This window comes from Breoghania sp. (genome assembly GCF_030066895.1).
Classification (GTDB): Bacteria; Pseudomonadota; Alphaproteobacteria; order Rhizobiales; family Stappiaceae; genus Breoghania.
On record NZ_JASJAV010000009.1, the window covers coordinates 1 to 51,173 of the forward strand.

The following is a 51,173-nucleotide window of genomic DNA, read 5'->3' on the forward strand; positions in this document are numbered from 1 at the left end:
AAACGCGTCACTTCCGGTGCGACAAGCGGGATTGCCTTCACCGATGAGGGAAGGTTCAGCGCCTTGACCATGATGTGGGGCATGATCGTCGATCACACTCCCGACGTCAGATGCGTTTCGATCACGATGATCGAATTCGATTCCAGTTTCGGATGGATATCGATCCCGGCCTCGGCAAACACCTGATCGATGATGCGTCGGTTCTGCATGTCGCGAGACAGCAGGCACAGGGGCAGGCTTGCCGCCTCCTCCCACGTGACGACTTGCGGTCGCGGAACGGCCCGTCGGCCGCCGTCACGAGATGATATCGCTCGCGATAGAGCGGCACCTCGGAAACCCGACCAAGCGGTTCGTTGTCCAGATAGGTGATGCCCGCATCGAGCTGCAGATTGTCGAGCCGCCCCAGTATGTCGGTCGAGGTATAGGAGGAGATCATCAGTTTGATATCCGGATGGATCGCCCACAGCGACGAGGTGTGTCACCATGACCGGCAAGGCCGTGGGGATGGCCCCAATCCTCAGATGGCCGATATCCCCCCTGCTTCATCGTCTCCACGTCGGAGCGCATCGCATTCATGTCACCGACGATACGGCGCGCCCATTCCAGAACGCGCTGCCCCTCGGCGGTAAACCCGAAAAAGCGGGATCCGCGATCCACAAGTGGGATGCCAAGAGTTTTTTCCAAGTGATTGATATTAGAGGATAAATTTTTTTTAGAAACGCCGCACGTCTGAGCGGCTCGGCCGAAATGCTTTTCCCGCGGAAGGGCTAGCAGGAATTCAAGTTTCTCTTCCATGCGTATCCGTCTCAGATTGCGGAAGGCCCAATTCGGCGGTCTTGTTTTGGTGCGGAGTATAAGCCTTGAGGAAAAGACGCTCCTTGATGAAGGTCAATCGGATCGCGGGAGAGGATGTCGCCGCCTCATCGCCGTCTCCGGCTGCACCTTTTCGAGATATGGGGCGAACGGGTGACGTCGGTTACGCGACCTCCAACTCGATGAGCTGCATCTCGTCGCCGCCGACAGGGGCCAGACTGTGCCCGCCGCATTTCGGGCAGGCGGACACGTGCGACTCGACTTCGACTTCAGCGCCGCAGTCCTGGCATATGGCCTGTCCGGGCGGCTGCTCGATCTCCAGCAGCGCACCGTCGGCGAAGGTCTGCCGGCTGGTGACGGTGAAGGCGTAACGCAGCGATTCAGGATCGAGACAACTGAAATGCTCGACCGAAAGCTTCAATCGATGGACTCTGTCGAAGCCCCTAGCCTCACGTTCGCGCGCCAGAATGCGAAAAAGCGAGTCACAAATCGTCAGTTCATGCATGGCCAACCTATGCTCTTCTGTCTTGGGGAATCATTCCGCCCTGCAACCGTTTCGTCTCCGGACTGCCAATCCGGTCGCGGCTGAAGGTGTCTCGTTTTCGGAAGTCCTTGCTTCACAGCTTCCGCTCGGCGGTTCGTCCTCTCAAACACTCAATACAAATATTCATTACACGAACATCGATTGCGCAAGCCCCTTGGTGAACGGCCGCCCGCGTCGACGAAGCGACGGGGCGGTCGGTCTTTTCGGTTATCCGATGATCAGTCGGATTGAGGTCATGCGGGCTCCTGCTCGCGAAGTTCGCTCGCGTTCGACACGGCCTCGCTCAGATTGCCCTTGAGCTCCGCATAGAGCTCTTCGACGTGATTCTCCGCCCAGAACTGATCTTCGATCGCCTCGAGCTTGACGGAGGAGTACTTGTATTCCGGCGTCTTGAAAGTCGGGTCGAAGCTCTCGCCAGTCAGCTCGTTGCAGGCGCCGATCCTCCACTGATAGGTCATGTAGACCACACCCTTGTTGGTGCGCTCGGTGACCTTTGCGCGGGTGATGATCTTGCCGCGACGCGAGGAGACGTAGACCAGTTCCTTGTCCTTGATCCCGAGACGCTTGGCGTCCTCCGGATTGATGGTGACGAAGCCCGGCTCGTCGGCCAACGTCTGCAGGGCCGAGCAGTTGCCCGTCATCGAAGGGCAGGAATAGTGCCCGACTTCGCGAACGGTGCAGAGAACCATCGGGAAGTCGTCATCCGTCTGGTCAAGCGGCGGATGCCACTCACAGGCATAGAGCAGGCCCTTGCCGTTCGGGCGCTGGAACTTGTTGCCGGTGTAGAGGTACTTCGTTCCATGCGGATTATCGAGATCGGTGCAAGGCCACTGAACGTAGCCGAGGCCTTCCATCTTCTCGTACGTGGCACCGTAATAGATCGGGGTCAGCTCGCGCAGTTCGTCCCAGATCTTCTTGGTGTTCTCGTACTTCATGGGATAGCCTATCGCCGTGGCGATCTCGGAGATGATCTACCAGTCGTGCTTGCACTCGCCCTTCGGCGGCACGGCCACATCGAAGCGCTGGAACGTGCGGTCGGCGGCGGTAAACACGCCTTCATGCTCGTCCCAGAAGGTTGCCGGCAGGACCAGATCGGCGAACATCGCCGTCTTCGCCATGAAGATGCCCTGAAAGATGACAAACTCCATGTCTTTCAGGGACTTGCGCACGGAGGCAAGATCCGGATCGGTCTGGGCCGGGTCCTCACTCATGATGTAGTAGGCTTTCATCTTGCCTTCTTCCACCAGGCGAGGAACGTCGGTGACCATCGCGCCGACCTTGTCCGGCAAGCTCTTCACGCCCCAGCGCTTGGCGAACTTGTCGCGAATCTTCTTGCCCGTGACCGGCTGATAGCTCGGGAACACGTCGGGAAGAACGCCGAGATCGCACGAACCCTGCACGTTGTTCTGGCCGCGGACCGGGCCGACGCCGACATTCGGACGACCGAGGTTACCGGTCAGCAGCGCCAGGCCGGACGGGCCCTTCACCATGTCGACGCCCATCGTCCATTGAGTGACGCCCATGCCCCACAAGATCATGGAGTTCGGGCCGGCTGCGTAGATCCGTATCGCCTCGCGCACGTCGTCCAGGTCGAGGCCGGTGATATCGGCAACGTATTCCGGCGTGTATTTGGAGAATATCTTCTTGTATTCGTAGAAGTCTTCGGTGTGCTTGGCGACGTATTACTTGTCGTACAGGCCTTCGTTGGTCAGCACGTTGGCGAAAGCGTTGACCAGCGCCATGTTGGAGCCGTTCTTCAGCGGCAGATACAGGTCGGCAAGACGCGCAGTCTCGATCTTGCGCGGATCGCAGATGATGATCTTGGCACCCTTTTCCTTCGCCTCGATGACGCGGCGTGCGATGACCGGATGGCTGTCGGCGACGTTGTAGCCGAAGACCAGCAGGCAATCGGTGTCGGCAATCTCCTGAATGGAGTTCGACATGGCGCCGTTGCCGAGCGTGTAGGCCAGACCGGCAACCAACGTGGTGTGGCAGACGCGGGCGCAGTTGTCGACGTTGTTGGTGCCGATGACGGTACACGCGAACTTCTGCATGACGAAGTTCGTCTCGTTGCCGCAACCGCGCGAAGAACCGGTCGTCATGATTGCGTCGGGACCGTACTTCTCCTTGATTTCGGAGAACTTCGTGGATGCGATCTTGATCGCCTCGTCCCACGTGATCCGCTCGAAGTTTTGGGTCGGCAACCTCGTCGGTTCGCTCGTGATCGTCTTCATTGCCTACATGGCGCGCGAACAGGCGCTTAACGGCAACGGCGTCGAAACCGTGATGCTGAAGATCGGCATCGCGAAGGTTTCGCTCTCGACCACGACGATCTTCTTCAAGGCCATCATGTGTAACCTGATGGTGTGCTGTGCCTGGCGGTCTGGCTCGCCTATTCGTGCCACAGCGTTGTGGATAAGATCGTGGCGATCATCCTGCCGATCTCCGGCTTCGTTGCCGCCGGCTTCGAACACTGTGTCGCCAACATGTACTTCCTGCCCTTCGCTTACCTTCTCAAGGTAATCGGCAACGTGCCGGACGGCATGAACGTCGACGTTCTGACCGTCGGGTCGGTCGCACACAACATCATCGTCGCGACTGCGGGCAACATCGTCGGCGGCGGCCTGTTCGTCGGAGCCTTCTACTGGACGATCTATCGCAAGGGCATGGGCGGAGTGAAGCTCGCCAAGGTCGAAGCGTCCGACAATGCTGCAGCCGGCCACGTGGCCGCCCAGCAGTAAGGACACGAAACGCGGCCCAGATCACCTCCTGCCGACCAGGGTGGTCCGGGTCCCGTCCCTCATAAGTCCGGGTCGTTCGAAACGTGGACGCGCATTCGCCACGCTCAAGACGCCGGGCAGACAGGGGGATTAGTGGAGCACGGTTTGGACAGAGATCTCACTGTCCTGCCGCGCTCCATGCGTATTGGAGGTCGGATTCCGCACCTCCATAAAGATTCCGCACCTCCATAAAGAGAGGGCCCACCTTTCACGGCGGACCCTTCGGTTTTACTCACAGAGGCAGTGAACGAGGTTCAGCAGATCCGCGGCAATTGCTCGCCGTTCAGCCATTCCACCACGCGCTCGCTGCCGAAGCTCGTCTCCAGCCGCACGAGCTTCAGCGGATCTGCGACCGCCCGGCCGATGATCGCCGCGTCCTCGCCATGGGGAGCAGCGCGCATCACCTTCAGCAACGCCTCTGCCTTTTCTTGAGGGCATAAGGCTAGCAGCTTGCCTTCATTGGCGACGCCCAACGGGTCGATGCCCAGCAATTCGCAGGCTCCGCGCACCGCCGGTTTGACGGGCAGCGCATCCTCTTCCAGAACGAGCCCCACGCCCGATTGATTGGTGAGTTCGTTCAAGGTCGCAGCCAGACCGCCACGGGTCGGATCCCGCAGGTAGTGGGTTTCCGGTTCAGTCTCGACCATCGCGGCGATCATGCGGTGAAGCGGCGCGCTGTCGCTCTAGATGGTGGTTTCGAAATCAAGATTTTCGCGCTTCGACAGGATGGCGATACCGTGATCGCCGATTGAACTGGAGACGAGGATGGCATCGCCCTCGCGGATCTGGTCGCCGTCGATCTCAAGTCCATCATCCAGCACGCCGACCCCGGCGGTGGAAATGAACACGCCGGCCGCCTTGCCGCGTTCCACCGCCTTGGTATCGCCGGTCACGATCGGCACTCCGGCCGCCTTCGAGGCTTCCGCTATGCTCTCCACGATCCGCTTGAGATTGGAGAGCGGCAGTCCCTCCTCGATGATAAAACTTGCCGACAGATAAAGCGGCTTTGCCCCGCTCATCGCCACGTCGTTGATCGTGCCGTGAACCGCAAGCGAGCCGATATCTCCGCCGGGAAAGAACAGCGGCGATATCACGTAGCTATCCGTCGACATGACAAGACGCCCGGCAGCGGGCGGCATTACCGCCATGTCGTCGCCCTGGGCAAGGAACTCGTTGTCGAACGCGTTGCCGAAAACCTCGGACACCAGTTGCGCCATGGCGCGACCGCCGCCGCCGTGGGTCATGTCGACCCGGCCTTTGGCGATATCGAGCGCCCTGGGAAAAAGGCGCGCGTTTCGGCTGTGGGAATGATCGTTCATGTTCCCCTCCTTCGTTATGACCTTACGCCGCCGTCTTGTTCCGGTGCTGACCGTAAAGCCAATGTGCAGCGCATTCGCCTTCGCTTGAGATCATGCACGAGCCAATGGGATCGTCCGGCGTGCAGGCCCGTCCGAAGAGCGGGCATTGTTCGGGGCGTTTCAGGCCGCGCACGATTTCCGCGCAAGCGCACGATTTTGGATCGGGCACGGCACGATAGGGCCGCGAGGAGAATTTCAGTTCTGCATCGAAATCGGCATAGGCGTCCGCCACGCGCATCGCGCTGTCCGGCAGACATCTAAGCCCGCGCCATTCGAAGGCGCCGCGAAGCTGGAAGGTTTCCGCGATTACGGTTTGCGCCTTCTCGTTGCCGACGGCAGGAAGTGCCCGCACATAGGCATTTTCGACGCGCCTCCGCCCCTCATTGACCTGTCGCGTCAGCATCAGGATCGCCTGCAACAGATCGAGCGGCTCGAACCCGGCCACGACGATCGCTTGCCCCCGGTCGGCGAATTCCTGGTAAGGCTCGATCCCGATCACAGCGGAGACATGGCCCGGCCCGATGATCCCCTGCAACGGCAGGCTTTCACCATCGAGGATCGCGCGCATGGCAGCGGGCGTCAGAACGTGATTGCAGAAGATGGAGAAATTTGTCAGCCCTTCCGCCTTGGCGATCTTCAGTGCCATGGCGGAGGACGGTGTGGTCGTCTCGAAACCGATGGCGAGGAAGGCGACCTCGCGGCCCGGGTTTTCACGCGCAATCTTGAGCGCATCGAGCGTCAACCAGACCATGCGAATATCGACCTCCGCCGCCTTTGCCTTGAGAAGACTCATGCGGTGGGAACCGGGCACACGCATCATGTCGCCATAGGAGCACAGAATGACGCCGTGATCGCGTGCGAGTTCGATCGCGCTGTCGACCCGCCCGACGGGCAGAACGCAGACGGGACAGCCTGGCCCGTGCACAAGGCGGATATTGTCGGGCAGCATCTCCTCAAGGCTGTAGCGGGCGATCGTATGGGTATGCCCGCCGCAGAACTCCATGAGCGTGTAGGAACGATCCGGCTCGCATTCGGCGACGATCTTCTTCGCAAGCTTGCCGTCCCTGAATTCGGAGGCGTATTTCATCCCGCCATCTCCGCCAGGTTCAGTTCCCCGGCCAGCTCCCCCATCTCCTTGAGCGCATCCAGCGTGTCTTTCGCCTCTTCCGGCGAAATGCGGATGAGCGCGAAGCCCACATGAATGAGGACATAGTTGCCGACGGCGATATTCTCCAGGAGAGTCGGACTGACCGATTTCGCGACGTCGTCGATGCTGACCTTGCCCATGTCATTGGGTTGGAGTTCGATCACCTCGGCCGGAATTGCCAGACACATCGTTCCTTCTCCTCAAACTAGAAAGTCTCACCCAAACGCAATGCCGCAACATAGGCCTGACCAAGACTGACCGCCGGATCACCCGGGCCGAACCGCTCGTGTCTTAGGATCTGCACGCCCTGAGCGCCGAGCCTGCGGCTGAGATCGTTCGTCAGAACCTTGTTGAAGAAGCAACCGCCCGAAATAGGCGATGCCCGTGACGGGCAACGGAAGACGGTGCATGGAGATGACCACCCATTCCGCGACGGCGGCCGCAAGTGTCCCGTGGAAGAGATTGGCCCCACGTTGACGGTCGGAAATATCGGCAAGCGTCGCGAGGAGTGGTCTGAGATCGAGTTCGCCGTCACGCGAAATTCGCCATCCCGTCGGCATTTCCTCAGGCTCGGTGACGAAGCTTTCCAGCGCTATCAGTGCCTGCCCTTCGTGCTCGGCGACGTCGCATACACCCAGCAGGCCCGAGGCCACATCGAACAGACGCCCCATGGACGTCGTCTTCGGGCAATTGAGCCCCTTGTACATCACTACGCCGAGGTTCCGAGCTGCCGGAATATGTGACCAGCGATCCGCGATCTCGTCACCACGCCCGATCGCATGAAGCACAGAGGCTCCCATCAGCCACACTTCGCGTGTGGCGACATCCCGCCCGGTTGCAACAAGGGAAACAGGTGGCCAGCGCGAAAAAACTCCGCGCCATCGACGAAGAAAAGTTCGCCGCCCCACGCCTCATCGCCCGTTCCAAGGCCGAAGCCGTCGAAGGACAGGCCAAGGAGCGGAGCGTCGTGACCATGTTCGGCGGCCACCGCCGCCACATGAGCGTGATGGTGCTGGACCGGGATCAACTCCGCTCCCAGTTCCTCCGCCAGTGCGGCTGCGAGGCGGATGGAGGGAAAGTCGGGATGGAGATCATGGGCAACGGCGGCCGGGACCACACCCAGCCGCTCGATCATGGCCCAGGCCGTTTCTTCCATGTCCCGGATGGCCTCAGGCGTATACGTATATGGCCGACATCGCGGGACACATAGGCCCAGTTTACGTCGATAACGGTGATCGTATCCTTCAAGAAGGCGCCAAGTCCGATCAACGGCGGCAGGGAACGCGGCAGATCGAAGGTGAGACGAACGCGATCGCCCTCGGCCTGCTCGCCAGCGGACCTGCCGCGTTGAACCGCGCTCTCCATGGCTCAGGCCGCCCTCGAGGCGATCAGTCCGGCGCGGCGTTCGCGCACCCATTCGACCCAGATCTCAAGCCCCTCGCCGGAGGTCGCCGAGAGCTGCAGGATCTGCAGGGATGGGTTGACCCGCCGTGCAAGGCCCATACAGCGCGCGATATCGAACTTCACATAGGGGGCAAGGTCGATCTTGTTGATGATCATCAGGTCCGCGACAGCGAACATGTCGGGATACTTGATCGGCTTGTCTTCGCCCTCGGTGACCGAAAGGATTACGACCTTCGCCGCTTCACCGAGATCAAAGGTCGCCGGGAACACCAGGTTTCCGACATTCTCGATAAAGAGGACCGAGCCTTCCTGCGGGTTGAGGCTTTTCGAGGCGTCGGCTATCATCGCCGCATCCAGATGGCACTCCTTGCCCGTATTGACCTGAATGGCAGAAACGCTCGTTTCGCGAATGTGGTCGGCGTCGTTCGACGTCTGCTGATCGCCTTCGATCACGGCGACCGGCAAATCCGGCTGCAGCGCCTTGACCGTTTCGCACAAAAGCGTGGTCTTGCCGGAACCGGGACTGGAAAGCAGATTGAGCGCGAGCATACCGTCCTTTTCGAACACCGCCCGGTTTTCCGCCGTCCTGCGATCATTCTCGCCAAGAACGGCTTCTTCCATCTTGGTCACACGTGTCTGATCAAGCCCCGGAACGGAGATACCGGCCTCGCCTTCCCCGTAATGAATATGCCTGTCTTCATGCGTGTGCTTATGGGTATGTTCATGGTCATGGCCGTGGGCGATCCCGGCTGCATGAAGCGCGGCGTGTTCTTCTTCGCTCATGCCTTCGTGGTGCTAGTGATGATGATGGTTGTGATCGTGGACTTCGACAGTGGCTTGCCCGCAACCGCATACGCTGCACATCGTAGCTACCTCCGATACCGATCACGCCGACTTCACATCCAGGTCCCTTGAGAGATCTTCATTTCGCCGACGTGGTCGAACAAGTTCGACATCTCGTTGAATTCACGGAGCAGGATCGGTCGCGAACGCTCCATGAGCCAAATAAATTTCCGCTGCCTTTCCAATTGACTATCGTTTTCTACCAATGGCTAGCACCGGATTGCCGATGGTTCAAAAGACGATCCGCTCCGGATGGGTAAAGGCCTCGAAGCCGTCGCGGCTCGCGACGCCAACGAGTGTTAGCCCCGCGTTTTCCTCCGTCCGGATCGCCAGCATCGTCGAAGCGGACACGGCAACCAGGGCGGGGACGGCCCAGTACCGCGGCCTTTTGAACAATCTCTATCGACACCCGACTGGTGATCGTGGCGAGCCACCTGGATCGATCCGCTCGCGATTCAGAGCGCCGACGAGCTTGTCCATGGCGTTGTGCCGTCCCAAATCTTCACGGGCACGAACAAGCCCTTCCGCCGGGGGCCAGAACCCGGCCGCGTGAACGGCATGGGTCTCGCGGAAGAGCGGCTGTCCCTGTGACAGCGCGTTGATCGCTTCCATGATCTGTTCGGGCGTAAACCGAATATCGTCGTCGCAGACGTTCGAGGGCTACTTGAAAGCCTCGTCCAGGCTTTCAACCCCGCACAGTCCGCAAAACCGGTCGGTCCCGCGATCGCCCGGCGACGCTGCGCCAGACGCTCCGCGCATTCGTCTTCGACCCAGAGACGGGCTTCCACCCCGGTCGTGAAGGCGGCAATCTCGATCGATTTGATCTGGTCGGGATCGGAGATGATCCCTTCCGTCAGACTGAACCCCACGGCGAAGTCTTCGAGCTGGTTCGGCGTCGCCATCATGACGGTGTGCGTCGCGCCGTTATAGGTAAGGGCGACGGCCTCTTCCTCGGGGACTTCGCGCGTGTCTTCCGGTGCAGCAGATCCGTGCCAGGCTATACGTCTCGTGGGGTTGTGCGTTGAAAGGCAGGCGGGATCAAGCTCGGTGAAATCGCAGCTCGTCATACTAGCAACTCCAGATCCGGCGCCGGTTACGAGCGCAACTGAACCCTTTCACTTAGCCAATAAATAGTATCTGAAGTTCAGATTTTGTACGGGAAATATCGCGTTACCGAGAGATATTGTCCATCGGTGTGATTATCATGACCGAATAAAGATCGCTTATCGGAAGTAGTTCAGACAAAATACGGTGTCAGTTTGTCGCAGTGGATCTGCACCTACTTTATTCCGATACCGCACTAAGGGCATTCGACATCGGTCAGGGCCGCAGCCTGTCGCGCCACATCGAGACTGAGAGCAAGATCGGTGTCATCAAGCTCATCGGGCGAAAACCATCGCGTTTCTAGCGCATCGTCGCCCGCGACCGCCGTTCCCGAAACGTACCGGCAGAGCACCACGACCAGAACGTAGTGATGACGCACGTTTCCGTTGTCGTCATGGTCCAGAGCATCGACCGCGGTGAACACTCTCACTGCCTCGCCCGTGATCTCCGTTTCCTCGAAAAGCTCGCGCACGGCGGCACCCAGTATGGTCTCGCCGTGCTCGATCTTTCCGCCCGAAAATCCCCAATGGCCCGCATCGGGCGGATTGGCGCGCCGCACCAGAAGGACTTTCCCGTCGCGAAACACGGCCGCGATTGTCGCCACGACGGGCCGGCAGCTGGGATCGACTTGCGATGCGGAACGTGTTGCGATCACGGGGCTGACCTTGCTTCTACCGGCCTGCCCGGACGCCACGGGCCCGGACTGCCAATTCAATCTAAACGGAAGGGCCGGATCAGACCTCACCTCCCTCCCCGTCCCACCTTGCCCCCTCTGGGGTGCAGGAACAAGTTCCCGCCCCCTCGGCACTCGCGTCCCCCACCCGATCCACGTTCACGTGTCGCCGCCCGCCTTTTGTGCGGACAGGCGCAGAAACGGCGGATTGATCTTCTCCGCATCAGTCAAAAGTGCGCGGGCTTCGCGGTTCAGAACATCCGTGGTCAATTCAAAGATCGAAGGACCAAGAAATCCCGCTTTCCTGATTTCATCGATGTAGGTCTTTTGCGCCCAGTTGCGGTCGTGAATGACGAAGGGCTCAGTTCTTCCGGGCACCTGAAGTGCCACCTTGCGAAGGGCTCCATCCTTATAGTCGACCCCCTATTCCCCGCTCTGGAAGGTCTTGAACCGGATCCTGGTCACGCGGGGATTGGAATCGAGCACGAAGAGATGATCTCCTGGTTTGAGCAGGCGGTGTATCTTCCACAAAATCGCGCCGATCTCGGCCTTCGTATCGATATTGATCAGAACGAAGCAGACGACCGCCGCATCGAACAGATCGTCAGAGAGCGGCACCCGTCCGCTCTCGACCTGCCTGAATTCGGCATCAGACAGGGCAAGTGCGCGAGCGGCATCTACCATGTCGGGCGGCAGGTCGACGCCGACGACACGCGCTATTCCGGCGCGTCGCATGCGACGGGAGACCTTGCCCCCGCCGCAACCGTAATCGAGAACGCGAATATCCTTCCCGAGCCGCCGCACGATGTCCGCGATCAGCAGCTGATAGCCCAGAAGATCTTCCACATGATCGTCATAGGCGACGAACAGGTCGGATACGGCCTTAGCATTCCACTTGGTTGTCGTCGCAGCATCCATCAGGAGGTCACCTCCATCCGTCGTTGGTCGAAGAGATGCCGATGCAACGGATGAAGCGCCTCCAGCGCGCGCCTGGCCTGAGGACACGCGGCTTGTGGGCATGAAGCCAGAAGAGCACCAGCACGTTCAGCCAGTAATCCGGCAGGGCCAGACACAACACGTCTTCGAGTGCGAGGGCCCTGCTGCGAATGGCGCCTTCCGCTTCAAGCACTTCGGCAATCATCTGAGGCGTGGTGAAGGGCATGATCGGATAGGACGGCGGGGCTTCGCCGACGGGCTCATTGGCCAGGGCCCGCGCCCTGTCCAGATCGGGTTCGTAAATGTGAATGGAGCCGACATGGTGATAGTACCGGTCCACGCGCACAGCGAGACGGCGGGCGATGTATTCCTGCAGGAACGTGAAGTGGAAGACGTCGCTCAGGAACCCGATATAGGCGTCGTTCGCGCGCATGAAGGCGACCATGTGCAAGGCTCTCGTCGCGCAGCAGAAGCTGCAGGCCAAGCGTGCAGGAGACATCGATATTGCGCCGATAGAGATCCTCTTCGGCACCGAAGATCTGCAGGAAGGCGCGCTTGCTGTCCGGATCGTCGTCTTTGAGGATATCGATGACCCGCTCGATCTGGTCGAGGCGATCCGCTCCGAAAGCCAGCAGCAGCTTCCGACCGTAGCCGGTGCCAGGCAGTGTCACCCCGTCGGTGCTGTAGCGCCTCATGCGCGGGGCATAGTGCTCGATGAAGGCTAGGTCGTTGCGACCCGATAGATACCAGAGCGCTTCGGCATAGTTGAAGACGATGTTCTGGCGTCGCGCGGGGCTCAGGCACACCCGTGCGAGCGGATTGTGCAGCACGGCCGAAAAGCCGAGAGTTTCGATCTCTGCATTGCCACGCGGCGCATTCCGAAACTCGGGCGCTGCGAGAACGTCGGCAATCGTCGATCGATACGTCTGGTCGAAGGTTTCATACCGCTCTGTCATGGTCACTACGCCCCGACCAGCAGTTGCTCGAGTTCCTGGGGAGCAACGACGGCGCCATAGAAAAGCGTGCGCACGCGCGTGATCGTCTTCAGCCCCTGGACGAGAAAGGCGTATTCGCCTCCCTTCTTGAGCAGAAGCGTGACATCCTTTTGCAGGGCGAACGCCCATCCCAGTTCCACATGGGTTCCGGGAGATGCCGGCAAGCCCGGGTAGGCGACGAACCGATCGCATTTCGCGATTTCGTTGCAGTCGATACGGGTGCATTCGTCGGGCGTCATTAATTCCCGCCCCCACTGCTCGCACCGATGTGTGGAATGCACCTCCCAGCCGATTTGCTCGAAATGACTGATCAGCGGCAGGAACATCGCGATCCGACATCCGCTTTTCCTCCGGATCGACGAGCGCCTTGAAAGGCTTGGCAAGAAATATCTTCATGAAAAACCTTTCCAAAAATAATTTACATATTTTATTTATTTATATTACTTTATGATATATGTACGACGTCAGAATAAAAACAATAGTGCAGAGATAAAACACCGCAATCAGCGCATCCGCAACGAATAATGGATCGACCGCCCGCCTCTCGCGCTCTCCCGAGGTTCGCCCCGGCCGTTTCGGCTTTATTGCGTCCGTCTCATCTTCAATGAATGTCGGAGACGCGGCGCTGGCGGCTGAGCGCCAATCGCACCTGTTTCTCGCTCTCGATCAGCACGAAGAACAGAATGCCGATGGCGACGATCAGGACACCGCCCCAGAGCGGCACCGACAAGGTTCCTAAAACGCCCTGCAAGGGCGCCACATAGGTGACCGCGAACTGCGCTGCGGTCACCACGGCAATACAGATCCAGACGATCCGTGTGCCTTTCGCCGCCGCCCAGGTCAGCGACGTGTTGTAGATGTTGCGAATGAAGAAGAGATGGAAAATCTCCAGCACCACGAGCGTGTTCATTGCCATGGTCTGCGCCAGCGCCACGGGATAGCCTCGATCGATCACATAGGTGTAAACGCCGAAGACCGCGGCCAGAAACAGCCCCGAGGCCAGCACGATGTGCCAGATCAACGTGCCGGCCAGCAACGGTTCGTCCCGCGCACGCGGCGGGCGTTGCATCGTGCCGCGCTCGCTGGGCTCAAAAGCGAGCGCGATGCCGAGCGTGACGGCCGTGATCAGATTGACCCAGAGGATCTGAACCGCCGTGATCGGCAGGGCGAGCCCCGCAAACAGCGCCACGACGATGGTCATCGTCTCTCCGGCATTGGTCGGAAGTGTCCAGCTTATGACCTTCTTGATGTTGTCGTAGACTGTCCGTTCTTCGCGCACCGCGGCTGCGATCGAGGCGAAATTGTCTTCAGCAAGAACGAGTTCCGCCGCTTCCTTGGCGGCTTCGCTCCCTTTCTTGCCCATAGCGATACCGGCATCTGCCCGTTTCATGGCCGGCGCGTCATTCACCCCTTCCCCGGTCATAGCAACGGTCAGACCGCGCGCCTGCAATGCCGTTAACAGCCGCAGCTTATGTTCGGGTGAGGTTCGCGCGAAAATGTCGATCGTGACCACCGCATCGGACAATGCGGCATCGTCGGTGAGTTTAATTTCTGAATTCGGTCAGAACACTGTTCGTATTCTGAAGTTCGATCTGTGTCGCGATCGCGCGCGCGGTGGCGCCATGATCGCCTGTGATCATCTACACGGATCCCCGCCGCATGGCATTCCGCCACAGCTTCGATCGCTTCAGATCGATTAGGCCAATGAGCCCGATCAAGGTCAAACTGCCATCCAGATCCGAAGAATTGAGGATCGTGCGATCCTGATCAACCGCGCGGACGGCGACGGCGATCACCCGCTGGCCTTCGGCCGCCAGGTCTTCCACCGCTTCGTGCCATGTCTCGGGATCAAGCGGCGCCTTACCGCCGTCGCTTTGCCTCTGGTTGGCACACATGTCGAGCACGGCCTCGGGCGCACCCTTCACATGGATGAGGGTATGTCCCTCGTGATCGTGGTGGAGGACTGCCATGTAGCGGTGAGCGGCATCGAAGGGAATCGCATTGGTCCGGGTCCAGGCAGGCACAGGCGCCGTTCCCTTACCGGTGATCTTCCCCGCAAGCGCCAGAAGCGCGCCTTCCATCGGATCGCCTTCGACCCTCCATCCGTCCTCCGCGCCGCGCAGTTCCGCGTCGTTGCACAGTGCTGCGGCGCGCGCGAATTCCATCAGGACCGCAATGTTCGGCCAGATGGGCGTCCTCTTCGCGCCAGCACACCGCCCATTCCGGGGCATAACCGTTTCCGCGGATCGAATAGACATGTTGCGAGGCGACCAGCGTCGTCGCCATCATTTCGTTGCGGGTCAGCGTTCCGGTCTTGTCGGAGCAGATGACGGAAACCGATCCGAGTGTCTCGATGGCCGGCAACCGGCGAATGATCGCGTTCCGCCCCGCCATCACCTGCACTCCCGACGGCAAGCGTGATGGTCAGAAAAGCCGGAAACCCTTCCGGGATAGCCGCGACCGAGAGCCCGACCACGGCCATGAAGAGGTCTGAAAACGGCAGCTTCCCGACGAAATAGCCGTAGATCAGCAAGCTCGATGCAATCAGCAGGATGAAAACCGTCAGCCACCGCGCAAAGATGTTCATCTGATGCACGAGCGGCGTGGTCAGCACCTCCACCTTGGAGAGCATGCCGCTGATCCGCCCGATCTCGATCGCCCCGGCGGTCGCAACGACGAGCCCCTGCCCCGTCCCCGCCGTGACCAGCGTGCCGCTGAACAGCATCGAGGTTCGGTCCCCCAAAGGGGCTTTGAGGTCCACCGGTTCGACACCTTTGTCAACCGGCACAGACTCTCCCGTCAGGACCGCCTCCTGGGTCTTCAGCCCGCGCGCCTCGATCAGGACGATGTCGCCGGGAGCGAGCATCGCCGCTTCGACGCTTTGCCGCCGCCCATCCCTCAACACCGCCGAATGCAGCGCCAACATTCCGCGGATTGCGTCCATCACCTGTTCGGCGCGGTCCTCCTGAATGAATCCGATGATCGCGTTCACCAGAACGACCGTCAGAATGACGCCCATATCCACCCAGTGCTGCAAACCGGCGGTCACTGCGGCCGAAATCAGAAAGACATAGATGAGGATGTTATGGAACTGGTTTAACAAGCGCGCCAACGCGCCGCGTTTGGGAGGCTCGGGCAAACGGTTGGCGCCATAGGCATCCAACCTGCGCGCCACCTCATCCGCATCGAGCCCGGTGCGAGATGCCTCCAGCGCATCGAGAGCCTCTTTGCTGGAGACTGCATGGAAAGCAATTAGCCGGCTATCCACCGACTGATTGCCCCCGTCGTTCGTCCGGTTCGCGTCGTTCATGAAACTCACTCACAATGCAGACTGTCCGCTTTCCGCAACCACGATGAGTACTCGCCCAGGAACCCACGGCCACGCCCTCTCGGGCGGGCACACAGCGTCCCGAACCTCTACCCGACCGGTTTTCCCTCCCTGGAAGGCAATTTCCATCTTTTCGGCAGAGCAGCTCTACCGTTCAGCCTTCGGATACGGCTTCCTGCGTTTCGCTCGCAGAATTTTTCTCAAACTGTGGGACGGATGCATTGAGGAGCCGCAACAGATCCGCAAGTTGGCCGCGGTCTTCCTCGGAAAGCTCGGACAACCATTGCCCCTCAAGGCGCATATCGGCCTCGAAGGCGCGTTTCGTGCGCCGATATCCCTCTTCCGTCAGTTCCACCATCAGGCGTCGACCGTCTTGCGGGCACGGCACGCGGCGAACGAGGGCCGCAGCCTCAAGCCATTTCAGGCGATGCGTTAGCCCGCCGGATGACACCATGAGCGAGGTGTAGACGTCCGTCGGCGTCTTACGGTAGGGCGGCCCGCCGCGCAGGAGCGTGGCGAGAACGTCATACTCGCCGCGTTCCAGACCATGCTCGGCGAACAGGGCCTCGATATGCGGGGCCATCCGCGTTGTAATCCGGTAGATTCGGCCGAAGACCGCCATCGTCTCGGTGTCGACCTCCGGCGACACCTGCCGGTGTTGTGCGCGATAGGCATCGACATCGTCGCCTGAAGCGAACGTCGCGGAATCATCTGTAAGGATCGGGTCGGCTGCCTTTTTCATCCTTGTCATAAGGATGACCTCCCGCACTGCGGTCAAGAGCTAGCCGTAACGAAACCCGACGGCAATCAAGGTCGAAGCGGAACGGAAAAGGCGGGAGGTCTTCCCGCCCCTCCATCAGGCGACGCCGATGCTCAACATCGATCGGGCCGTCTCCGCCTGTCCCCAGGCGTGGTAGCTGTTCTTTCCCGAGGCGATCACATAGCCCAGGCGGGTCTTGATCAAGGGCTCGACGGTCCTGCCCACGAGATCGGGTTACACGACCTCCTTGACGTCCTTGGTGTAGGGAATGTCGTCCACGCCGACGATCGACCGGATGGTGCCGGGCGTTGCATGAAAGAACGAAATCGCGGCCCCCGATTGCCGTTTCAACGTGCTGTTCGGGACTTCCAGTCCGGCGCCGAGAAAGGCGTGTACGTGATCCACCACCGGATCGTGGCCCGTCACCATGGCCACCAGATCGGGAATGCGATCCCCTCCGGGCCGCCCGTTGATCTCGATGAGTTTCGGCTCTTCTTCATCGATCTTCACCTCGATATGGGCCGCTCCTATGCTGAAGCCGACGGCATCGAGGCTCGCAACGGCAACGGCGGCGCAAGCGTCAGACGTTTCCGGAGGCAACGAGGAGGGAAAGGAATGCCCGACCTTGACGAAGTGACGATCGCCGCCGAAGATCTTGTCCGTGATACCGTAGACGTAATGCTTGCCGTTCACTGTCAGCGTCTCGACGCTGACCTCGAAGCCCGCGATGCATTGCTCGACGAGAACGAACTCGTAGCGGTTCTGGCCGCGTACGTTTTGCGGCTTGGACCTGGATCAGATCGAAGTGCTGGACCGCCTCGTCAACGCTCCGGCATTTCATCACATCGGTGCTGCTGGTTTCATCCGCCGGCTTCACGATGCACGGAAGGCCAACCTTCTCGACAGCGGCAGCCATCTCCTTGCGATCGCGAACGGCGACGAAAACCGGGGCGGACACGCCGTGTTTCAAACACGCCTCTCGCGTCATATGCTTGTTTCGCGCCGTAAGCGCCACCTCCGGGTTCACATGAGGAACACCCAACTCACGCGCGAGCTTGGCGGTTGGAACGATATCGTACTCGCTGAGGGTTAGAAACGCGTCGAAAGGACTTTCGCTATGCAGATCAAAGACATAGTCGCGGATCTGATCATATCGGTTCGTTTCGACCTCATGGATATCATCGACATACCTGTCGATATACCGCTGCCCCATCGCGATAGCGCGGCAGGTTCCGGGTGAAAAACGTAATATGGTATCCGGCGTTCTTGCAGATCTCGAACCCCATGAATCCGGATTCTAAAAAATTACATTCCAATATTCCGACGTTTCTCATCTACGTTCCCCTCATTCATAAATGTAGATAAATTTTTTAAGCTATATCTCAGAAAAATATATAGATATTTAGATAATTTTATATTAAATATTTCTATTACTTTATTTTCGATGTATTATATCTTGAGGACATTTCATCCTGTTCTTTCGGAAAGATATTTTCCCATGAAAATCAGCGTTCGCAACCTCTCGCTTCCGCTCTCCAAGCCGTTCACCATTGCCCGAACCACGTTCGAAACGGCACGGCTCGTGGCCGTCCGTACCGAATGCGACGGCGTGGTTGGAACCGGCCATGGCATTCCACAACCGCGCTTTGACGATACGCTTGAGACCTCGATCCGCACCCTCGAGACGACGACGCCGAGCATCGAGGATTGTGATCAGCTTCAAATCTTGCTGCCCCCCGGTTCCGCGCGGAATGCGCTGGACATGGCGCTTTGGGATCTTAAGGCAAAGCGGGCGGGTATTCCTGCATGGAAGCTTGCGGACCTTGGCGAACCTCAGCCCATCCATACCGCGGTCACCGTCTCGCTCGGGGATGCCGACCACGCCTTTGACGAGGCGCACCGGAACCGCCGCCATGCTCTCATCAAGGTGAAGCTGGGGCGCCCCGATGATGCCGAGCGTCTCAAGGCCGTTCGGGAGGCGGCACTCTCCTCGCGCCTTATCACGGATGCGAATGAAGCGTGGGATCTCTTGCGCGGCTTCGGGAGATGGCCCCCAATGCCTTGCCGATTGCCGGGTTGAGCTCGTTGAACAACCGCTTGCCGAGGCACATGACGCGGGGCTGCGGGCTGACGAGTTTCTATTTCACATCTGCGCGGATGAAAGCTTCCGGGAGGTCGAGTTCCTCGACCATCTCGACGGTCGATACGATTTTATCAACATCAAGCTCGACAAGATCGGCGGCTTCACCCAGGCACTGCGGGCGGCCCGCATCGCCAAGGAGTGTGGCGTCGGCGTCATGGTCGGATGCGCCGTCGGATCCTCGTTGTCGATCGCACCTGAGGTTATGGTCGCTCAACTTGCCACCCATGCCGATCTCGACGACCCTCTGTTTCTCAAGGAGGATGTCTCCCCGCGGCTTGAATACCGGGAAGACGTGGTTTGTCCGCCCACATCCGAGCTGTGGGGGTAGAGGCGCTACACTTTGCTCAATGGATGGGCGGGTGCCCCTCACCCGCTCGTCGTCCTCGAGACAGCCACAGGTTTCGGCGCGGGCTTTCCCTTGACCAGCACACCTCCGACGATGATCGCCGCAAGCGCGAGCAGCGATTTCACGCTCAAAACATCGTCGAACAGGAGGGCGGTCAGCAGAACGCCGTATCCCGTTCCCCAGTATCCCAACTGGCTGAAAAACACCGATCCGCCGACCTTCTGCAGCTTGAAATTCATGAGGTAGGAGATCGCTGAGACGCAGATGAGCAGGAAGAGCGAGCCGACGACCGTCGGCGCAGCCAGCACGTCGGCCGAAAGCGGCTCGCATACGAGCGTCAGGACGAACAGAAAGCAGGCGGATGTGGAGATCGTCGCGCAGGAAAAAGCGAGCGCGGACGTGCCAGCCGGCCAGAACAGGCTTCGGGTGACGTTGCCAAGCGCAGCACAGAACGGGATGCCCAGTCCGATCAGAGCCCAGAAATACTCGCCAAATTCGATCTGGTAGAGCTGCTGCTGGATCAGGCCAACATACCGCACAACCCGGCCATGATGCCGATGACCCGCTTGAGCATGAGCTGTTCCAGGCCGATGCCCGCCGGCATGCTCAATGTGAGGATCGGCGACAGCGCGAATACGGTCGAGGTGTAGGCCGGGCCGACATGCAGGACGACAAATTGCTGTAACGCGTTGGGTATACACACGGTCACCAGACTGAGGAACAGATACAGGACAATATGCGTCCCATTCGTCGGTATCGTGACCCGCTGCCGTTTCACCAAGCCATAGAGAAAGATGCCCGCCCCCGCATTGGCAATGAACGCGACCTGAAGCGGCATGGCCCCCGCATCCAGCGAAATTTTCGAAATCATGATCCGCTACGCGAAGAGAAAACCGTACGTCATCAACAGGATGATCGGCGATCGAGCAGCGTCGGAGAGAGAATGCAAGCGCATGAAACAGCCCTTTGCGCGCTTAAAAAATATCTTTTCGCAAAGATAATTTGAAAAATATCGACGTCAAGATATCGTTCTGATTGTTATTTTTATCTAATGTAAATATGTCAATTCAATATGTCGCACCAAACCGTTCTTTCGTTGTTCTGCAATCAATTTTCAAAATCGCCTTTTCAAATCGCAATCGAATCCGAAAACGGCTCTCTGTCATACGAGGAACTCTGGGGAAGGAGCGGTGCGCTTGCGACCGTTCTGCAAGGCGCAGGCGTCGACCGGAAAGCATTGTCGGCGTTCTGGCCGAAGCCTCGCTGGAACTGCAACTGGCGGTCTGGGACGTCCTGCGCGCGGGCGGGGCCTATTTGCCGCTCTCCCCGCAATATCCCGGAGCGCGGCTTCGCTATTCGATCGAAGACTCCGGCGCATCCGTTATCCTGACGACCGCAGATCTCATCGGAGACGCAAACGCAATCGCGCCGGAGCCGGATGCGAAGGTCATCGTCATTGAGGATGCGGTCCGGCATACGCCGCAATGTGTGCTCACCAGTCCCGATCCGCGCAATCTGGCTTACGTCATTTATACTTTGGGAAGTACCGGGCGCCCAAAGGGCGTCATGATCGAACATTACAGTCTCGCTCATCAGATGACATGGCTGGCCGATACGTTCGATCTCGCGCGCGATGTCCGCATTCTCCAGAAGACCCCTTTCAGCTTCGACGCGGCTCAATGGGAACTGTTCGCGCCCGTTGTGGGGGCGACAACGGTGATGGCGGGATCGGACGACTACCGCGATCCAGAGCGGCTCGTTTCGGTCGCCTTGCGCCACCGCATCAATACGCTGCAATGCGTGCCGACCCTTTGGCAGGCTCTCGTGGAGACGCCCGGGTTCGAGGATACCCCGTTGAAGAAGATCTTCAGCGGCGGCGAGGCGTTAACCTCGTGTCTGGCTATAGCGCTCGGGGATGCGCATCCGGATGTGACGATCGTCAATCTCTACGGCTCGACGGAGACGACGATCAATGCCTCATCCTACACGATCGACCGACACGCTCTACCCGCCTCCGATGCCGTTCTTCCCATCGGACGGTCCGTAACAGGCACGGAGTTCACGATCGTCTCCGAAGACCTGCCCCCGGTCAATCCGGGAAAGGCCGACGAATTGCTGATCTCGGGCACACAGCTTGCCCGAGGCTACATCGGTTCCGCCGAACTCACGAATTCACGGTTCGTCACCGTGAAGATGGAAAAGGGCGAGATGCGCGCCTACCGGACGGGCGACCTCGCCCATCAAACGCCCGATGGTTTGACCTGCTTTGCCGGTCGGATCGACAATCAGGTCAAACTGAACGGACATCGCGTCGAACTCGATGAAATTCGCCTGGGGATCGAATGAAATCAATGGGTTCGTCAGGCGGCCGTGTTTCCCTGGACGACCCGACTGAACACGGTTCAGCTTGCTGCCTTCATCCAACTGGATGCGCAGGAAGCTTCGTTGATGGATCAGGGCGTTGCCGGGTCCCATCTCTGTTCCAAGGCGAACCGCGTGCAGGTCAAGGCACAGATCGGCGGGAATGCGTTGCGAGGGGAGGATGAGCTGTTCGATCTGGCGCGGATCGTTCTTCCGTGGTTCACTCCGCCGGAACCGATGGTCGAACAGGTATTCGCGCGGAAAACCTACCGCACCTTTCGTGGCACGGCAACTGCTCCACGCTCTAAAAGTGGCCACCACACCTCCACCCTTATCGGAGCAGGTTTCTCCGCTCACGAGCGACGGTCTGGGCACCATGCTGCGTTGGTTCGGGCCGTTTGCGAGCGACGAGCGGCTTCTGACCAAATATGCCTACGCCTCCTCCGGTGCGTTGAATGCATCCCAGATGTTCCTCGGCATTCGCCGGTTGCCGGACCTGCCCGACGGGATCCACTATTTTCACCCGCTCGAGCGCGCCCTTTACTGTATCGCCGATCACATGTCGGACGAGGACGGCGTGCGGGCCTGGATTGTCGGCAAACGAAGCCGTATCTAGGACGTTTACTCGACGAATGTCGACGAGGTGCTGCATTTCGAGGTCGGGCACATGCTCGGTCTGCTGGGGGAAGCCGCGGCGCGGTTCGGGTTTCATCTCCACCCGACCGGAGATCGCGCTGATATCCCTGAAAACTGGCTTTCCGGTGACGATCACATCGTGACGACCGCAGCCGCGTTGAGAACGAAGGTTCCAGAAAAGACGCATGCCGCGCCGGAGATTTTCGTCCAGCTTCATGCAGATAAGGATGACCGGTACCAGGCGGGCTTCTATCGCTGTCGCGACGGCGGTCTGGAGCCCCATGGCAATGCGATGGTCCGGCGCAAGGATGTCATCGCCATCAATCAGGCGATCTATAACCGCGCATCTTTTGGGGTCGCGTTGATGGCGAGGCGATCGGAATGGTATGCCGCCTTCGTCGATCTCGGCAGATTACTGCATCGGCTCCAGACCAGCCATCCCGCCCTCGGCTTCATGTCGTCCGACTATTCTTTCCTTTCCGGTCACGAGATGAAGGCAGCGGCGCGCCTTTCGGCGCTGGTGGGAACGGAAACTTTCGGCGGCCAGGCCCCGATGTCGTATTTCGCGATCGGCGGAGGTATCAGCGCCGAGCAGCGGGCAAGCCGGGGGATGGAAGAGGATGTCGTGCACATGCGTGGGCCGGCCGAAATCTTCAAAGACGACCTCCGTGAGCTCGTGCCGGAATACATGGTGCCCTCGACGGTGCGCATCGCCTCCGACATTCCGCTGACGCCGAACAGAAAGATCGACCTCGGCAGCCTGCGTGCTGTCCTCGATCAGGAGGAACAAGCGAAGCGGATCATTCCCCCGAGAACGTCGACCGAAGTCGAAATCGCATCGATCTGAAATACTCTCTTGAACAACGAAGAACGGGAGATCTCGATCGATGACTCGTTCTTCGAGGCCGGGGGATACTCCTTATCGGCCATGGCGCTCATCAACCGGATGAACGCGCGTTTCGGGACCCGCTTGCCGATTCAGTCCCTCTTTGCGGCACCAACGATCCGGGAACTTGCACGCGAGATCGATTCCGGTGCGACGAGACCCGCGAGCCGTCTGGTCCGGCTCGCCGCAAGGCAAGGAGAGTACTGGCTTTACGTCTGGCCCGGCCTCGGCGGCTATCCGATGAGCCTGCGTCCGCTGGCGCAACGGCTCGGGGAAGACGGGGTCGAAGTCGTCGGGGTGCAGGCGCCCGGCATCAATCCCGGAGAGATGCCTTACGCGACGATCGCGGAAATGGCAGCGGCAGATGTCGACCTGATCCTGAGGGAAGCGAAATCGAAAACAATTTCCCTCGCGGGATGTTCCTTCGGTGCCCGCGTTGCCTTCGAGGCGGCCTATCAGCTTGAAAAGCGGGGTTTCGACGTCGCCAATCTCACGCTGATCGCCCCCGGTTCACCGCGAGTGTCCGGTGCGGATCAGTGCGAAGCGGCAGAAAAGTCTTTCGACAACCCCCATTTCGTCCGCATCGTCTATTCGGTGTTTGCCGGAACGCTTCAATCCGCGGTCGATGACGACCTGCTTGCGATCGTCAAGAACCGGGAGAGCTTCATTCGGTTCGTCGAAGAACAATTTCCCCACCCTGGACGGCGATCTGATCGCGCTCATCACCAATGTCGTTCTCAAGACATTTTCGTTCGAATATACATTCGATGAGTTGAAAGAGCGGCGGCTCCTCGTCAAACCGCGCATCATCAAAGCGAAGAACGACGTTTATTCATTTCTTGAAACCATGTTGGCGAACAATTCCGCGTTCAATTCCATCATCGATATGGACCACGACCATTACGCCATCGTTCGCGGTGGCGGAATGCCGGGCTTCGCGGGTCACATTTTATCTCAATTGCAGCAAACTTCAGAGGTTACCATGCCCCATATTAGCGTGAAGCATTTTCCAAAGAACCTGGACGGCGAAGCCCGGGCCCAACTGGTCCGGTCGATCACGACGACTATCACCGATGCCTTCGGCTGTCCGCCCAACGTGGTGTCCATCGCACTGGAAGAGGTCGCGGAAGAATAGTGGAACGACCGCGTCTACACTCCTGAAATCATGGGCAAGAAGCATCTTCTGATCAGATCGCCGGATTACGGACAGAAGAGCCAGGCGAGCTGACCCTTTTCTTCGATAATTTCAAAAAAATCTTATCGTACAATAACTTATCATTTTGCGAAACGGGCCCGTATGTTCGGCACGGGCGTGGGCAATACGCCGATCATCGAACTTCCCCATGAGCTGACCGGCGGCGTCTGTCGCGTTCATGCGAAACTCGAGAAGTTCAATCCCTATTCAAGCATCAAGGACTGGGTTGCCTGGTACATGATCGAGGGCGCGGAACAGCGCGGCGAACTCGTCAGGGGCAAGGGCACGGTCGTCGAAGCCACGTCCGGCAACACAGGGATCGCGCTGGCCGGTTTCGCCACCGCGCGCGGATACCGGTCGATCATCGTCCTTCCCGACAGCGCATCGGCGGAACGCATCTCTCTCCTGCACTATCTGGGCGCCGAGATCGCCCTCACCCCCAGCGAGGAAGGTTATGTCGCGGTGATCAAGAAGGCAGAGGAGATACGCGACAGCGTGCCCGGCGCCTGGTTCGCCTGCCAGCACGAAAACCTCGACAACGTCGCCGCCCACTACGAGTCCACCGGCCCTGAGCTTTGGGCCGACAGGAAGGGCGAGATCGATATCTTTGTCTGCGGCGTCGGCACCGGTGGGACGATCACCGGCATTGCCCGTTATCTGAAGGCGAAAAACCCGGCCATCCATGTGGTCGCAGTGGAGCCGGAACGCTCCGCCGTTCTCAGCGGGGAAGCGGGAGGCGTCCACAAGATCTACGGCTTGAACGGAGGCTTCGTCGCCACCACGACCGATCGCTCCGTGATCGACGAGGTGATTACCATCTCCGGTGAAGATGCATGGGAAACGACCCGCGCCCTAAACAGGCTGAGGATTGTCGTCGGAATCTCATCCGGAGCGGCGGCATTCGTCGCGGCCAAGATGGCCCGCATTGCCAAGAACACGGGAAAGAACATCGCCACGATCTTTCCCGACAGCGGCGAGCGGTACATCTCCGTGCTGACCACCTAGACTGCAGTCGGCATTAGGCCTGACGCTCTCAACAGTTTGCGGGTACGTCCTCGACGTTTTCGCGAACTAGGCGCGGCAACGTTCAGATAAACTGCCAATCTAGTGCAGGCTCACTCCCACTCAATCATCACTTATCTCTCTAACATTCTGTTTTATATATATTTTATGCCTATATTAATTGACAAAGTCATGTGTTGCACCATTCGTCGCATCTTCAGTGCCGACTGTCCCTGACGGCTGCATCGCTCAAGCGAAGAGGCCCGAAAAGATGTGTTCGACTACATCGAGATGTTAAACAAACCCTAAGCGCAAACACGTCCGCAACGGCTTGCTGTCGCCCGTCAAGTTCGAGAGGCAGTAGAAAATCTAAGCCGAGGGAGTCTACGAAACTCAGGGCTACTCAGCTCAGGTCAATATACAAAATATATTAATAGGATAAACAAGAGATGGAGCTTCGCCATTATCGCTACTTTGTCGCTGTTGCAGAAGACTCCATTTCGGCAAAGCGGCCGAACGGCTCCACATCGCCCAGCCAGCACTCAGTATTCAAATACGGCAACTGGAAGAAGACCTGGGAGGAGCCTTGTTCCATCACTCCAAGCGTTCCGTCACCCTGACCGAAGCTGGACGCCTGTTTTTAGCTGACGCTCGAAATATTCTGAAGCAAGCGGATCAGATCGAAGAAAAATTGAGATGCCGATTCAGGGAGAGGTTGGTACGCTTCATATCGGCTATTCGCCTATTGCTACGCTCTCGGACTTGCTTACCACGACGGTCAATTCGATCCGATCCAATTGCCCGGATCTTGAGCTGCGGGTTACTGAAATTGACCCCTTGAGCCAGATCGAAGCAATGGAAAAGCAGCATTTGCATTTCGGTCTGACCGCTTTCGTCGCACTCGATATTCCAGAAGATCTGGCGACATTTGGTCTTGCGAATTGGCCTATTTACGCGGTCTTGCCCGCAAGCCATCCACTCGCTGAACGCCAGGTGATATTTATGAAAGATATCGTCGATGAAAGATTCATCGTCTATCGCCGCTTAGAAAGCCACGAGTATCGTCGCGCGGAAAGCTACGAGGGTGCGCGGATTCTAAGTTTGCTTGGCAATCTTGAGCCAGATATTGGTGAAAGTGTTTCCAACCCCTTGATGGTTGAGCCGCTTGTCGCTTCGGGCTTTGGCATCTCGTTGCTCCCTTCCGTTTTCCGTTCATTTTCACAAAATGATCAGGTCGTTTATAAACCTCTGAAAGCGCTGCGGGCTCAAATGGACTGTTCCCTGATTCACAGGAAGGTCGATGATGAACCCGCAGTCCAATTGGCCCTATTGGCAGCTCGACAGGGTGCGGAAGTGTGGCATCAGTCAGATGTGGCAGATCCTCTCTTCAGAAGCAGCAGATAGCAGGCGGATGCAATCAACACAGCCAACGTCATAAGTCCGGTCATGATGACTGTCGGTGTCTGCAGACCCGCCAGCTGGACGATCAGCCAGCTCATGATGGCCCCGAGCAACATTGAGAGGCAGCGGATCACACCCGAAGCCGATCCGGCAAGATCAGAAAGCTCGGCAAGTGCGGAGATATTTGCTGCCGGGGACGTCAGGCCAAACAAATAGGTTACGCAAAAAAACTGCGACGAGGAGCCAGAGAGAATAGAAACTACACGCCGACAGAATGAGGTTTCCGGCCGACGCGATCAGCATGATGCTCAGGGAAAAATGGAAAAGCGTTGGCGCCGATATTTCCAGTTTGTTGACCCATTTACTACAGAAGGCGCCCGCCATTACACCAAAAGATGTGAAGTTAAAGACAACCGAATAAGTCCCGGCACCAAGTGCGAACTCTCCCATCAAGGTTCCTGTCGAACCGGAGATATAGGCAAACATCGCGGCGAAACAAAAACTGTTTACCAGGCAATAGGCCAGGAATTGGCGGTTGCTCAGTACGTCATTGTAGTTCTGAATGATGGCAAAAGGATTGAGGCCAGCCCTATTTTGCTTGGCAAGGTCTCTCCAAACAGAAAGACTGAAGCGAGTAGGATCAGCACTGCGAGACCAGCCTGCACCTCATAGATGACACGCCAATCCGCGACCATGATGACCCAACCGCCAATGATCGGTGCAACCATTGGCGCAATCCCCATCACAGAAGATACGCTTGCCATCAGGTGCGGGCTTCAGCTCCCTTCGCAATATCGCTCACGATCGCCAGAGGAAAGGTTACCACGGCTCCGGCAGAAATACCAAATACCCTGGAGAAGACGAGCCGCCAGAAGACACTCAAATGAATGCATTATACCGGCGATAAAGGTCGCCAACGCAAACACGAATGAAGTGAACATCAATATCGGTTTTCTGCCAAAGCGGTCTGCAATGGGACCGAAGAATAGTGGTGCCAGCGAAAAACCGACCAGGAAGTAGCTGAGAGTCAGAGTTCCCTTGCCCGCCGCCGACGCCAGATCACTTTCGATGCCAGGCAACCCGGGCAACCCCATGTCGATCGAGAGAGGTGGTAGTGCGGACAAACTCGCCAAAAATACGACCAGCAACTTGGAACGCTTTGAAATATTCAAGCCCGCATTCCTCTATCTGATGGGAAATCCCACGCTGATAGATACAAATGGGGAATTCGTCCAATATATCATGACAGGTTTTTTGATATATGTCTTATATCAATTGAGAATTTGGCATGAGTCTTCGGAACGCCTACGGATTTTAGCCGAGGCCGTCGCAGGGCGCAGGCAGAAGACGGACAGATGAGGCGTTGCCGGTTCACGCAAGAACAGATTATTGCTGTAATTAATGAGCAGGAGGCAGGAATGCCCACTGCCGACGTTTGCCGCGAACGCGGCATTAGTAGCGCGACGTTTCCAGTCTGCTGGGTTCACCCCGCTGGCATTGACCCGTATGCGGATGTGCCCCGGGGATGGTTCCGGGACATCTGTTTGCGTGACCTAGGAACCTCAGGGCTACCTGTAATCGTTGTATTGGATGGCCGTCATTTGAGGCTTCGCCATAGCGTACTCCATTCGGACAAAGGATGCCGTGGGCATCGGCCTTGCCGGCTTCTGGGACGCTGGTCAACCGGGTTCGGGTGGCGTATGCGCGATCGCACAGAGAAATGCTTCCGGCAATCGTTTTTCGCGAATACCATGTTTGTACCGGGGGCAGACATGGTGGACGTGCGCTTTCTGGCGGGCTTGTTCTGTGCGCAGCCCTGCTAGTGGGCTGAAAACAATACCATGTCCGGAGGCCTTAAGCCGGGCATGGTATTAACCTGGCCCCTTGATGTCAGGTCTGAATGCACCATGAATTATATCATTGAAGATACATTCAAAATCACAGAAATTTTCTATTTATCTTTTTATCTTCAAATAGATAGAAAGAGATTTCACTCCCACTCGATCGTTCCCGACGGCTTGGAGGTCACGTCGTAGACGACGCGATTGACGCCGCGAACCTCGTTGATGATCCGCGTTGCAGCGCGGCCGAGGAACGTCATGTCGAAGGGGTAGAAATCGGCGGTCATGCCGTCGACCGAGGCCACGGCCCTCAGAGCCAGCACGTATTCGTAGGTGCGCCCGTCGCCCATCACACCGACCGTCTGGACTGGCAGAAGCACCGCGAAGGCCTGCCAGATTGTATCGTAGAGGCCCGCCTTGCGGATCTCGTCCAGATAGATCGCATCGGCCCGGCGCAAGATCGCCAGCTTGTCGCGCGTCACGCCGCCCGGACAGCGGATGGCAAGGCCCGGTCCGGGGAACGGGTGACGGCCGACGAACTGTTCCGGCAGACCCAGCTCACGGCCAAGTTCGCGGACCTCGTCCTTGAAGAGTTCGCGCAGCGGCTCGACGAGCTTCAGGTTCATCCGTGCCGGGAGACCGCCGACATTGTGGTGCGACTTGATGGTGACCGACGGCCCGCCGGTGAAGCTGACGCTTTCGATCACATCCGGATAGAGCGTTCCTTGCGCCAGGAACTCCGCTTCACCGATCTTCTTGGCTTCCTGATCGAAGACGTCGATGAACAGCTTGCCTATGGTTTTGCGCTTTTTTTCCGGATCGCTCTCGCCCTCCAGAGCGCCGATGAACATGTCGCTCGCATCCACATGGACGAGTGGGATGTTGTAGTGCTCGCGGAAGAGATTGACGACCTGGTCCGCTTCTCCCTGCCGCATCAGGCCGTGATCGACGAAAATGCAGGTGAGCTGTTCGCCGATCGCCTCATGCAGCAGAACGGCAGCCACGGAGGAATCCACTCCGCCGGAAAGTCCGCAGATGACCTTGCCCTTGCCGACCTGAGACCGGATCTTCTCGATTGCCTGATCGCGGAAAGCCGCCATCGTCCAATTGCCGGCGCAGCCCGCAATCTTGTGCACGAAATTGGAAAGCAGCTTCGCCCCGTCGGGCGTATGGACAACTTCCGGGTGGAACTGGATGGCGTAGATCTTGCGCTCTTCATTGGCGATCATCGCAAAGGGTGCGTTCTCGGATGTGCCGATCACCTCCAAGCCCTCCGGCAGCGCCGTCACCTGGTCGCCGTGGCTCATCCAGACCTGATGCTTGTGTCCGAGGTCCCACACGCCGTCCGTCAGGGCCGACCGCTTGGAGATCTCCACGAAGGCTCGGCCGAACTCGCGGTGATGTTCGCCTTCCACCGAACCGCCGAGCTGCAGCGCGATTGCTTGCTCGCCGTAACAGATGCCGAGGATCGGGATGCCCGCCTCGAAGATGACCTCGGGTGCCAGCGGTGCATTCTCGTCGAGGACGGAAGCCGGGCCGCCGGACAGGATGACCGCTTGCGGCTTCATCTCCGCGAACGTTGCCTCCGCCGATTGGAAAGGCACAATCTCCGAGTAGACCCCGGCTTCGCGTACGCGCCGCGCGATCAGTTGGGTTACCTGAGAACCAAAGTCGATAATGAGAATGCGATCGGTCATGGCGCGACGTGTCCGTTGAGGAGGGAAAGAGAACTCATGCGTTCTTGGCCAGCACGGCGACGAAGAAGCCGTCCGTGTCCGTAGAAGCGGGGGTCATCGTGATGGTGTACATGTCGGCGGACCAGGGATGAGGCTTGTCGAAACCGAACGTGTCTTGCCACACTTCACCGATCGAGACGATCTCGAAATCCTCGTTGGCCTCGGTAAAGCGATAGACCTGTTCCTCGTTTTCCTCGGCAAGGACGGAACAGGTGGCATAGATGAGAAAGCCGCCCGGCTTGACGAAAGCAGACGCGATGCCAATCGCTCGCTCTTGTTCGGAGATCCGGTCTTCAAGCGCGTCTTCGGACAGGCGCCACTTGGCATCGGGACGCCGCCGCCAGACGCCGGTGCCCGTGCACGGAGCATCGACCAGCACGCGATCCATCCGTCCGACCAGATCGTCCAGCGCGCCTTCAGCGGGCTGGCGCACCTGAATGTTGCGCGCCCCTGCCCGCGCTATGCGCTCATGGATCGAGGCAAGCCGTAGCATGTCGCTGTCATAGGCGTAGATCTGCCCCTTGTTCTCCATGGCCGCGGCCAGGGCCAGGGTCTTGCCGCCGCCTCCGGCGCAGAAGTCCAGCACCTGTTCGCCGGCTTGCGCGAAGACCAGAAGCGAGGCGACCTGACTGGCCTCGTCCTGAAGTTCGAACCAGCCTTTGCGGTAGCCTTCCTCCGCCTGCACATGGGGCATGCGCGCGGCACCGGGCTTGGCCCTCAGGCGAACGCCGGTGGGAGAAATCGGGGTTGGCACGGCGCCGAGCGAGCCAAGGCGCTTCATCACCTTCTCGCGGGTCGCCTTCAAGGTGTTGACGCGCAGATCGATCGGCGCGCGCTGGGCAAGCGCGATCCCTTCTGTGACAGCCTCGTCGTCGAAATTCGATGAAAAGGAGGGCCAGAGCCATTCGGGAATATCGGCCTTGACCCAATCGGGCGCGCCTTGCAGGGAATTGGCGGCGATTGCCGCCTTTTCGTTGTCGCTCAGCGGCTCCGGGGCGTGCTGGTCTGCCGACAGGACGGTGGAGATCGCGTCGACGTCATGTCCCCATTCCAGGGCATAGACGCCGAGCACGAGATCGCGCGCGCTTTCGGAATCCATGCGCCACACGAGCGAGGAACGCTTGCGCAGGACGTCGAAGACGAGGTTGCCGATCTCCGTACGATCGCCGGATCCGGCGAAACGGTGATGAGCACCCCAGTCCTTCAATGCTTCCTGCACTGGGCGGCGCCGGTTTTCGAGATCGTCTAAGATCTCAATCGCCGCCGAAAGGCGTCCGCCGTCCTTCATATCGTCATCCTTTTACGCACTCCGAGCGTTCGGCTCGTTCGGGGGCCCCGCACTCAGACTTGCGAGGGGTAGTTTGGGCTTTCGCGCGTGATCGTCACGTCGTGAGCGTGGCTTTCACGCAGCGACGCGGTCGTGATACGCACGAAACGCGCCTTTTCCTGAAAATCTGCAATGTTTTCCGCGCCCGTATAGCCCATTGCAGCGCGCAGTCCACCCGCGAGTTGGTGCAGCACACTGGAAAGTGCCCCCTTGTAAGGTACCTGCCCCTCGATGCCTTCCGGCACTAGCTTCAGGGTGTCGCGCACTTCCGTCTGGAAATAGCGGTCTGCAGAACCGCGGGCCATGGCGCCTACGGAGCCCATGCCGCGATAGGCCTTATAGGAGCGACCCTGGTGCAGATAAACCTCTCCGGGGCTCTCGTCCGTGCCGGCAAGCAAGGAGCCGATCATCGCGCAGGATGCACCGGCGGCCAACGCCTTGGCCAGATCACCGGAATACTTGATGCCGCCATCGGCAACGACCGGGACGTCATGCTTGTTGGCTTCCGCGACCGTTTCTATGATCGCGGAGAACTGAGGCATGCCGACGCCCGCCACGATACGCGTGGTGCAGATCGAGCCCGGCCCGATGCCGACCTTGACGGCATCCGCGCCGGCATCGATCAGAGCCTTCGTCGCATCCGGGGTGATGACATTGCCTGCCAGCACCTGAACGGAATTGGAAAGCTTCTTCACCTCGGTGACCATGTCCAGCACGCGCTGAGAATGGCCGTGCGCGGTGTCCACCACGAGCAGGTCGACACCCGCATCAATCAGGCATTCCGCCCGAGAAAAGCCTTTCGGTTCGACGTTCGTCGCCGCGCCGACAAGCAGCCGTCCCTGAGCGTCTTTCGATGCATGCGGATTGAGGTGAGCCTTCTCGATGTCCTTCACGGTGACGAGTCCGATGCACTCGCCTTCCGCATTGACCACCAGCAGCTTCTCGATGCGATTGAGGTGCAGCAGCCGCTTGGCTTCCTCCTGGCTGACCGTATCTCGAACCGTGACAAGCCCCTCCCGGGTCATCAGCTCGTAGATCTTCTGTTCCGGATTGGACGCGAAACGCACGTCGCGGTTGGTCAGGATGCCGACGAGACGGCCGACATGCTGTCCGCCGGTTCCGACGTTCTCGACAACCGGAATACCGGAAATCTTGTGGCGCGCCATTAGGTCCAGCGCATCCTTCAGCGTCGCGTCCGGTCCGATGACGACCGGGTTCACGACCATGCCGGATTCGAACTTCTTGACCTGATAGACTTCCTCGGCCTGCTGTTCGGCAGTGAGGTTCTTGTGAATGATGCCGATACCACCGGCCTGCGCCATCGCAATGGCGAGGTTCGACTCGGTAACGGTATCCATTGCCGAGGACAGGATCGGAAGGTTGAGTTGCATCTCGCGAGTGACTCGCGAACGCAGATCCGTCTCGCCCGGCAGGACTTCGGAATGTCCTGGCAGAAGCAGAACATCGTCGAATGTCAGTGCTTCCCGGCTTTGGGAGGGTTCATAGAAGGCGGGCATCGGCCAAGTCCCTTTAAAATAAAAACGGATTACGCCGCGCGCCTTGGGAGGAAGACGGCGGGCGACGAATCTCTGCGGTCCCGGAGGAGTTGGCGCGGGTCAATACCACGCACACCCGATGATGGGAAGCGCAATTGCGACTTTCCGCCCCTCTGCAAGTCGAAGGGCACGTCGTGTCCCTTGCCGCCTGCGACAAAACGCCCACATCCAGGAAAGCACGATCAGGGGAACGTTCACCCTGCTTTTTGCGTTTCGTGTTGCTCGTGTTGCTCGTGTTGCTGTGTTGCTATAGATCCGCGAGTCAGGCTTTTCGCACGCACGCACGGCGAGTCTCTTTCCGCCCAACCAGGAAATTCCCTTGACCTCCCGCCAACGCATCGTTGCGCTCACCGTTGCTTGTGCTCTCTTCATGCAGACGCTCGACTCTAGCGTACTGGGAACTGCACTGCCCGCGATCGGCCGCGACTTCAACCTCGATCCGGTGCGCCTGCATCTGGCCATGACATCCTATCTGATCGCGCTTGCGGTCTTCATGCCCATGAGCGGCTGGATCGCCAATCGTTTTGGGACGCGCAACGTCTTGCGGATCGCAATCGTCATCTTCATCGGCGTCTCGGTCGGATGCGGTTTTTCCACCTCTATCCTCCAGCTTGTGATCATGCGCATCGTGCAGGGGATGGGCGGTGCGATGATGGTGCCGGTCGCACGCCTCGCCTTGTTGCGGTCGGTTCCCAAATCCTCGCTGGTGCAGGCGATGACGTGGGTCTCCGTCCCTGCCCTTCTCGGCCCTGTCGTCGGCCCTCCTGTCGGTGGTTTCCTGGTGACCTATGCGAGTTGGCCCTGGATCTTCTGGATCAACGTCCCCATCGGGCTGATCGGTATCGCGCTTGCGACCGTCTTCTTTGAAAACCTGAAAAGCCCCGAGATACCGAAATTCGACCGAGTGGGTTCCGTCTGGTCGGCGATCGCGGTCGCCGGTATCCTGTTCGGGCTGGAGATGGCTCCGCATTCCGGCATTGCGAGACAGACCGGCTACGGCTTTCTGCTTTTCGACATCATCGCGGCCGTCTTCTATACCCGGCATGCCCGTTCTATGCCCGGCATGCCCGCCGCCACGAATCCCCGATCATCGACCTGTCGCTTCTAAAGGTTCCGACCTTCAGCGTGTCGATCCTGGCCGGGTCGCTTTTCCGGATCGGCATCGGCGCGATCCCCTTCCTGCTTCCGCTGATGCTACAGCAGTCCTACGGTAAATCGGCGCTTTCCTCGGGCCTGATCACGTTTTCCTCCACAGCCGGAGCGATGGCCATGAAATTCGTCGCCCCGCGCGTGTTGGCGAGGGTCGGTTTCCGCAAAACGTTGACATGGAACGCAGCGCTTGCGGGCATATCGATCGCCGTCATCGCCCTCTTCGACGAGGCGACGCCCGTGCTGATCATGCTCGCGATCCTGTTCATCGGCGGGTTCTTCCGCTCGCTGCAATTCACGGCGATCAATGCCATCGGGTTCGCGGATCTCGATGAAAAGCAGATGAGCCAGGCGACGGGCTTTTCCGCGATGGTGCAGCAACTGTCGCTCGCCATCGGCGTCAGCATCGCCGCACTGACCCTGCAGTTCCTGCCCGTCCTGCGCGGCGAGGTGAGTGCCGGCGACAGCGACTATTCGATCGCCTTCATCATCGTCGGCGTACTCGTGACCGCCTCCGTCTTCGCACGGCTTGAGACGAATGCGGACGACAGCGTTTCCGGGCATGCGGCCACCGTCGGCGGTGCAAACCACCCGCCGTCAGACCCCAGAAACTGAAAATGCGGAATCACGTTTTCAACGCAGGACGAGGCCTGCGTTGTCACGCCCTGATCAGCACACTCAGTCGTCGCTGTTGTTGCCGCGAAAGCCCTTAGCGAGCACGAACAGCTCCGGGCTTTCTTTGCGGCTTGAGGGCGGCTTTATGTGATAGACGGACTGATATTCCTTCTTCAGTTCCGCCAGCAGGGCGTTTTCCGTGCCCCCGCGAAAAACCTTGGACAGGAAGACGCCGCCCGGCACGAGCACTTCGCGGGTGAAATCGACCGCGACCTCGAACAGATGGGTGGTGCGCAGGTGGTCGGTCTGGCGATAACCCGTGGTGGGCGCGGCCATGTCGGAGAGCACCAGATCCGCCTTGTGCCCGCCAAGCACCGTTTTCAACGCGTCGGGGGCGTTGTCGTCTAGGAAATCCTTCTTCAGAAAGATCACGCCGGGGATCGGATCCATATCGAGAAAATCGATACCGACCACATGCGGGTTCTTGTCCGTCGAGTTGACCCTGTCGGCGATCACCTGGCTCCATCCTCCGGGAGCCGCTCCCAGATCGACAACCCGCAGGCCCGGCTTGATGAAGTCGTGCTTTTCGTTGATTTCCAGCAGTTTGTAGACGGCGCGCGAGCGGTACCCTTCCTGCTTGGCGCGCCGGACATAGGGATCGTTCAACTGACGTTGAAGCCATCTGGTGGACGAAGACCGGCGTCCACGCGCGGTTTTCACCCGCACATGCATTCCCCGATCGCCGCTTCCGCGCCTGTTATCATCGCTCATATCCGCTCCAAGAAAATATCGTCCGAACCGCGCTGTATCCGTTCAGTGGCGCGCGCGGCCCGGTCTGCGGCCCTTGCGATCGGTCGCCATCAATTCCATCAGGATGCCTTCGCGCAAGCCGCGATCGGCCACCCGCAGGCGTTTGCAGGGCCATCGCCGACGGATCGCCTCCAGGATCGCACAGCCCGCCAATACCAGATCGGCACGATCGGCGCCGATACAAGGATTGCACACCCGCTCTTCATAAGGCATTGCTAACAATCTCTCGATCATCGCGGACACATCCGCATCGGCAAGCCATGTTCCGTCCACGCGGCGCCGGTCGTAGCGCTCCAGGCCCAGATGGACGCCCGCAAGGGTCGTCACCGTGCCTGAGGTTCCCAGCATGTGCACGTCGCCGGAACTGATCGCCTCGCTCAGCATCTTGCCCATGGCAAAGGAGCAGAGATGGTCGGAGACATCCTCGACCATCGCCTCGAAACAATCCGGCCCGACTTTTGTGCCCCCGTGTCGTTCCGCAAGCGTCACGACTCCGAGAGGCAGGGACGTCCAATGACGGATGAACCGCGTCAGCGCAAGTCCCCGCGCTCCGCACCGGTTCCTGAGATCGAGCCAGACGAGCTCCGAGGAGCCGCCGCCGATATCGAACAGGACCACGCCATCGGCGTCGGGCGCCACCAGCGAGGTGCAGCCGGCTACGGCGAGCCGTGCCTCGGTTTCTCTCGAGACGATCTCAAGGCCCAGACCGGTTTCCATCCGCACGCGCTCGATGAAGAGCGGCCCGTTCTCCGCCGCCCGGCAGGCCTCCGTCGCAATCAATCGCGCGCGCACCGGAGAGCCGCACAGCGCGAGCTTGTTGCGACATACCGTCAACGCCTCGAGCGCCCGATCCATCACCGCATCGGAAAGCCTGTGCGACGAGCCAATTCCTTCACCCAGACGCACAATGCGCGAATAGGCATCGACGACCCGGAACCCGCGTCCTTCGGGCTTGGCGACGAGCAATCGACAGTTGTTGGTCCCCAGATCAAGCGCAGCATAAAGCGTTCCGCGGTATCCACCGGCGCGCGGGTTTCGATCGGCCCGCGCCATCCGTGTTTCGCCGGGCGCAGGGTGGCGCGCCTCGGCTTTGTCCGCAGCATTCGGATCGTGGTGATGCGGAACTTTGCCAGAATGGTCCCGTCGCCGGAAAGCAGTCGGAACGCTCCTGACGTCCTTGCGCGCTCCGTGCGCGGCGTGTTGACCCGAATGACCGGATTGCGAGCGACGTCGGCCCTCGCCCCCGGCGGCACTCTTCAGTCTCGGCTCGCCTGCCGCAGACTTATGGCTCGCGTTTCCACCGCGCACCGTCTCGCCAGAGCCGTCCGAACAGGGCCCTTCGATTGAAATACGCACGCTGTCCATATTGGGATTGTGCGGATTCTCAGACCCAGTCCCGGAGCGCGCACCTTCCCCGTCACGCCCCCGGCTCTGCCGGCGTTTCCTTTTCGACTTACGCTCTCCGCCCGGCGAACACGCGACAAACTCCGCCTGCGTCTGCACTGCCGGTCCGGCCTCATGGCCGGTCCTCGGTGTGGACACATCGGTCTCGACACGCTTGCCCGACTTTCGGGCCCGGGCACGCTTGCGGCGCTTCGCCCGCTTTTGCGCGCTTCTTGTGTTCGCGTTGGCGGAAGTCTGACGGTCAAGCCCGCCGTCTTCCGATTCGCTCAAAGTTCCGAACCTCTTGATCGCGCGGCGCTTCCTCAAAAGTTGCGGCTGCCACGATCTGCGATTGCACAGTTGTGCACAAGTCTATCACCTCCCACCCTGCCCGCAACCGGCAAGCGACTTTGTCGGGTAAGGAAATTCGTGTTCGCCCGTCCGGCCTCACCTGCATATTTGCCGCGAACCGCCGTTCCGCCCGGTTTCCGAGCGATCTGCGCAAGACTGACAATGCGCCGGGTTGAAATCCCACAACGAATTCCCAGCCCCAAAGAACGTAGCGGTGCGCCCGCAAATTTTCGTGGTTGTCACAGACCTGTCGAAAATCGTGCATGGGACGGTTGATTGTCTGACGCCGCCACGCTATACGGCACCCCGTTCGCTGGCCACAACGGCTGGCAACGTCCGAAGAACGGTTTGCCCGCGCTTCGGCACCCCACACGGAAAACCTGACAGCTTAACGTATTGAACCGGGTTTTTCATGTGCTATTGGGGAATAGGTTAACGGTAGACCCGCGGACTCTGACTCCGTTAGTCCTGGTTCGAATCCAGGTTCCCCAGCCAAAACTTCATTAAGTCATTGAAATTATTGCGTTAGTTTGAAAAAGGGTGTCGGATTCGCAGCGCACTCGACCGACTGATGCCCATAACCGACTGATGCCCATAACTGATATGTCCAGGACGGGTCCCCATCGGGTGCCGTCCGAGCTCGGGAAACATTGGGCAATGGCTCGATATCACATAGTCCCAATTCTCCAGCGCCGCAGCAACATCTGGTACTGGCGCCCCTCGCTTTCCTTGTCACATTTCGCAAGCCGACCTTAACCAGAAGCTGTCATTCAATCTGAGGCAGTCCGATCATGACCGCGCGCGTAACATGGCGCTGCGGCTCAATACACTGCTCGCCGAACTGAAATTCCGACGGCCGTGCGCATCGATGACCAAAGACAAGCTGAAGCGGCTCTTTCAGGCCGAGCTCGACCGCATGAACACGATGATGGACGACATCGTCACCGTGGCTCAGGTCACGGGCACGCACACCGACCCAAGATAACTCGAGGCCGACCGTATCAACGGTTGGGTCTACCGACTTCTCGAGAGATTCGGGACGGCCATGCCGCTGACCTTCGACGAAGAATGCGAAGGCCGCCAGTTTCTGGAAGCAAACAGTGTTTCGGAGGATCTCATTCCCTGGATTGCGGAAACCTTTTCGCAAGAGCGCCAGGACGGCAGAAGCCGGAGGTTTGAGACAGCGCTTCGGGACGACATGGAAGAGGCCGGGCTCGACATTAATCGCCTTAACAAAGAGCGAGCCCGGACGGAGATCTATCGCGCGAAGGCTGATGTTCTGCTGAACACGGAAACGCTCTGGTTCTCGCCAGCAGCGCGCGTCGCGCAATCTGTGCCTGAGGTGCCGGAAAACACCCAGCCGAAGATGGCCGAGCCGTCGGAAACGCTCCAGGCACAACAGACGGAGTCGCATGATGTCTCACCATCCGAGCCTCCCGCCCGTCCGGAGGAGCCTCAAAAAACCTGCGATGACATCTCCGTTTCCGAGTTCATGGACCTGTACGAGATCCTGAAACGCAATCGGCAGAAGCAATGGACATCTGAGATCGCCAAGGACATCGCTGTCGTCGTCCGCATGTTTCAGGAAATCCTCATCGAGCACGGTGTCCAAAAGGCCTCCGGGATCGGTCAAGCAATGTCGCCGCCTTGCGCGATTTTTTCAACCTGATCCCGACCAACTATGGCCGTAGCGCGCGACTGCGCGCCCTGTCAGTCCCTGAATTGCGCGCATACGGTGAGAAGCTTCTGGAGGAATCCGAGAGCGACGAAACCGCCCCGGTCGGACTGGCAGCGCCAGACGATCAGGAAGCATCTCGGCAATCTTTTGACATTCCGGGATTTTCTTGCCGCGCGTAGTCATCCGATCATCCCCTTCGAACTGAAAGGGCTACGCCCTTCCAAGCGGCGGGCTTCGGAGCTAGCCTCGCTTACGCCAAAGCCTGGTTCGGAACAGACCGAGGCCATGTTTCCGAATGCCGTTCTTCACCAGTTTCCGGTCGGAGTACGAAATGGACGAGCCCGGAGCAGAAATCCGGCACGGCGCCCTCTACTTCCTGCCGATGATGTACGTCTATCTCGGAATGCGGCGCGCTGAAGCTGCTGACCTGATGATCGACGAGGTCGTGGACACCAAACATGGCGGGGTCTTCCAACTGAAGGCAAATGCGATCCGGGGTCTCAAAAACGCGCTATCCGCCCGCTATCTTCCCATCTCCGACGAGATGATCCGGCTGAACTTTCTGGACTATGTGCAGCAGTTGCGCTCACCGGGCTACGACGCTCTGTTTCCCGAGGTGGTCAATCCCTACAGCCGAAAGACGGATCCCGGCGACCGGTTTTACAAGAACTTCAGTCCGCTCTCCGTCGCCCATGCGACCCGCGGCGCCCCCCAATGGATCCGCGTTCTCCATGCGCTACGTCATGGCCACGCCGACACGCTGAAGCAGGCAAGCGTTTCGCTGGAGATATCGAGGACATTCACGGTCGCTATGGACTCAGCGAGATTTGTATCCGTTACACGAACCCGGCTGGCCTCCCCCTCCTGAAGCAGACCCTCTCGAACTATCCTGTCGTAACCGCACACCTCGCGCCAAGGCAGATACGCCTCCTCAGCTTCATCGAGACGCGCGAGCCCGCGCCGTAGTTCGAGGATCCGGATGCGAAACGTCGACGGCGTGGGCGGCGGAGTTGAGGGCGACAGGCCTCCCCAGCGATCGTCCGCTTTGCGCCCTCATCCCGGTCGCTCAGGCTCTTCGGCACGGAGCCTAGAAGCTGCCGTTCGTTGCAGACGCAAAAGGGCCCGCCACCCTAGCATATGTTGGCCGTTTTCAGAAAGTTCAAAATACTTATTTTTCAGGTTACTGTAATTCTGTTCTAGAGTTTCATGCTGCCCCACCATACAATTGCCGAACCACCGGCCGGAAGTAGATATGATCGAACCGCCGTTCAGAAAGCCTCTTCAATCAACTGGACCAACACTTCAGTAAAAGCGTTCGAGAAGAATGCTGATCCACTGGCCGTCATAGAAGATGCAGCCTATTCGCTAGTGTTGAAAGCACGCGAGCAGGGCTGGGAAGGTCCGCCATTCAACCCCTTACGCATAGCCGAAATGCTGGAGGTGCAGATCGAAGCCAATTCCGGCGTCGCCGATGGCACAATTGGTGGCGACGGAAAGCGGTCCGAAGATCGAGTTCAATCCTCAGCAGCCGCGGGAGCGGGTGCGGTTCTCAATTGCCCACGAAATAGCGCACTTTCTTTTTCCTGACTGGTCGGAGAAGATCCGTAATTGAGGTGGCGATAAAAATCCCGATGATTGGCAGCTGGAAATGCTGTACAATCTGGCGCTTCCGAATTTGTACTTCCGATTGGCAGCCTGTCAGCCGTATCGAATATTCCCTCAATTGAGGACTTGATGCGTCAGCGCCGCGAGTACGATGTCTCGGCAGAAGTTTTTCTCATCCGCTTGGCGAAGATATCCAAACAGCCCATCGGCATTTTCGTTTCTTCACCAACTGTATCTTAGAATGGTAGACGGCATTACAAGATTGACTATTTCGTCAGATCCCCGACTGCTCCAAAGATTCGTCTTGCGGGCTTAGCGCTTCCCGATGAGAGCATTGTGCATCGTTGCACCGCCAATTGGTCACACCGACCGTGCGGTGGAAAGCTGGGTGACGGATCCTGCAACCAGGATCGAGTGTGTCGGGCTGACGGCCTATCCCGAAAGGGTTTACCCCAGAGTGGCGGAGCTAGTCAGGTTTGACGAAGCCCAAGAAAAACATATTCCGATACGCCTGCTCCACGGAGATCTTCTGGAGCCTCGCAATGGTGGCAAGGAGATTATCTGTCAGCTGGTGAACGACAAGGCCGTAAAATGGGGCACCGGAGTAGCACGCAAGATAGCAAAGCGTTTTCCGGATGCGGAAGAGGCTTACGCTGAGCAAGTCAAGCAGATACCGCAGCATGATCGTTTGGAACACGCAATTTTGTCGAAAGCGAGCGAGGATATAACGATTGCAAGACTGATCGGCCAGCAAGGGTTTGGACCATCACTTTTTCCTCGAATTAGATATTCAGCATTGCAGTCATGCCTTGAACGAGTTGCCGATCATGCCGTATCAACCGGAGCAAGCATTCATATGCCCAAAATTGGTACCGGATCTGCACGCGGAGATTGGTCAACGATAGAAGAAATGCTTGATAATGAGATGGTGCGTGCCGGCTTGTGTGTTACTGTGTACGAGGTCCCGCTGAAGCGGGTGCAACTCGAGTTGCTCTAATTGGCAGTGGGGAACACGAAACTTCGTATCGTACTGCTTTCCGGTCCAATCTGTTCCGGCAAGTCCGCCTTGGTGAACCTGCTCAAGGGAAGGCACGGCGCGAGGGTTATCAAGACGCGCGAACTTATTCTCAAAAAATCTCTTAAGACCAAGTCCGAGCGCAAAGCCTTACAGATCGCAGGGCAGAAGCTCGACAATAGGGACGGCGGCGCTTGGGTGGGCGACGCTCTTCAACGTGCGATCGACACCTATGCGACTGGCCAAACGCCGTAGAGCCTCTACGTTGTCCGACTCGGCCCGTATCCCGGGTCAGATCGAGGCAATCAGGCGGATATACGGCGTTGAAGTCCGTCACGTCCACCTAACCGCCACCGACGAGGAACTGCGCGAGCGGTACGAAGCACGCAGCCGGGAAGACGATGAAGCGGTTGCCTACGATGAGTTGAAGCGCAATCGGACTGAGCGCCAGATCAAAAAGCTCGCTGAAGTCGCCGACATTGTCGTTTTGCCGGACCGGTGCAGCAAGGAAGCCGTCCTCGTTCGGGCCACCGCACCCCTCAATCTCTATCCTAGATTGAACGATGCTCTGGTCGATGTTCTGATCGGCGGGCAGTTCAGAAGCGAAGGCAAGGGGAACATCGTGGGCCACATCGCGCTGGAATACGATCTCTTGGTGCGCGTTGGCGGCCCTAATGCCGGCCATCAGGTTTATGCGGAACCGAAGCCGGAGAAATACGATCATCTACCTTCCGGCACAAGAGCGTGCACCGAACGCGAAGTTGCTCTTCGGACCAGGCACGGTGATCTATCCTAAGAAGCTTCTTGAAGAGATCGCTGACCATAAGATCGATGCCGAGAGGCTGACGATCGATCCGCGCGCGATGATAATCATGAGCGCGGACCACGAAGAGGAAGCAAAGCGATTCAGCAGCATCCTCAACGGCGCAAGGGGGGTGGCATTGCTTCCGCGCGAGTGCTCCAGACATACTTGGGAAGCGCGCGTCAGGTCTTGGCAAGCGCGATGGTGGCTGGCCAACGGATCTTGCTAGAGGGCACGCAGGGCACTGGCCTAAGCCTTCATCATGGCGACTATCCTCATGTTACGACGAGGGATACCTCTGTTTCCGGCTGTCTCGCTGATGCCGGTATAGCGCCTTCGAACGTTCGCAAGATCATCATGGTCTGTCGCACCTACCCGATCAGGGTGGGCGGGCCATCGGGGCCAATGGCGCATGAGGTCGACATGCCCGAGATCCATCGGCGTAGCGGCATACCGCTCGAAGAGCTTGAGAAGAACGAGCGGCCTACCACCACTAACAGGCCACGGCGGATAGCAGAGTTCGACTGGGTTCAGTTTCGTGACTCCGTCCAGCTAAATGGTCCGACGGACATCGCTCTAACATTTGTTGACTATTTCGACGTGGGCAATCGAAGGGTCTTTCGCTTTGAGCAGCTTTCACAGGAAACAATTAGTTTCGTTGAGGAGATTGAAAGAATTTCAGGCCGCCCCGTCTCCTTGCTGTCGACGAATTTTAATTTGGCGCAACGTTATCGACCGGAGGGCATGGTGACTGAAGCGGAACTCGAAGAGCTCATCACTAATTGTCCAACACTGTACCACATGGCCGAACGCGGTTCATGGGACTCAATAAAACAATAATGGCCTGCTGAGCACCAGCGCACTCTTAGAGCACTATGCCGTTCAACAACCAATTAGTACCGAGATTGAAAGCCGACATCGACCGAAGAGCATTGAAGTGACAGGTGACGGCCTTCTTCGGGCCGTCGTGCGGACCAGATCCCGATGAGTGATGCAGGCCTTAAAAGAGCTTTGCCCGACCACCTCTCCCTGGCAGATTGGTATGAACTGCTGATCGCCAAGGCCTTCTTCTGGCTTTCGGAGGAACGCTTTCATAAGCTGACCAATGCCAAAGTCTATCGCGACCGGGAGCACGATGTTCTTGAAGTCGACGCGAGACCCCTGATTGAAGCACGCAGGGATTCGATCTGGTTTTGTCCGATCAACAGCGGTTGTACCAAGTCGATGCCGCATCCGCGCGACGAAACCATTTTCACCCGTATTGCAGAGTATCCGTATGCCCATTGGCGAGAACGGCGCAGTCGTCACGAGCGTGTGGTTGAGCTGGCCGTTGACCATTCGGTCGCAGACATTCGCGACCACGTAAGGCGCGTTGTTGTGAAGCAGGGTACTGAAATCCTGAGCTTCATCGAATGAAGCGGCACAACGATGCTGCCCGCGACCTCTGGGCGCAGATATTTGAAAGGGTGGCCGCAGACCTGAATGCGACTTTGCATGAACCGGATGAAGGAAGTGAGGCCGCACAGCGCGAGTTAACCGCCAAAGCGTTGAAAGAAGCTGGCTGGTCGGAAACCGAAATCGCGCGGCGCAATGAGGTGGAACGCTTCCATGGCAAGCTAGAAAGCGTCAACAGCCCTGGGATTGGACTTGGTCTAGGAGACGCCCTCATAAACGGGTAGCCAAATCAACCTTGGTTTGATTCAAACTCCGAAAGGAGTTTGCAATGGCGCGTTTTGATATGAGCGATGCGGAATGGTCAGTGATCCAGCCGCTTCTTCTCACGAAGGTGCGCGGGGGGGCCGCGTTGACGACCGCCGAGTGATCAACGGTATCCTCTGGCGGTGGCGCACGGGCGCGCCGTGGGCGGATATCCCTGAACGCTACGGCTCGCACAAAACCTGCTACAACCGCTTCGTGTGGTGGCGGGCCACCGGCGTCTGAGATCGGATCCTGCAAGCCGTTTCAGAAGCTTATGACGGTGACATCCAGATGATCGACAGCTCCTCGATCCGCGTTCACCAGCATGGTGCCAACGGGGATAACAAAGGGGGATCCGGTTGCATGGGCCGTTCCAGGGGCGGTCTGACCAGCAAGATCCACGCTGTGGTGTATGCCTGTGGTTTGCCGATCGGATTGAGCCTGAGCGAGGGCCAGGCCTATGACGGCCATCAGGGCGTTGCCACTTCTCGCGCGGCTTCCGCCCAAAGCCATGGTTCTGGCGGATCGCGCCTACGATGCGGACGCCATACGCGACCTAATCGCCAGGCAAGATGCTTTCGCCAACATCCCGCCCATGCCGCACCGCCGCCGTCGTCCGGCCTTCTCGAAACACCTCTACAGGAGGCGCAATCTGGTCGAGAGGTTCTTCAACAAGCTCAAGAATTTCAGGGCCGTAGCCACACGATACGAGAAGGATCCACGCAACTACATGGCAGGCGTCAAACTCGCATCAGCCCGAATATGGATCCGATTTAATGCGTCCGCTGCCTAGAGTTCAAATTGAAGTTTCTTTCAGACCGCGTTCGAAAGGAAATTTCGAAAACCAAGGAGGCTTCCCACGAAAAGGTGGAGGTCGCGATCGGCCCGAAGGCTGGCGTCTCGGCATCCCTCACCAACGTAATCATGACCGACCAAGGCATGCTTTCGGTTAGCTCGTTCTTATTCAGATGGTGCGGCCTGATGGAGCGAGCTTACACTCGCACACTTTACGCTGATATCGCGCATTGGAGGTCCAAAAGTTCCGACTTGGCGATCGATCGAGAACTCCTTCTGAAGCATCCTAATCTGGTCCTCTATTGGGTGCGGATTTTCGTGTCGTTCTCAGGGACAGGCACATATGTTCTCGTACCCTTTCGTCCTTCATCGCCGATGGAGTTTCACCTGTTCGAACAGGTCGCTTGGTCGATGGAGTATTTCACCTTAGCGAACGAATTCGGTCATCACGTGTTGGGCCACCGCAGTGCCGATGACGATCCCATGGTGCAGGAGTTTCAGGTTGACGCGTTTGCAGTGAAGGTCTGTGAGCAGCTTGAGTTCGAGCCGTTCCCGCTTCTCCCAAACCCGTATACTAGGACCGGGGCTGGCGCTTCGCTGATGCTGCTCGCGCTTGAGATCCTTCGCGCGTCCAAAGATCCGGCCGGTGACGGCACAGCTGTTGTCGGCCCCCCACCTCCAAGTGACCGTATTGCCAAATTGCAGCCAAAGCAGTTGGAAATGGATCAGGAGTTCAATGGCACCCTTGTACGGATAATGAGTGCTGTCGCTGCCGTCATGCGCGACGTCTGACGCGAAGGTGGCGACGAACTCGTCGCCACGATCAGATTGCGATTGCATGATGCAGAGATGGAATTGAGGAATTCAGGCAGTTCGTCATCCGATTAGACAAGTGCATAGGATATCTGCCTGCTTCTGATCTCGCATGCGCAGCTGATGACTGGTTCGGTCACGCTGTACGGTATCACCCATCCCACTGACGAAGGGCCGCAAACGGCCCCATTCAAGACGTTTCTCACTAAGTGCGACTCGGCGCTTGGATCCAGATCGTTTGCTGAAGCTCGTCCGTCATATGCGCATTCTAAAGGACACCTATTTTTCGACCGATGACATCACATTCTCACACACTCGGGAATCAGGCTATCTTGTTCAATTGTTTTACTTGGTCATGGACAACATAAATTCACGGCGGAGATGTGTGACGTTAGGGCATGGCTCGAAAGAAATCAAAAACCGATAAGGGGCAACCGAGTGACGAGCTTCGATCGCTACCGCCGGCACCAAATCAGCGTCTCCTCTCCCTCCAAGAGACGCACGACGAAGATTTCGAGAAAATACTCGTTGCTATCTCCGAAAAAGAGCCGGGCATTGTTCGTGCCGAGTTGAAGAGAACATCTGGCGTCGCGCAGTTCGGCGTCGATGTTGAGGGCTTCTCGGAAGATCAGAAACCGGTTCTGGTCATATCCTGCAAACGCTACAAGCGCATTCAGTCCAGTGATTTGACCACATGGAGCAATGATTTCCTCAACCACATAAACGGGCACTGGAAAGACAAAGGAGTCGAGCGGTTTGTGCTTGCCGTGTCAGTAGAGTTAAAAAATTATGCTCTGAATGACAATATTATCGCCGAGCGTGCTTGTTTCAAAGAAGTGGGTCTTGGTTACGAAGTATGTGTACTTAACAAACTCACCGGAAATATTAGAACAATTTCGCATACTATACTTGAGTATTTCCATGCTGGTTGGCTGGAGGCGATCGGCGCGGCGGCAAAGCCGTCGTTTGATCCCGGACTCAGCCCTGCGCTCGACCAGCAAAACCGTAAGCTCGACGCTTTGGCCGAAGGGCAAGCGGCACTCGCAACCAGGGAAGACCTGAAAAATCTTGCCAGGAAAGTTGCAAGAGGTGAGGAAGGGCTGGCCACACGACTCCCGCAACTGATTGCAGATCGCCTCCTGCGCGAAGAATTGACAAAGGCGCTAAAGCGCCGCGGATTGAAGTTGGCCGACACGGTCGATGAACTTGCAACATTGGCGGAACGAGCGCTCGACGGAGATCTTTGCCTCGGATCAACGGATTTGAGGGCTGAGATTTGCGAGCGCGCGGCGCGTGCAAGCGCACAGGCCGATACTCGCGAACACGCAGTTCGCTTCAGAGAAGAAGCTGCAAGACTCGACCCGTCACGGGATTTCTTTGTGGTGGACGCATTTCTCAAGGGAGCACCAGATCAAGTCGATGAAGCACTCCAGAATCTCAAAACCCGGACGGACATTGAAGCACGCTCAGCGATTTTCGCAATTCTGATCCGCCAGGGCAGTGTCGAGGCAGCGCGCGAATGGTTGGCCGAGGAATCATTGGGCGCGCAGGATCTTACGGCACCCAACGCAATGAATTTGGTTATTAAGGCAATTGAAGCCGAGGGTTTCGAACAAGCGCTCCAATTCATCTTCGTGATACCGCCCGCCTATTTTTCCGAAATCGCGGCGTTGCATTTGGTGCGCGCGCAATTGCTCCTAGCCGCAATCCTGCCCGCAGATCAGAAGGCTGTCTTGTTCCAGGGGTTGCCGATCAACCCTCGGGTTTTGAACATCGCCGGCGGACAGGGAGCGCAAGAAAACCTCAAGGCGGCGCTCGCCGATCTTCGGGCTCTCGCTAGCCAAGCCGGGGAACTTGACTTTGGGCAATTGGGCAATTTCCTTGCCGAATTCATTCTTTGGATTCGCCTTGAGATCGACGACGAGCACGACGAGGCCGAAACACAGATCACAAAAGAAGTTCGACCCCGACCTGACTTTGCGTCGAGTCCGACTGGCGTTGGCCTATGGCGTCGAATTCGACACGGAAGCTCTTGCGCGCAACCTTGCCAACCGGCGCAAGATTGGCGGTTGGTCATCGGATGAACGCTTTGCCGCGTTTCTTATCGCGTTTCACAGTGGCGACGCCCAAGCGATTGCCCAATTTTTGACGAGTATCGCGGCGATCTCTTTTCCCAGAACGATCTCATGCTCGATTTCCTTGCCGCTATCGAAATCGAGGCGGTGACACGTGCCGGGCACCTAAAAGCCGCGCAACGCCAGCTTGCCGAACACCGTGGCAAATACCTGTCCAAGGAGCAAGTACGAGATGCTGAAGAGGCGATTACCGCCATAACGGCTAATGAAGAAGTCGAGTGCTATCGCCAGCGCTACGAGGCTGAGAAAAAGATCTCGGACCTCCGCCTTCTTGTTGCCAGCCTAAGCCTTCGCCGTGATTGGTGGTTGAGGCCATCAAGGGCTGGTCGCTCTACGGGCTGGGGCGGCTGACAGAGGCGCAAACTATTGCCCGCAACCTCGTGAACAAACGCAACGACAGTAATGATCGTGAACTCGCGATCAATACGGCGGTCGAGACCGGCGACTGGGGGGTATCTTCAGGTGGTTGTCGCTCGGGAAGCCGCACACATTGATACACTTTCGGCGAAGGACACCATCCGTGTCTCGCCAGGCTCGTATTCGAGATCGGAAGTCCTTACGTAGATAAATTCCGCGACGCTGCAGTTGCTAAGGAACCGGACAATCCGCAAAGCTATCTCGCGGCCTTTATGCTTGCTAGCGCAAGCGGCGAGGAAGCCCGTGGAGACCAGGCACAGAAATGGTTCCAGAAAGCAATCGAGCTTTCCGGACCCGAAGGGCCCGTTCAAACGCTCTTTTTCAAGAAGGCCGTCAGTAATCTCTCCGGCCGGCGATACCATGGAGAAAAACTAGATCTTTCGCTTCGCCAGGCCGAAATACCTACATTCGTGTACGCGCGCACCGCCCATCGGCAGATCACAGACATGATACTGGGTCAGGCTCATTGCAATCAGGATGTTTCTGACCGCCGAGTGCGATTTCCAGTATCTGCCCTTTCCGGGGCAAGAGGTTCTGTCGAATTGACGGGCGATATGACGGTCGCGTTAGACATAACCGCTGTCTTGACGCTAAGCCATCTCGGCATATTGCGGCAGGTCATCGACCATTTTCACCATATTGTGCTCGCCTCACGAACGCTTGGCTTGCTGTTTGCCGAACGTCAATTCCTGCGCGTTCAGCAGCCGTCACAAATTGCGAAGGCTTCGCGGTTGCAAGTGCTTATCTCATCCGGACAGCTGAAGTTACTGCGACGGCTCGGTCGAAAAAGGACGCCCGCAGGAAAAGAAATCGGAGAGGACCTGGTCGCTTTATTGGAAGCGGCACGGGCCAATGGCCTTGTCGTCCGCAGCGCACCCGTCATGAAATTGGGTTCCTATCTCGAAGAATCGGCGGATATGGGTGCCTACAGCGATGAGCTCACCGATATGCTCTCCGTGCTCTCATTTCTTTCGAATGAAGGCAAAATCGATGCGGAAACGACAAGAAAAGCGGCACGCTATCTGCATCAGGTTGACCGCGGTTGGAGTTCAGCTCACCGGATCGAAGCATCCTCGACACTCTATCTCGACGATCTGGCGGTTACCTATCTTGATTTCGTCGAACTCTTCGAACCGCTGACGCGCGCTGTTGACGCGGTCTATGTTGATGAAGGTGTCAAAGAAACCAGCACGCAGACCATCCGGTTCGGGGAGCAAGTAAACCATCTGCTTGACGAAATCGAAAGCATCCGGTCTGCCTTAGTGTACGGAATCGAATCCGGTCGGATCATCTTCTCGGCAAGACATTTCCCTGAGCAGGAAGGCAAGGACGAGGAGGAAGACATGTTCGCCTCTGCGCCGACACTTGATCTTCTTTCCGATCTCACTGGCATCGACGCCGTGGTCACCGACGATCGATTCCTGAACAAACTACCGGCCTGGACGGACGGAACAAAACATTCCGCAAGCGCAGCTAGCACAATCGATGTCCTGGCAGAGCTCCGAAGAACGGGAAAATTCGACGAAGGAACTTATTGGGCCGCACGGGACAAGCTCCGACGATCCGGTTTCTATGCAATGCCACTGGAGGTCAATGAGCTTGTCTATCACGTAACTGCGGCAGCGATCGACAACTTGCACCTTCGCGAGTCGCCGGAATTGTGGGCGATTCGCGAAAGTATCGCGATGCCCATCCTAAATAACGCGTTTGTTATCGCGGAAACGCCGTGGCTTACCAACATGCGCTTCGTTATCCTCAAGGCGATCCACCAAGTGTAGATTGAAGCGCAAAATGATGCAAACGCGAGAGCCCGTGCAAACTGGCTCTTCTCCGTTTTGCCCAACGCGATGGAATGGTGCCCAAATCCGGACGATGAAGGGTTGTGGGCAGCGGCAAAGCAGCAGACTGCGATCCTCATGGTGTTTACGGACGGCAAAGGCTCGCGTCAACGAAACTACTTTGAATGGCTGGAAACGCAGGTTTTGGTCCCACTCAGAGAAGCGCATCCGGAAATCTGGGATGCGACGCTCAGTTTCTTGAAATCTTATCTCGTGGAGCTTTGGGGGGTCGATCTTGAAGAAGCATGATCTCCAAAATGACGTTCTGGCAGCGCTGCTGATCAACCCTCTCCCTGCTTCACCTCGGCTGAACTTGTTTCTCGACGAAGAATTCTGTCGCCGGCTGAGGCTGGAGCCGATGTTCTGGTACCCGCTCAATGAACACATCTCTGTTGAGACGGGAAGCCTGTACAAAGCATTTCGTGCGGCATGGAACGGACGTAAAACTGCCAGCCTAACCTTGAAAGATGGTGGTCGGGTGCGTGCCAAGCTGGGAAAACAGAAGTGCGGCAAAGCGACTTTGCTCATTCGAAAGGAAGGCTTTGCCTTTTCTTTTCCAATACCGATCTGCTCAGCTCGAAACCGCAGGAAAGACGCAATGCGTTGGTAAGATTCTTCAATGAGAGCCCGCTCGCACCGAAAGAGGAAGATGCCTGGAGGGCAATCGCAGAGGACCGCCCCCTTAGCGACCGCGAGTATGATGAACTCATGACCACATCGGAGGCGACGCCAGAGGTATTTTGGGAGGAGCTTAGCAAACCGCAGGAATTGGATTCGAATACCCTTATGCCCGCCGACCCCGCTTACTATGAGCGCCTCGTCAGGAAATTGGAAAATTCAAGTACGCTAGAGGCCTATGCCCGGGATGAACTGGCCGCATTTCATGCAGCGCTGATGAAGCGCCATCCGTTGCGCACTCTGCGACGAATTGCTCTGACTGCATTGTGGCAGCGA

General features: G+C 58.2%; 58 protein-coding genes, 1 tRNA gene and 9 pseudogenes. 37 read left to right on the forward strand and 31 right to left on the reverse strand.

The window, feature by feature from the left end; all coding sequences use genetic code 11:
• The coding region (locus QNJ43_RS10845) for a hypothetical protein (RefSeq protein WP_300469898.1) at nt 1-186 on the forward strand (186 nt) is incomplete at its 5' end.
• A 249-nt stretch (nt 187-435) separates the two neighbouring features.
• Here QNJ43_RS10845 and QNJ43_RS10850 read toward each other — a convergent pair.
• The 3 genes and pseudogenes from QNJ43_RS10850 to fdhF form a co-directional block, all read right to left on the reverse strand.
• Nucleotides 436-795 carry a LysR family transcriptional regulator gene (locus QNJ43_RS10850; protein WP_300469900.1) on the reverse strand — a complete coding sequence of 120 codons (360 nt, stop codon included), beginning with the start codon at nt 793-795 and terminating at the stop codon, nt 436-438.
• A 181-nt stretch (nt 796-976) separates the two neighbouring features.
• Nucleotides 977-1,318, reverse strand: a complete 342-nt coding sequence (hypA, locus tag QNJ43_RS10855; protein WP_300469902.1) for a hydrogenase maturation nickel metallochaperone HypA — start codon at nt 1,316-1,318, stop codon at nt 977-979.
• Nucleotides 1,319-1,590: 272 nt separating this feature from the next.
• Nucleotides 1,591-3,543, reverse strand: a pseudogene (gene fdhF / locus QNJ43_RS10860) (formate dehydrogenase subunit alpha); the annotation flags it as partial.
• 180 nt (nt 3,544-3,723) lie between these two features.
• Here fdhF and QNJ43_RS10865 point away from each other — a divergent pair.
• A complete protein-coding gene (locus QNJ43_RS10865; RefSeq protein WP_300469904.1) occupies nt 3,724-4,098 on the forward strand; it encodes a formate/nitrite transporter family protein in 375 nt (124 codons plus the stop codon).
• Nucleotides 4,099-4,391: 293 nt separating this feature from the next.
• Here QNJ43_RS10865 and hypE read toward each other — a convergent pair.
• From hypE to QNJ43_RS10925, 12 genes and pseudogenes are all read right to left on the reverse strand, one after another.
• Nucleotides 4,392-5,456, reverse strand: a pseudogene (gene hypE, locus QNJ43_RS10870) (hydrogenase expression/formation protein HypE).
• A gap of 22 nt (nt 5,457-5,478) precedes the next feature.
• Nucleotides 5,479-6,582, reverse strand: a complete 1,104-nt coding sequence (gene hypD, locus QNJ43_RS10875; RefSeq protein WP_300469906.1) for a hydrogenase formation protein HypD — start codon at nt 6,580-6,582, stop codon at nt 5,479-5,481.
• Nucleotides 6,579-6,830 carry a HypC/HybG/HupF family hydrogenase formation chaperone gene (locus QNJ43_RS10880; protein ID WP_300469909.1) on the reverse strand — a complete coding sequence of 84 codons (252 nt, stop codon included), beginning with the start codon at nt 6,828-6,830 and terminating at the stop codon, nt 6,579-6,581. The genes hypD and QNJ43_RS10880 overlap by 4 nt, the downstream gene beginning before the upstream one ends.
• 78 nt (nt 6,831-6,908) lie before the next feature.
• Nucleotides 6,909-7,430, reverse strand: coding sequence for a hypothetical protein (locus tag QNJ43_RS10885; protein ID WP_300469911.1), 522 nt, complete (start codon nt 7,428-7,430; stop codon nt 6,909-6,911).
• An 11-nt stretch (nt 7,431-7,441) separates the two neighbouring features.
• Nucleotides 7,442-8,059 carry a hypothetical protein gene (locus QNJ43_RS10890; protein ID WP_300469913.1) on the reverse strand — a complete coding sequence of 206 codons (618 nt, stop codon included), beginning with the start codon at nt 8,057-8,059 and terminating at the stop codon, nt 7,442-7,444.
• Nucleotides 8,011-8,829, reverse strand: coding sequence for a hydrogenase nickel incorporation protein HypB (gene hypB, locus QNJ43_RS10895; protein WP_300469915.1), 819 nt, complete (start codon nt 8,827-8,829; stop codon nt 8,011-8,013). Before hypB ends, QNJ43_RS10890 begins: the two co-directional genes overlap by 49 nt.
• Before the next feature lie 291 nt (nt 8,830-9,120).
• Nucleotides 9,121-9,501, reverse strand: a pseudogene (locus QNJ43_RS10900) (formate dehydrogenase accessory sulfurtransferase FdhD).
• A gap of 170 nt (nt 9,502-9,671) precedes the next feature.
• Nucleotides 9,672-9,956, reverse strand: a pseudogene (locus tag QNJ43_RS27055) (formate dehydrogenase accessory sulfurtransferase FdhD); the annotation flags it as partial.
• 233 nt (nt 9,957-10,189) lie between these two features.
• Nucleotides 10,190-10,648 carry an NUDIX hydrolase gene (locus QNJ43_RS10910; protein WP_300469917.1) on the reverse strand — a complete coding sequence of 153 codons (459 nt, stop codon included), beginning with the start codon at nt 10,646-10,648 and terminating at the stop codon, nt 10,190-10,192.
• A gap of 177 nt (nt 10,649-10,825) precedes the next feature.
• Nucleotides 10,826-11,044: a hypothetical protein gene (locus QNJ43_RS10915; RefSeq protein ID WP_300469919.1), complete on the reverse strand. Its 219-nt coding sequence runs from the start codon at nt 11,042-11,044 to the stop codon at nt 10,826-10,828.
• Between the two features lie 45 nt (nt 11,045-11,089).
• Nucleotides 11,090-11,584 (reverse strand): class I SAM-dependent methyltransferase, encoded by a 495-nt coding sequence (locus QNJ43_RS10920; RefSeq protein ID WP_300469921.1) that lies wholly within the window; start codon nt 11,582-11,584, stop codon nt 11,090-11,092.
• Nucleotides 11,585-11,591: 7 nt separating this feature from the next.
• Nucleotides 11,592-12,047 carry a hypothetical protein gene (locus QNJ43_RS10925; protein ID WP_300469923.1) on the reverse strand — a complete coding sequence of 152 codons (456 nt, stop codon included), beginning with the start codon at nt 12,045-12,047 and terminating at the stop codon, nt 11,592-11,594.
• Between QNJ43_RS10925 and QNJ43_RS10930 the strand changes: the two genes are divergently transcribed.
• Complete coding sequence (locus tag QNJ43_RS10930) at nt 12,046-12,327, forward strand: hypothetical protein (RefSeq protein ID WP_300469925.1); 282 nt, start codon at nt 12,046-12,048, stop codon at nt 12,325-12,327. The two genes, QNJ43_RS10925 and QNJ43_RS10930, sit on opposite strands and share 2 nt — an antisense overlap.
• Before the next feature lie 236 nt (nt 12,328-12,563).
• Here the strand turns inward: QNJ43_RS10930 and QNJ43_RS10935 are convergent, their stop codons facing one another.
• The 6 genes and pseudogenes from QNJ43_RS10935 to QNJ43_RS10960 form a co-directional block, all read right to left on the reverse strand.
• The gene (locus tag QNJ43_RS10935) at nt 12,564-12,923 is read right to left on the reverse strand and encodes a hypothetical protein (RefSeq protein WP_300469927.1); all 360 of its coding nucleotides are present in this window, start codon (nt 12,921-12,923) and stop codon (nt 12,564-12,566) included.
• 275 nt (nt 12,924-13,198) lie between these two features.
• Nucleotides 13,199-14,122 carry an HAD-IC family P-type ATPase gene (locus tag QNJ43_RS10940; RefSeq protein WP_300469930.1) on the reverse strand — a complete coding sequence of 308 codons (924 nt, stop codon included), beginning with the start codon at nt 14,120-14,122 and terminating at the stop codon, nt 13,199-13,201.
• 115 nt (nt 14,123-14,237) lie between these two features.
• Nucleotides 14,238-14,762 (reverse strand): hypothetical protein, encoded by a 525-nt coding sequence (locus QNJ43_RS10945; protein WP_300469932.1) that lies wholly within the window; start codon nt 14,760-14,762, stop codon nt 14,238-14,240.
• Nucleotides 14,762-15,907 carry a cation-transporting P-type ATPase gene (locus QNJ43_RS10950; protein WP_300469934.1) on the reverse strand — a complete coding sequence of 382 codons (1,146 nt, stop codon included), beginning with the start codon at nt 15,905-15,907 and terminating at the stop codon, nt 14,762-14,764. The genes QNJ43_RS10945 and QNJ43_RS10950 overlap by 1 nt, the downstream gene beginning before the upstream one ends.
• A 172-nt stretch (nt 15,908-16,079) precedes the next feature.
• Nucleotides 16,080-16,676: a MarR family transcriptional regulator gene (locus QNJ43_RS10955; RefSeq protein WP_300469936.1), complete on the reverse strand. Its 597-nt coding sequence runs from the start codon at nt 16,674-16,676 to the stop codon at nt 16,080-16,082.
• A gap of 243 nt (nt 16,677-16,919) precedes the next feature.
• Nucleotides 16,920-17,432 (reverse strand): annotated as a pseudogene (locus tag QNJ43_RS10960) (ATP-grasp domain-containing protein); the annotation flags it as partial.
• 37 nt (nt 17,433-17,469) lie between these two features.
• On the opposite strand from QNJ43_RS10960, the gene QNJ43_RS10965 reads away from it, so the two are divergent.
• From QNJ43_RS10965 to QNJ43_RS10980, 4 genes are all read left to right on the forward strand, one after another.
• The gene (locus tag QNJ43_RS10965) at nt 17,470-17,778 is read left to right on the forward strand and encodes a hypothetical protein (protein ID WP_300469938.1); all 309 of its coding nucleotides are present in this window, start codon (nt 17,470-17,472) and stop codon (nt 17,776-17,778) included.
• A 24-nt stretch (nt 17,779-17,802) separates the two neighbouring features.
• Nucleotides 17,803-17,925, forward strand: coding sequence for a hypothetical protein (locus tag QNJ43_RS10970; RefSeq protein ID WP_300469940.1), 123 nt, complete (start codon nt 17,803-17,805; stop codon nt 17,923-17,925).
• A gap of 258 nt (nt 17,926-18,183) precedes the next feature.
• A complete protein-coding gene (locus tag QNJ43_RS10975) occupies nt 18,184-18,765 on the forward strand; it encodes a hypothetical protein (protein WP_300469942.1) in 582 nt (193 codons plus the stop codon).
• Nucleotides 18,698-19,156 carry an enolase C-terminal domain-like protein gene (locus tag QNJ43_RS10980; protein ID WP_300469944.1) on the forward strand — a complete coding sequence of 153 codons (459 nt, stop codon included), beginning with the start codon at nt 18,698-18,700 and terminating at the stop codon, nt 19,154-19,156. The genes QNJ43_RS10975 and QNJ43_RS10980 overlap by 68 nt, the downstream gene beginning before the upstream one ends.
• A 38-nt stretch (nt 19,157-19,194) precedes the next feature.
• Here the strand turns inward: QNJ43_RS10980 and QNJ43_RS10985 are convergent, their stop codons facing one another.
• Complete coding sequence (locus tag QNJ43_RS10985) at nt 19,195-19,713, reverse strand: hypothetical protein (RefSeq protein WP_300469947.1); 519 nt, start codon at nt 19,711-19,713, stop codon at nt 19,195-19,197.
• On the reverse strand, nt 19,695-20,045 hold the full coding sequence (locus QNJ43_RS10990) for an EamA family transporter (protein ID WP_300469949.1): 351 nt from the start codon (nt 20,043-20,045) through the stop codon (nt 19,695-19,697). Before QNJ43_RS10990 ends, QNJ43_RS10985 begins: the two co-directional genes overlap by 19 nt.
• 188 nt (nt 20,046-20,233) lie before the next feature.
• On the opposite strand from QNJ43_RS10990, the gene QNJ43_RS10995 reads away from it, so the two are divergent.
• The 9 genes and pseudogenes from QNJ43_RS10995 (at nt 20,234) to QNJ43_RS11030 (ending at nt 26,658) form a co-directional block, all read left to right on the forward strand.
• Nucleotides 20,234-21,520, forward strand: coding sequence for an amino acid adenylation domain-containing protein (locus QNJ43_RS10995; protein ID WP_300469951.1), 1,287 nt, complete (start codon nt 20,234-20,236; stop codon nt 21,518-21,520).
• Between the two features lie 295 nt (nt 21,521-21,815).
• Nucleotides 21,816-22,151 carry a hypothetical protein gene (locus QNJ43_RS11000; RefSeq protein WP_300469953.1) on the forward strand — a complete coding sequence of 112 codons (336 nt, stop codon included), beginning with the start codon at nt 21,816-21,818 and terminating at the stop codon, nt 22,149-22,151.
• A 27-nt stretch (nt 22,152-22,178) separates the two neighbouring features.
• Entirely contained in the window at nt 22,179-23,018 is an 840-nt protein-coding gene (locus QNJ43_RS11005) for a hypothetical protein (RefSeq protein WP_300469955.1), read from the forward strand.
• Nucleotides 23,019-23,027: 9 nt separating this feature from the next.
• The gene (locus tag QNJ43_RS11010; RefSeq protein ID WP_300469957.1) at nt 23,028-23,828 is read left to right on the forward strand and encodes a thioesterase domain-containing protein; all 801 of its coding nucleotides are present in this window, start codon (nt 23,028-23,030) and stop codon (nt 23,826-23,828) included.
• Nucleotide 23,829: 1 nt separating this feature from the next.
• Nucleotides 23,830-24,192 carry a tautomerase family protein gene (locus QNJ43_RS11015; protein WP_300469959.1) on the forward strand — a complete coding sequence of 121 codons (363 nt, stop codon included), beginning with the start codon at nt 23,830-23,832 and terminating at the stop codon, nt 24,190-24,192.
• A 162-nt stretch (nt 24,193-24,354) separates the two neighbouring features.
• A complete protein-coding gene (locus QNJ43_RS11020; protein WP_300469961.1) occupies nt 24,355-25,257 on the forward strand; it encodes a cysteine synthase family protein in 903 nt (300 codons plus the stop codon).
• A 234-nt stretch (nt 25,258-25,491) separates the two neighbouring features.
• A pseudogene (locus tag QNJ43_RS11025) lies at nt 25,492-25,618 on the forward strand (IS3 family transposase); the annotation flags it as partial.
• Between the two features lie 159 nt (nt 25,619-25,777).
• A pseudogene (locus QNJ43_RS27060) lies at nt 25,778-25,828 on the forward strand (hypothetical protein); the annotation flags it as partial.
• A 122-nt stretch (nt 25,829-25,950) separates the two neighbouring features.
• On the forward strand, nt 25,951-26,658 hold the full coding sequence (locus QNJ43_RS11030) for a LysR family substrate-binding domain-containing protein (protein ID WP_300469963.1): 708 nt from the start codon (nt 25,951-25,953) through the stop codon (nt 26,656-26,658).
• A gap of 153 nt (nt 26,659-26,811) precedes the next feature.
• On the opposite strand, the gene QNJ43_RS11035 is transcribed toward QNJ43_RS11030, so the two are convergent.
• Both QNJ43_RS11035 and QNJ43_RS11040 read right to left on the reverse strand, forming a co-directional pair.
• Entirely contained in the window at nt 26,812-27,141 is a 330-nt protein-coding gene (locus QNJ43_RS11035; RefSeq protein ID WP_300469965.1) for a hypothetical protein, read from the reverse strand.
• 290 nt (nt 27,142-27,431) lie between these two features.
• Nucleotides 27,432-27,827, reverse strand: coding sequence for an MFS transporter (locus QNJ43_RS11040; protein WP_300469968.1), 396 nt, complete (start codon nt 27,825-27,827; stop codon nt 27,432-27,434).
• 183 nt (nt 27,828-28,010) lie between these two features.
• Here QNJ43_RS11040 and QNJ43_RS11045 point away from each other — a divergent pair.
• Nucleotides 28,011-28,124 (forward strand): annotated as a pseudogene (locus QNJ43_RS11045) (transposase); the annotation flags it as partial.
• A gap of 521 nt (nt 28,125-28,645) precedes the next feature.
• Here QNJ43_RS11045 and guaA read toward each other — a convergent pair.
• From guaA to guaB, 3 genes are read right to left on the reverse strand one after another with little or no spacing between them, the layout of a single operon-like run.
• On the reverse strand, nt 28,646-30,193 hold the full coding sequence (gene guaA / locus QNJ43_RS11050) for a glutamine-hydrolyzing GMP synthase (RefSeq protein WP_300469970.1): 1,548 nt from the start codon (nt 30,191-30,193) through the stop codon (nt 28,646-28,648).
• A gap of 34 nt (nt 30,194-30,227) precedes the next feature.
• Nucleotides 30,228-31,520 carry an RsmB/NOP family class I SAM-dependent RNA methyltransferase gene (locus tag QNJ43_RS11055; RefSeq protein ID WP_300469972.1) on the reverse strand — a complete coding sequence of 431 codons (1,293 nt, stop codon included), beginning with the start codon at nt 31,518-31,520 and terminating at the stop codon, nt 30,228-30,230.
• Nucleotides 31,521-31,573: 53 nt separating this feature from the next.
• Nucleotides 31,574-33,076, reverse strand: coding sequence for an IMP dehydrogenase (guaB, locus tag QNJ43_RS11060; protein WP_300469974.1), 1,503 nt, complete (start codon nt 33,074-33,076; stop codon nt 31,574-31,576).
• Nucleotides 33,077-33,434: 358 nt separating this feature from the next.
• Here guaB and QNJ43_RS11065 point away from each other — a divergent pair, with 358 nt between their 5' ends.
• Nucleotides 33,435-34,223 carry an MFS transporter gene (locus tag QNJ43_RS11065; protein ID WP_300469976.1) on the forward strand — a complete coding sequence of 263 codons (789 nt, stop codon included), beginning with the start codon at nt 33,435-33,437 and terminating at the stop codon, nt 34,221-34,223.
• 17 nt (nt 34,224-34,240) lie between these two features.
• Nucleotides 34,241-34,879: an MFS transporter gene (locus QNJ43_RS11070; protein WP_300469978.1), complete on the forward strand. Its 639-nt coding sequence runs from the start codon at nt 34,241-34,243 to the stop codon at nt 34,877-34,879.
• A 63-nt stretch (nt 34,880-34,942) separates the two neighbouring features.
• Here the strand turns inward: QNJ43_RS11070 and QNJ43_RS11075 are convergent, their stop codons facing one another.
• Nucleotides 34,943-35,650: an RlmE family RNA methyltransferase gene (locus tag QNJ43_RS11075; protein WP_300469980.1), complete on the reverse strand. Its 708-nt coding sequence runs from the start codon at nt 35,648-35,650 to the stop codon at nt 34,943-34,945.
• A 42-nt stretch (nt 35,651-35,692) separates the two neighbouring features.
• A complete protein-coding gene (locus QNJ43_RS11080; RefSeq protein WP_300470018.1) occupies nt 35,693-37,054 on the reverse strand; it encodes a Ppx/GppA phosphatase family protein in 1,362 nt (453 codons plus the stop codon).
• A gap of 790 nt (nt 37,055-37,844) precedes the next feature.
• On the opposite strand from QNJ43_RS11080, the gene QNJ43_RS11085 reads away from it, so the two are divergent.
• The 7 genes from QNJ43_RS11085 to QNJ43_RS11115 all read left to right on the forward strand — a co-directional run bounded on the left by QNJ43_RS11085 (nt 37,845) and on the right by QNJ43_RS11115 (nt 41,976).
• Nucleotides 37,845-37,918 (forward strand) — tRNA-Gln (locus tag QNJ43_RS11085).
• 313 nt (nt 37,919-38,231) lie between these two features.
• Nucleotides 38,232-38,408, forward strand: a complete 177-nt coding sequence (locus QNJ43_RS11090; protein WP_300469982.1) for a hypothetical protein — start codon at nt 38,232-38,234, stop codon at nt 38,406-38,408.
• Nucleotides 38,409-38,468: 60 nt separating this feature from the next.
• Nucleotides 38,469-39,092: a hypothetical protein gene (locus tag QNJ43_RS11095; RefSeq protein ID WP_300469984.1), complete on the forward strand. Its 624-nt coding sequence runs from the start codon at nt 38,469-38,471 to the stop codon at nt 39,090-39,092.
• Nucleotides 39,093-39,432: 340 nt separating this feature from the next.
• A complete protein-coding gene (locus QNJ43_RS11100) occupies nt 39,433-39,969 on the forward strand; it encodes a hypothetical protein (protein WP_300469986.1) in 537 nt (178 codons plus the stop codon).
• 338 nt (nt 39,970-40,307) lie between these two features.
• Entirely contained in the window at nt 40,308-40,688 is a 381-nt protein-coding gene (locus QNJ43_RS11105) for a hypothetical protein (protein WP_300469988.1), read from the forward strand.
• Between the two features lie 352 nt (nt 40,689-41,040).
• Nucleotides 41,041-41,703 (forward strand): macro domain-containing protein, encoded by a 663-nt coding sequence (locus QNJ43_RS11110; protein WP_300469990.1) that lies wholly within the window; start codon nt 41,041-41,043, stop codon nt 41,701-41,703.
• Between the two features lie 72 nt (nt 41,704-41,775).
• Entirely contained in the window at nt 41,776-41,976 is a 201-nt protein-coding gene (locus tag QNJ43_RS11115; RefSeq protein ID WP_300469992.1) for a hypothetical protein, read from the forward strand.
• A gap of 88 nt (nt 41,977-42,064) precedes the next feature.
• Here QNJ43_RS11115 and QNJ43_RS11120 read toward each other — a convergent pair whose 3' ends face one another.
• A complete protein-coding gene (locus QNJ43_RS11120) occupies nt 42,065-42,445 on the reverse strand; it encodes a hypothetical protein (RefSeq protein WP_300469994.1) in 381 nt (126 codons plus the stop codon).
• A 231-nt stretch (nt 42,446-42,676) separates the two neighbouring features.
• On the opposite strand from QNJ43_RS11120, the gene QNJ43_RS11125 reads away from it, so the two are divergent.
• The 11 genes and pseudogenes from QNJ43_RS11125 to QNJ43_RS11175 form a co-directional block, all read left to right on the forward strand.
• Nucleotides 42,677-43,363, forward strand: coding sequence for an adenylosuccinate synthetase (locus tag QNJ43_RS11125; protein WP_300469997.1), 687 nt, complete (start codon nt 42,677-42,679; stop codon nt 43,361-43,363).
• 144 nt (nt 43,364-43,507) lie between these two features.
• Nucleotides 43,508-43,939, forward strand: coding sequence for a hypothetical protein (locus QNJ43_RS11130; protein ID WP_300470000.1), 432 nt, complete (start codon nt 43,508-43,510; stop codon nt 43,937-43,939).
• Nucleotides 43,936-44,202 (forward strand): hypothetical protein, encoded by a 267-nt coding sequence (locus tag QNJ43_RS11135; protein ID WP_300470002.1) that lies wholly within the window; start codon nt 43,936-43,938, stop codon nt 44,200-44,202. Before QNJ43_RS11130 ends, QNJ43_RS11135 begins: the two co-directional genes overlap by 4 nt.
• Before the next feature lie 44 nt (nt 44,203-44,246).
• A pseudogene (locus QNJ43_RS11140) lies at nt 44,247-45,014 on the forward strand (IS5 family transposase).
• Nucleotides 45,015-45,022: 8 nt separating this feature from the next.
• Nucleotides 45,023-45,808: a hypothetical protein gene (locus QNJ43_RS11145; protein ID WP_300470004.1), complete on the forward strand. Its 786-nt coding sequence runs from the start codon at nt 45,023-45,025 to the stop codon at nt 45,806-45,808.
• 419 nt (nt 45,809-46,227) lie between these two features.
• Nucleotides 46,228-47,913, forward strand: coding sequence for a hypothetical protein (locus tag QNJ43_RS11150; RefSeq protein WP_300470006.1), 1,686 nt, complete (start codon nt 46,228-46,230; stop codon nt 47,911-47,913).
• A 102-nt stretch (nt 47,914-48,015) separates the two neighbouring features.
• Nucleotides 48,016-48,315: a hypothetical protein gene (locus QNJ43_RS11155; RefSeq protein WP_300470008.1), complete on the forward strand. Its 300-nt coding sequence runs from the start codon at nt 48,016-48,018 to the stop codon at nt 48,313-48,315.
• 278 nt (nt 48,316-48,593) lie between these two features.
• On the forward strand, nt 48,594-50,159 hold the full coding sequence (locus QNJ43_RS11160; RefSeq protein WP_300470011.1) for a hypothetical protein: 1,566 nt from the start codon (nt 48,594-48,596) through the stop codon (nt 50,157-50,159).
• 57 nt (nt 50,160-50,216) lie between these two features.
• Nucleotides 50,217-50,468 (forward strand): hypothetical protein, encoded by a 252-nt coding sequence (locus tag QNJ43_RS11165; RefSeq protein WP_300470012.1) that lies wholly within the window; start codon nt 50,217-50,219, stop codon nt 50,466-50,468.
• Nucleotides 50,455-50,829 (forward strand): hypothetical protein, encoded by a 375-nt coding sequence (locus QNJ43_RS11170; protein ID WP_300470014.1) that lies wholly within the window; start codon nt 50,455-50,457, stop codon nt 50,827-50,829. The genes QNJ43_RS11165 and QNJ43_RS11170 overlap by 14 nt, the downstream gene beginning before the upstream one ends.
• A partial coding sequence (locus QNJ43_RS11175; RefSeq protein WP_300470016.1) for a hypothetical protein occupies nt 50,823-51,173 on the forward strand: 351 nt, incomplete at its 3' end. The genes QNJ43_RS11170 and QNJ43_RS11175, both read left to right, overlap by 7 nt.

What these genes read in the sequence shown, in the direction of transcription:
- QNJ43_RS10850 (WP_300469900.1), bottom strand. Translation starts at nt 795, where the DNA reads ATGGAAGAGAAACTTGAATTCCTGCTAGCCCTTCCGCGGGAAAAGCAT.
- hypA (WP_300469902.1), bottom strand. Translation starts at nt 1,318, where the DNA reads ATGCATGAACTGACGATTTGTGACTCGCTTTTTCGCATTCTGGCGCGC.
- hypD (WP_300469906.1), bottom strand. Translation starts at nt 6,582, where the DNA reads ATGAAATACGCCTCCGAATTCAGGGACGGCAAGCTTGCGAAGAAGATC.
- QNJ43_RS10880 (WP_300469909.1), bottom strand. Translation starts at nt 6,830, where the DNA reads ATGTGTCTGGCAATTCCGGCCGAGGTGATCGAACTCCAACCCAATGAC.
- QNJ43_RS10890 (WP_300469913.1), bottom strand. Translation starts at nt 8,059, where the DNA reads ATGGGTGCGCGAACGCCGCGCCGGACTGATCGCCTCGAGGGCGGCCTG.
- hypB (WP_300469915.1), bottom strand. Translation starts at nt 8,829, where the DNA reads ATGAGCGAAGAAGAACACGCCGCGCTTCATGCAGCCGGGATCGCCCAC.
- QNJ43_RS10920 (WP_300469921.1), bottom strand. Translation starts at nt 11,584, where the DNA reads ATGGATGCTGCGACGACAACCAAGTGGAATGCTAAGGCCGTATCCGAC.
- QNJ43_RS10930 (WP_300469925.1), top strand. Translation starts at nt 12,046, where the DNA reads ATGTGCAAGGCTCTCGTCGCGCAGCAGAAGCTGCAGGCCAAGCGTGCA.
- QNJ43_RS10925 (WP_300469923.1), bottom strand. Translation starts at nt 12,047, where the DNA reads ATGGTCGCCTTCATGCGCGCGAACGACGCCTATATCGGGTTCCTGAGC.
- QNJ43_RS10935 (WP_300469927.1), bottom strand. Translation starts at nt 12,923, where the DNA reads ATGTTCCTGCCGCTGATCAGTCATTTCGAGCAAATCGGCTGGGAGGTG.
- QNJ43_RS10945 (WP_300469932.1), bottom strand. Translation starts at nt 14,762, where the DNA reads ATGGAATTCGCGCGCGCCGCAGCACTGTGCAACGACGCGGAACTGCGC.
- QNJ43_RS10950 (WP_300469934.1), bottom strand. Translation starts at nt 15,907, where the DNA reads ATGAACGACGCGAACCGGACGAACGACGGGGGCAATCAGTCGGTGGAT.
- QNJ43_RS10955 (WP_300469936.1), bottom strand. Translation starts at nt 16,676, where the DNA reads ATGACAAGGATGAAAAAGGCAGCCGACCCGATCCTTACAGATGATTCC.
- QNJ43_RS10970 (WP_300469940.1), top strand. Translation starts at nt 17,803, where the DNA reads ATGCAGATCAAAGACATAGTCGCGGATCTGATCATATCGGTTCGTTTC.
- QNJ43_RS10975 (WP_300469942.1), top strand. Translation starts at nt 18,184, where the DNA reads ATGAAAATCAGCGTTCGCAACCTCTCGCTTCCGCTCTCCAAGCCGTTC.
- QNJ43_RS10980 (WP_300469944.1), top strand. Translation starts at nt 18,698, where the DNA reads ATGAAGCGTGGGATCTCTTGCGCGGCTTCGGGAGATGGCCCCCAATGC.
- QNJ43_RS10990 (WP_300469949.1), bottom strand. Translation starts at nt 20,045, where the DNA reads ATGATTTCGAAAATTTCGCTGGATGCGGGGGCCATGCCGCTTCAGGTC.
- QNJ43_RS10995 (WP_300469951.1), top strand. Translation starts at nt 20,234, where the DNA reads ATGTCAATTCAATATGTCGCACCAAACCGTTCTTTCGTTGTTCTGCAA.
- QNJ43_RS11020 (WP_300469961.1), top strand. Translation starts at nt 24,355, where the DNA reads ATGTTCGGCACGGGCGTGGGCAATACGCCGATCATCGAACTTCCCCAT.
- QNJ43_RS11030 (WP_300469963.1), top strand. Translation starts at nt 25,951, where the DNA reads ATGCCGATTCAGGGAGAGGTTGGTACGCTTCATATCGGCTATTCGCCT.
- QNJ43_RS11035 (WP_300469965.1), bottom strand. Translation starts at nt 27,141, where the DNA reads ATGTTTGCCTATATCTCCGGTTCGACAGGAACCTTGATGGGAGAGTTC.
- guaA (WP_300469970.1), bottom strand. Translation starts at nt 30,193, where the DNA reads ATGACCGATCGCATTCTCATTATCGACTTTGGTTCTCAGGTAACCCAA.
- QNJ43_RS11055 (WP_300469972.1), bottom strand. Translation starts at nt 31,520, where the DNA reads ATGAAGGACGGCGGACGCCTTTCGGCGGCGATTGAGATCTTAGACGAT.
- guaB (WP_300469974.1), bottom strand. Translation starts at nt 33,076, where the DNA reads ATGCCCGCCTTCTATGAACCCTCCCAAAGCCGGGAAGCACTGACATTC.
- QNJ43_RS11075 (WP_300469980.1), bottom strand. Translation starts at nt 35,650, where the DNA reads ATGAGCGATGATAACAGGCGCGGAAGCGGCGATCGGGGAATGCATGTG.
- QNJ43_RS11080 (WP_300470018.1), bottom strand. Translation starts at nt 37,054, where the DNA reads ATGGACAGCGTGCGTATTTCAATCGAAGGGCCCTGTTCGGACGGCTCT.
- QNJ43_RS11090 (WP_300469982.1), top strand. Translation starts at nt 38,232, where the DNA reads ATGGCGCTGCGGCTCAATACACTGCTCGCCGAACTGAAATTCCGACGG.
- QNJ43_RS11095 (WP_300469984.1), top strand. Translation starts at nt 38,469, where the DNA reads ATGCCGCTGACCTTCGACGAAGAATGCGAAGGCCGCCAGTTTCTGGAA.
- QNJ43_RS11100 (WP_300469986.1), top strand. Translation starts at nt 39,433, where the DNA reads ATGGACGAGCCCGGAGCAGAAATCCGGCACGGCGCCCTCTACTTCCTG.
- QNJ43_RS11105 (WP_300469988.1), top strand. Translation starts at nt 40,308, where the DNA reads ATGCTGCCCCACCATACAATTGCCGAACCACCGGCCGGAAGTAGATAT.
- QNJ43_RS11120 (WP_300469994.1), bottom strand. Translation starts at nt 42,445, where the DNA reads ATGATCGTATTTCTCCGGCTTCGGTTCCGCATAAACCTGATGGCCGGC.
- QNJ43_RS11130 (WP_300470000.1), top strand. Translation starts at nt 43,508, where the DNA reads ATGAGTGATGCAGGCCTTAAAAGAGCTTTGCCCGACCACCTCTCCCTG.
- QNJ43_RS11135 (WP_300470002.1), top strand. Translation starts at nt 43,936, where the DNA reads ATGAAGCGGCACAACGATGCTGCCCGCGACCTCTGGGCGCAGATATTT.
- QNJ43_RS11150 (WP_300470006.1), top strand. Translation starts at nt 46,228, where the DNA reads ATGGCTCGAAAGAAATCAAAAACCGATAAGGGGCAACCGAGTGACGAG.
- QNJ43_RS11155 (WP_300470008.1), top strand. Translation starts at nt 48,016, where the DNA reads ATGCTCGATTTCCTTGCCGCTATCGAAATCGAGGCGGTGACACGTGCC.
- QNJ43_RS11160 (WP_300470011.1), top strand. Translation starts at nt 48,594, where the DNA reads ATGCTTGCTAGCGCAAGCGGCGAGGAAGCCCGTGGAGACCAGGCACAG.